58 protein-coding genes and 1 pseudogene (2 of these 59 only partly in view) are annotated in these 55,686 nt (G+C 65.6%); 38 read left to right on the plus strand and 21 right to left on the minus strand.

Features of this window, described 5'->3' with window-relative positions:
* The 7 genes from N825_RS08655 to N825_RS08685 all read left to right on the plus strand — a co-directional run.
* Positions 1–157, plus strand: the end of a protein-coding gene (locus N825_RS08655) for a four-carbon acid sugar kinase family protein (RefSeq protein ID WP_245613055.1). Its footprint begins 1,223 nt before the window's first position; the window shows 157 of its 1,380 coding nt (coding positions 1,224–1,380); its start codon lies beyond the left edge, outside the window; its stop codon occupies positions 155–157.
* Positions 158–182: 25 nt separating this feature from the next.
* Complete coding sequence (locus N825_RS08660; RefSeq protein ID WP_037449807.1) at positions 183–1,031, plus strand: phosphogluconate dehydrogenase C-terminal domain-containing protein; 849 nt, start codon at positions 183–185, stop codon at positions 1,029–1,031.
* Between the two features lie 38 nt (positions 1,032–1,069).
* Positions 1,070–2,038 carry a TRAP transporter substrate-binding protein gene (locus tag N825_RS08665; RefSeq protein WP_037449810.1) on the plus strand — a complete coding sequence of 323 codons (969 nt, stop codon included), beginning with the start codon at positions 1,070–1,072 and terminating at the stop codon, positions 2,036–2,038.
* A 27-nt stretch (positions 2,039–2,065) separates the two neighbouring features.
* Entirely contained in the window at positions 2,066–2,557 is a 492-nt protein-coding gene (locus tag N825_RS08670; RefSeq protein WP_198038236.1) for a TRAP transporter small permease, read from the plus strand.
* A 16-nt stretch (positions 2,558–2,573) separates the two neighbouring features.
* Positions 2,574–3,848, plus strand: a complete 1,275-nt coding sequence (locus N825_RS08675; RefSeq protein WP_037450234.1) for a TRAP transporter large permease — start codon at positions 2,574–2,576, stop codon at positions 3,846–3,848.
* A 20-nt stretch (positions 3,849–3,868) separates the two neighbouring features.
* Positions 3,869–4,111, plus strand: a complete 243-nt coding sequence (locus N825_RS08680; protein WP_037449813.1) for a type II toxin-antitoxin system Phd/YefM family antitoxin — start codon at positions 3,869–3,871, stop codon at positions 4,109–4,111.
* 336 nt (positions 4,112–4,447) lie between these two features.
* Complete coding sequence (locus tag N825_RS08685) at positions 4,448–5,155, plus strand: hypothetical protein (RefSeq protein WP_037449816.1); 708 nt, start codon at positions 4,448–4,450, stop codon at positions 5,153–5,155.
* A gap of 179 nt (positions 5,156–5,334) precedes the next feature.
* Here the strand turns inward: N825_RS08685 and N825_RS08690 are convergent, their stop codons facing one another.
* The 4 genes from N825_RS08690 to N825_RS08705 form a co-directional block, all read right to left on the minus strand.
* Positions 5,335–6,090 carry an endonuclease III domain-containing protein gene (locus N825_RS08690; protein WP_037449819.1) on the minus strand — a complete coding sequence of 252 codons (756 nt, stop codon included), beginning with the start codon at positions 6,088–6,090 and terminating at the stop codon, positions 5,335–5,337.
* 65 nt (positions 6,091–6,155) lie between these two features.
* Positions 6,156–6,632, minus strand: a complete 477-nt coding sequence (locus N825_RS08695; RefSeq protein WP_037449821.1) for a hypothetical protein — start codon at positions 6,630–6,632, stop codon at positions 6,156–6,158.
* A 116-nt stretch (positions 6,633–6,748) separates the two neighbouring features.
* Positions 6,749–7,078, minus strand: a complete 330-nt coding sequence (locus N825_RS36310) for a hypothetical protein (protein ID WP_063833714.1) — start codon at positions 7,076–7,078, stop codon at positions 6,749–6,751.
* Between the two features lie 123 nt (positions 7,079–7,201).
* Positions 7,202–7,396 carry a hypothetical protein gene (locus N825_RS08705; RefSeq protein ID WP_037449825.1) on the minus strand — a complete coding sequence of 65 codons (195 nt, stop codon included), beginning with the start codon at positions 7,394–7,396 and terminating at the stop codon, positions 7,202–7,204.
* 542 nt (positions 7,397–7,938) lie between these two features.
* Here N825_RS08705 and N825_RS08710 point away from each other — a divergent pair.
* From N825_RS08710 to N825_RS08725, 4 genes are all read left to right on the plus strand, one after another.
* Positions 7,939–9,765 carry a methanol/ethanol family PQQ-dependent dehydrogenase gene (locus N825_RS08710; RefSeq protein ID WP_037449828.1) on the plus strand — a complete coding sequence of 609 codons (1,827 nt, stop codon included), beginning with the start codon at positions 7,939–7,941 and terminating at the stop codon, positions 9,763–9,765.
* A 159-nt stretch (positions 9,766–9,924) separates the two neighbouring features.
* A complete protein-coding gene (locus N825_RS08715) occupies positions 9,925–10,371 on the plus strand; it encodes a c-type cytochrome (RefSeq protein WP_051511747.1) in 447 nt (148 codons plus the stop codon).
* A gap of 23 nt (positions 10,372–10,394) precedes the next feature.
* On the plus strand, positions 10,395–11,246 hold the full coding sequence (locus N825_RS08720) for a quinoprotein dehydrogenase-associated putative ABC transporter substrate-binding protein (protein WP_037449830.1): 852 nt from the start codon (positions 10,395–10,397) through the stop codon (positions 11,244–11,246).
* A gap of 83 nt (positions 11,247–11,329) precedes the next feature.
* Entirely contained in the window at positions 11,330–11,806 is a 477-nt protein-coding gene (locus N825_RS08725) for a rhodanese-like domain-containing protein (RefSeq protein WP_245613057.1), read from the plus strand.
* A gap of 7 nt (positions 11,807–11,813) precedes the next feature.
* Here the strand turns inward: N825_RS08725 and N825_RS08730 are convergent, their stop codons facing one another.
* Positions 11,814–12,455: a hypothetical protein gene (locus tag N825_RS08730; protein ID WP_037449834.1), complete on the minus strand. Its 642-nt coding sequence runs from the start codon at positions 12,453–12,455 to the stop codon at positions 11,814–11,816.
* Between the two features lie 71 nt (positions 12,456–12,526).
* On the opposite strand from N825_RS08730, the gene N825_RS08735 reads away from it, so the two are divergent.
* Positions 12,527–13,042: a DUF3280 domain-containing protein gene (locus N825_RS08735; protein WP_051511749.1), complete on the plus strand. Its 516-nt coding sequence runs from the start codon at positions 12,527–12,529 to the stop codon at positions 13,040–13,042.
* Between the two features lie 55 nt (positions 13,043–13,097).
* Here N825_RS08735 and N825_RS08740 read toward each other — a convergent pair whose 3' ends face one another.
* Positions 13,098–13,457 carry a hypothetical protein gene (locus N825_RS08740; protein WP_157619061.1) on the minus strand — a complete coding sequence of 120 codons (360 nt, stop codon included), beginning with the start codon at positions 13,455–13,457 and terminating at the stop codon, positions 13,098–13,100.
* 180 nt (positions 13,458–13,637) lie between these two features.
* Here N825_RS08740 and N825_RS08745 point away from each other — a divergent pair, with 180 nt between their 5' ends.
* Entirely contained in the window at positions 13,638–14,021 is a 384-nt protein-coding gene (locus N825_RS08745; RefSeq protein WP_245613058.1) for a hypothetical protein, read from the plus strand.
* A gap of 18 nt (positions 14,022–14,039) precedes the next feature.
* Here N825_RS08745 and N825_RS08750 read toward each other — a convergent pair whose 3' ends face one another.
* Complete coding sequence (locus N825_RS08750) at positions 14,040–14,903, minus strand: quinoprotein dehydrogenase-associated SoxYZ-like carrier (RefSeq protein WP_063833701.1); 864 nt, start codon at positions 14,901–14,903, stop codon at positions 14,040–14,042.
* A 43-nt stretch (positions 14,904–14,946) separates the two neighbouring features.
* Positions 14,947–15,867: a quinoprotein relay system zinc metallohydrolase 2 gene (locus N825_RS08755; RefSeq protein WP_037449839.1), complete on the minus strand. Its 921-nt coding sequence runs from the start codon at positions 15,865–15,867 to the stop codon at positions 14,947–14,949.
* Between the two features lie 120 nt (positions 15,868–15,987).
* On the opposite strand from N825_RS08755, the gene N825_RS08760 reads away from it, so the two are divergent.
* The gene (locus tag N825_RS08760) at positions 15,988–16,974 is read left to right on the plus strand and encodes a PQQ-dependent catabolism-associated beta-propeller protein (protein WP_037449841.1); all 987 of its coding nucleotides are present in this window, start codon (positions 15,988–15,990) and stop codon (positions 16,972–16,974) included.
* Positions 16,975–17,001: 27 nt separating this feature from the next.
* Here N825_RS08760 and N825_RS08765 read toward each other — a convergent pair whose 3' ends face one another.
* On the minus strand, positions 17,002–17,946 hold the full coding sequence (locus tag N825_RS08765) for a bifunctional riboflavin kinase/FAD synthetase (RefSeq protein WP_037449844.1): 945 nt from the start codon (positions 17,944–17,946) through the stop codon (positions 17,002–17,004).
* A gap of 129 nt (positions 17,947–18,075) precedes the next feature.
* Entirely contained in the window at positions 18,076–18,537 is a 462-nt protein-coding gene (locus tag N825_RS08770; protein ID WP_037449847.1) for a MaoC family dehydratase, read from the minus strand.
* A gap of 237 nt (positions 18,538–18,774) precedes the next feature.
* On the opposite strand from N825_RS08770, the gene N825_RS08775 reads away from it, so the two are divergent.
* Positions 18,775–19,578 carry an SDR family NAD(P)-dependent oxidoreductase gene (locus N825_RS08775; protein WP_051511751.1) on the plus strand — a complete coding sequence of 268 codons (804 nt, stop codon included), beginning with the start codon at positions 18,775–18,777 and terminating at the stop codon, positions 19,576–19,578.
* A gap of 43 nt (positions 19,579–19,621) precedes the next feature.
* Here N825_RS08775 and N825_RS08780 read toward each other — a convergent pair whose 3' ends face one another.
* The 4 genes from N825_RS08780 to N825_RS08795 all read right to left on the minus strand — a co-directional run bounded on the left by N825_RS08780 (position 19,622) and on the right by N825_RS08795 (position 23,422).
* Positions 19,622–20,239: a LysE family translocator gene (locus N825_RS08780; RefSeq protein ID WP_037449850.1), complete on the minus strand. Its 618-nt coding sequence runs from the start codon at positions 20,237–20,239 to the stop codon at positions 19,622–19,624.
* A gap of 112 nt (positions 20,240–20,351) precedes the next feature.
* Positions 20,352–21,167 (minus strand): SDR family NAD(P)-dependent oxidoreductase, encoded by an 816-nt coding sequence (locus N825_RS08785; protein WP_051511752.1) that lies wholly within the window; start codon positions 21,165–21,167, stop codon positions 20,352–20,354.
* A 134-nt stretch (positions 21,168–21,301) separates the two neighbouring features.
* Positions 21,302–22,669 carry a four-carbon acid sugar kinase family protein gene (locus tag N825_RS08790; protein ID WP_037449853.1) on the minus strand — a complete coding sequence of 456 codons (1,368 nt, stop codon included), beginning with the start codon at positions 22,667–22,669 and terminating at the stop codon, positions 21,302–21,304.
* Positions 22,670–22,672: 3 nt separating this feature from the next.
* Positions 22,673–23,422 (minus strand): FadR/GntR family transcriptional regulator, encoded by a 750-nt coding sequence (locus tag N825_RS08795; RefSeq protein ID WP_037450258.1) that lies wholly within the window; start codon positions 23,420–23,422, stop codon positions 22,673–22,675.
* 278 nt (positions 23,423–23,700) lie between these two features.
* On the opposite strand from N825_RS08795, the pseudogene N825_RS40285 reads away from it, so the two are divergent.
* The 5 genes and pseudogenes from N825_RS40285 (at position 23,701) to N825_RS08820 (ending at position 29,150) form a co-directional block, all read left to right on the plus strand.
* Positions 23,701–24,960, plus strand: a pseudogene (locus tag N825_RS40285) (ribulose-bisphosphate carboxylase large subunit family protein).
* A 57-nt stretch (positions 24,961–25,017) separates the two neighbouring features.
* Positions 25,018–26,016, plus strand: coding sequence for a TRAP transporter substrate-binding protein (locus N825_RS08805; RefSeq protein WP_051511756.1), 999 nt, complete (start codon positions 25,018–25,020; stop codon positions 26,014–26,016).
* A gap of 58 nt (positions 26,017–26,074) precedes the next feature.
* Positions 26,075–26,638, plus strand: coding sequence for a TRAP transporter small permease (locus N825_RS08810; RefSeq protein ID WP_051511758.1), 564 nt, complete (start codon positions 26,075–26,077; stop codon positions 26,636–26,638).
* Positions 26,638–27,918, plus strand: a complete 1,281-nt coding sequence (locus tag N825_RS08815; protein ID WP_037449856.1) for a TRAP transporter large permease — start codon at positions 26,638–26,640, stop codon at positions 27,916–27,918. Before N825_RS08810 ends, N825_RS08815 begins: the two co-directional genes overlap by 1 nt.
* 161 nt (positions 27,919–28,079) lie before the next feature.
* Positions 28,080–29,150, plus strand: a complete 1,071-nt coding sequence (locus N825_RS08820; protein ID WP_051511760.1) for an alpha/beta fold hydrolase — start codon at positions 28,080–28,082, stop codon at positions 29,148–29,150.
* Here N825_RS08820 and N825_RS08825 read toward each other — a convergent pair.
* Both N825_RS08825 and pyrC read right to left on the minus strand, forming a co-directional pair.
* Complete coding sequence (locus tag N825_RS08825) at positions 29,109–29,810, minus strand: orotate phosphoribosyltransferase (RefSeq protein WP_037449859.1); 702 nt, start codon at positions 29,808–29,810, stop codon at positions 29,109–29,111. The two genes, N825_RS08820 and N825_RS08825, sit on opposite strands and share 42 nt — an antisense overlap.
* 33 nt (positions 29,811–29,843) lie before the next feature.
* A complete protein-coding gene (gene pyrC / locus N825_RS08830; protein ID WP_037449862.1) occupies positions 29,844–30,899 on the minus strand; it encodes a dihydroorotase in 1,056 nt (351 codons plus the stop codon).
* A gap of 181 nt (positions 30,900–31,080) precedes the next feature.
* Here pyrC and hisS point away from each other — a divergent pair, with 181 nt between their 5' ends.
* On the plus strand, positions 31,081–32,430 hold the full coding sequence (gene hisS / locus N825_RS08835; RefSeq protein WP_037449865.1) for a histidine--tRNA ligase: 1,350 nt from the start codon (positions 31,081–31,083) through the stop codon (positions 32,428–32,430).
* A 114-nt stretch (positions 32,431–32,544) separates the two neighbouring features.
* Here the strand turns inward: hisS and N825_RS08840 are convergent, their stop codons facing one another.
* The 4 genes from N825_RS08840 to N825_RS08855 all read right to left on the minus strand — a co-directional run bounded on the left by N825_RS08840 (position 32,545) and on the right by N825_RS08855 (position 36,079).
* Positions 32,545–32,844, minus strand: a complete 300-nt coding sequence (locus N825_RS08840; RefSeq protein WP_198038238.1) for a DUF2384 domain-containing protein — start codon at positions 32,842–32,844, stop codon at positions 32,545–32,547.
* 342 nt (positions 32,845–33,186) lie between these two features.
* Positions 33,187–33,894, minus strand: a complete 708-nt coding sequence (locus N825_RS08845) for an ABC transporter ATP-binding protein (RefSeq protein WP_037449868.1) — start codon at positions 33,892–33,894, stop codon at positions 33,187–33,189.
* Positions 33,891–35,141 carry an ABC transporter permease gene (locus tag N825_RS08850; protein WP_037449870.1) on the minus strand — a complete coding sequence of 417 codons (1,251 nt, stop codon included), beginning with the start codon at positions 35,139–35,141 and terminating at the stop codon, positions 33,891–33,893. The genes N825_RS08845 and N825_RS08850 overlap by 4 nt, the downstream gene beginning before the upstream one ends.
* Positions 35,142–35,167: 26 nt before the next feature.
* On the minus strand, positions 35,168–36,079 hold the full coding sequence (locus N825_RS08855) for an efflux RND transporter periplasmic adaptor subunit (protein WP_198038239.1): 912 nt from the start codon (positions 36,077–36,079) through the stop codon (positions 35,168–35,170).
* A 221-nt stretch (positions 36,080–36,300) separates the two neighbouring features.
* Between N825_RS08855 and N825_RS38760 the strand changes: the two genes are divergently transcribed.
* From N825_RS38760 to thiE, 3 genes are all read left to right on the plus strand, one after another.
* A complete protein-coding gene (locus tag N825_RS38760; RefSeq protein ID WP_051511767.1) occupies positions 36,301–36,741 on the plus strand; it encodes a class II fructose-bisphosphate aldolase in 441 nt (146 codons plus the stop codon).
* Positions 36,742–36,843: 102 nt separating this feature from the next.
* Positions 36,844–37,773 carry a class I fructose-bisphosphate aldolase gene (locus N825_RS08865; RefSeq protein ID WP_037449871.1) on the plus strand — a complete coding sequence of 310 codons (930 nt, stop codon included), beginning with the start codon at positions 36,844–36,846 and terminating at the stop codon, positions 37,771–37,773.
* 104 nt (positions 37,774–37,877) lie between these two features.
* Entirely contained in the window at positions 37,878–38,510 is a 633-nt protein-coding gene (gene thiE / locus N825_RS08870) for a thiamine phosphate synthase (RefSeq protein ID WP_037449872.1), read from the plus strand.
* Positions 38,511–38,544: 34 nt separating this feature from the next.
* Here thiE and N825_RS08875 read toward each other — a convergent pair whose 3' ends face one another.
* Positions 38,545–39,747, minus strand: a complete 1,203-nt coding sequence (locus tag N825_RS08875; protein WP_037449873.1) for an aspartate transaminase — start codon at positions 39,745–39,747, stop codon at positions 38,545–38,547.
* Positions 39,748–39,974: 227 nt separating this feature from the next.
* Between N825_RS08875 and N825_RS08880 the strand changes: the two genes are divergently transcribed.
* The 14 genes from N825_RS08880 to N825_RS08945 form a co-directional block, all read left to right on the plus strand.
* Positions 39,975–40,715, plus strand: a complete 741-nt coding sequence (locus tag N825_RS08880) for a hypothetical protein (protein ID WP_037449875.1) — start codon at positions 39,975–39,977, stop codon at positions 40,713–40,715.
* Positions 40,716–40,835: 120 nt separating this feature from the next.
* Entirely contained in the window at positions 40,836–43,001 is a 2,166-nt protein-coding gene (uvrB, locus tag N825_RS08885; protein WP_425423722.1) for an excinuclease ABC subunit UvrB, read from the plus strand.
* Between the two features lie 202 nt (positions 43,002–43,203).
* Positions 43,204–46,065, plus strand: coding sequence for a xanthine dehydrogenase family protein molybdopterin-binding subunit (locus tag N825_RS08890; RefSeq protein WP_051511769.1), 2,862 nt, complete (start codon positions 43,204–43,206; stop codon positions 46,063–46,065).
* Positions 46,065–46,634, plus strand: coding sequence for a (2Fe-2S)-binding protein (locus N825_RS08895; RefSeq protein WP_051511771.1), 570 nt, complete (start codon positions 46,065–46,067; stop codon positions 46,632–46,634). Before N825_RS08890 ends, N825_RS08895 begins: the two co-directional genes overlap by 1 nt.
* A complete protein-coding gene (locus N825_RS08900; protein ID WP_051511774.1) occupies positions 46,631–47,647 on the plus strand; it encodes a hypothetical protein in 1,017 nt (338 codons plus the stop codon). Before N825_RS08895 ends, N825_RS08900 begins: the two co-directional genes overlap by 4 nt.
* Before the next feature lie 374 nt (positions 47,648–48,021).
* Complete coding sequence (locus tag N825_RS08905; protein WP_198038240.1) at positions 48,022–48,627, plus strand: ATP-dependent Clp protease proteolytic subunit; 606 nt, start codon at positions 48,022–48,024, stop codon at positions 48,625–48,627.
* A gap of 156 nt (positions 48,628–48,783) precedes the next feature.
* Positions 48,784–49,056: a hypothetical protein gene (locus N825_RS08910; protein ID WP_037449879.1), complete on the plus strand. Its 273-nt coding sequence runs from the start codon at positions 48,784–48,786 to the stop codon at positions 49,054–49,056.
* 336 nt (positions 49,057–49,392) lie between these two features.
* Complete coding sequence (locus tag N825_RS08915; RefSeq protein ID WP_037449881.1) at positions 49,393–51,003, plus strand: UbiD family decarboxylase; 1,611 nt, start codon at positions 49,393–49,395, stop codon at positions 51,001–51,003.
* Between the two features lie 122 nt (positions 51,004–51,125).
* Entirely contained in the window at positions 51,126–52,088 is a 963-nt protein-coding gene (locus N825_RS36315) for an ABC transporter substrate-binding protein (protein WP_084164563.1), read from the plus strand.
* Positions 52,089–52,098: 10 nt separating this feature from the next.
* Positions 52,099–52,926 carry an ABC transporter permease gene (locus tag N825_RS08925; protein ID WP_198038241.1) on the plus strand — a complete coding sequence of 276 codons (828 nt, stop codon included), beginning with the start codon at positions 52,099–52,101 and terminating at the stop codon, positions 52,924–52,926.
* Positions 52,917–53,750 (plus strand): ABC transporter ATP-binding protein, encoded by an 834-nt coding sequence (locus N825_RS08930; RefSeq protein WP_084164565.1) that lies wholly within the window; start codon positions 52,917–52,919, stop codon positions 53,748–53,750. Before N825_RS08925 ends, N825_RS08930 begins: the two co-directional genes overlap by 10 nt.
* 34 nt (positions 53,751–53,784) lie before the next feature.
* Positions 53,785–54,381 carry a UbiX family flavin prenyltransferase gene (locus tag N825_RS08935; protein ID WP_037450293.1) on the plus strand — a complete coding sequence of 199 codons (597 nt, stop codon included), beginning with the start codon at positions 53,785–53,787 and terminating at the stop codon, positions 54,379–54,381.
* 75 nt (positions 54,382–54,456) lie between these two features.
* Positions 54,457–55,197 carry a GntR family transcriptional regulator gene (locus N825_RS08940; protein ID WP_051511777.1) on the plus strand — a complete coding sequence of 247 codons (741 nt, stop codon included), beginning with the start codon at positions 54,457–54,459 and terminating at the stop codon, positions 55,195–55,197.
* Positions 55,198–55,471: 274 nt separating this feature from the next.
* Positions 55,472–55,686, plus strand: partial view of a zinc-binding dehydrogenase gene (locus N825_RS08945; RefSeq protein ID WP_037449883.1) — the beginning only. 802 nt of this gene lie beyond the right edge of the window; the window shows 215 of its 1,017 coding nt (coding positions 1–215); the start codon lies at positions 55,472–55,474; its stop codon lies beyond the right edge, outside the window.

Raw genomic sequence — 55,686 nt, forward strand, 5'->3', positions numbered from 1 at the left:
CGCGCTGACGGCGCTGGCCCCGATCGCGGCGGGAGCCCCGCTGTGCCGCGCCCATTCCGACGATCCGGCGCACGCAGATCTGGAGATCGCCCTGAAGGGCGGCCAGATGGGTGCGCCCGACTATTTCCGGGCCGCCAAGCGCGGCTCGGTCGATTGACGATAAACGGGAGGAAACCGGGAAAATGACGAAGATCGCGCTGCTTGGGGCCGGGGGCAAGATGGGTGTCCGGCTCGCCACCAACCTTCATACATCAGCTTCGAATGGGAAGTTCACCGTCCAGCACGTCGAGATCTCCGAGGAGGGCCGCAAGCGGCTGAGCGACGCGATCGGCGCCACCTGCGTCGATCAGGAGCAGGCCTTGGCCGAGGCCGACGTCGTGCTGATGGCCGTGCCCGACCGGCTGATCGGCAAGATCGCCCACACCTTCATCGACAAGATCAAGCCCGGCACGGCGATCATCATGCTGGACGCGGCGGCGCCCTATGCCGGCGAGCTGCCGAAGCGGGACGACATCACGTATTTCGTGACGCATCCGTGCCATCCGCCGATCTTCAACGACGAGATCGAGCCCGAGGCCAAGAACGACTTTTTCGGCGGCATCGCGGCCAAGCAGCACATCGTCTGCGCCCTGATGCAGGGACCGGAGGAGCACTATCCCCTGTGCGAGGAGATCGCCCGGACGATCTACAAGCCGGTCATGAACTCGCACCGGGTGACGGTCGAGCAGCTGGCGATCCTGGAGCCGGCCCTGTCCGAGACGGTCGGCGCCACCCTGTCGCTCGCCATGCGCGACGCGGTGGACGAGGCCGAGCGCCGGGGCGTGCCGCGCGCCGCCGCCGTGGACTTCATGCTGGGCCACCTGAACATCGAACTGGCGATCGCCTTCGGCATCTTCCCGCAGGGCCGCTTCTCCGACGGGGCGCTGCACGCGATCGAGCAGGCCAAGCCGGTGATCTTCAAGGAAGGCTGGCTGGAGAGCGTCTTCAATCGGGACAGCGTCCTGAAGTCCGTCAAGGACATCTGCAAGTAACACAAAACAATAAACATGCGATGGGGAGGAGACACATCATGAAGGGCGCGATTTCGTTGTTTTCGGGCTTGGCCCTGCTGGCGCTGGGCGCCCAGGCCGACGCCGCCGACTATGTCATCAAGGCGGGTCACGGCACCCAGACCACGCACCCGACCCATCTGGCGCTGGTCAAGTTCGCGGAACTGATGGACCAGAAGACCAACGGCGCGGTCAAGGTCGAGATCTATCCCGATCGCCAGCTTGGCGAGGAACGGGAAATGGTCGAGGGGCTCCAGTTGGGCTCGGTCGACATGGCGGTGGTCTCGACCGGGCCGCTGCTGGCCTTCGTGCCGCAGATCGGCGTGATCGACCTGCCCTTCGTCTTCAAGGACAGCGCCCACGCCTACAAGGTGCTGGACGGCGAGGTCGGGCAGTCGCTGCTCCAGAAGATGTCGGCCAAGGGTATCGTCGGCATGGCGTGGTGGGAGAACGGCTGGCGTCACCTGACGACCAAGAAGCCGATCCACGAACTGTCCGACATGAAGGGCATGAAGCTGCGAACCATGCAGAACCCGGTCCACATCGCGGCCTTCAAGGAGGTCGGCGCGTCGCCGATCCCGATGGCCTGGGGCGAGGTCTTCACCAGCCTGGGTCAGGGCGTGATCGACGCGCAGGAGAACCCGATCACGATCATCTATTCCAACTCGCTGTGGGAGGTCCAGAAATACGTGACCCTGACCGGCCACGTCTATGGACCGCACGCCGTGATGGTCAGCGAGACGGCCTGGAGCCGCCTGCCCGCCGACATCCAGGGCAAAATGCGGGAAGCGATGACCGAGTCCACCCGGTACCAGCGCGAGCAGTCGCAACGGCTGGAGGCGGAGCAGCTGGTCAAGCTCCAGGAGAAGGGCATGGTGATCGAGAAGGTCGACACCACGCCGTTCCGCACCGCGACGGCCCATATCGCCGAGACCTCGAAGAACATAGATCCCGCGATGCTGAAGGCGATCCGCGCGGCTGGTGAGTGACGGCGGGTAGCCACGCGGGGGAACTCCATGATCGTCATGAAGCTGTGGTACGCGGTTGAGCAGGTGGTCAAGGGTTTCCTGATCCTCCTGGTCACCGCGATGGTGTCGGCCACCCTGGCGCAGGTGTTCTGGCGCTACGTCTTCAACGACCCGCTGATCTGGTCGGAGGAGCTGGCGCGCTACCTGTTCGTCTGGATCGCGTATCTGTCGGCTTGGCTGACGTGGCGGCACCGGGCGCACATAGCGCTGGACGCGGTGACCTATCTGCGCTCGCCGGTGCTGGAGATGTGGTCGGCCAGGATCGTCGAGGTGCTGGTGCTGGGGTTCTGCGCCTGGACCTTCCACGCCAACTTCCGGCTGCTGGGGCTGACGGTCGACCAGCCGTCCGCCGTGCTGGAGCTGCCGATGGTCTACGTCTACGCCGCCTACAACGTCATGACCTTCATGATCTGCGGCGACATCCTGGTCAATTGGCTGATGGGCGCGCTGGCGTCGCGGTCGGTCCGCGTGCCGGCGTGAGGGGAATGGATTGACCATGGCGACCATATTGCTCATCAGCTTCTTCGCGCTGCTGCTGGTCAACGTACCGGTGTCGTTCAGCCTCGCCATCGCCTCGGCGGCGGCGATCCTGTTCGGCGGCATGCCGGCGGGCGTGATCGTGCAGAAGATGACGGCGGCGATCGACAGCTTCGTGCTGCTGGCGGTGCCGTTCTTCCTGCTGTCCGGCCATCTGATGGCCCGCAGCGGCATCGCCCGCGACATCATCGAGTTCGCGGATTCGGTGGTCGGCTGGCTGCGCGGCGGGCTGGCCCAGGCCAACATCGCGGCCGGCACGCTGATGGGCGGCATGACCGGCTCGGCGGTTGCGGAGGCGGCCTCGACCGGCGGCGCGCTGATCCCGCCGATGCTGGAACGGGGCTACGACCGGCCCTTCACGGCGGCGGTGACGGCCAGCGCCTCCACCCTGTCCGTCGTGATCCCGCCGTCGATCCCGATGATCATCTTCGGCGTGGTGACCGGCGTCTCGGTGTCGGACCTGTTCATCGGCGGCATCATTCCGGGCATCCTGATGGCCATCGCCTTGATGGTGACGTCGTGGGTGCTGGCGGTCCGGCGCGGTTATCAGAAGGGCCCGATGCCGACGCTGGGCAGCATCGCCAAGGCGACGCGGGCCAGCGTCTGGGGTTTGCTGATGCCGCTGGTGATCATCGGCAGCATCCGCTACGGCATAGCGACGCCGACCGAGGCGTCGGTGGTGGCGGTGGTCTACGGGCTGGCGGTCGGCATGCTGGTCTACCGAACCATCACGTGGCGCGACATGCCGGGCATCGTGCTGGAAGCCATGGTGACGACCGGCATGGTCATGCTGATGATCGCGACCGCCTCGCTCTATGGCCTGATCGTGACCCGCGAGCAGCTGCCGCAGGCGGCGGCGCAACTGATCCTGAACCTGACGACCGATCCGTACATGGTGCTGATCCTGTTCCTGGGCGTCTACCTGCTGGCCGGGATGCTGCTGGACCTGGGCGCCAACATCATCATCCTGGTCCCCGTGCTGTGGCCGGTGACCCAGAAGCTGGGCATCGACCCGGTGCAGTTCGGCATCGTCACCATCGTCGGGCTCGCCATCGGCCTGATCACCCCGCCGGTCGGCGCCAGCCTGTTCGTGACCTGCGGCATCGCCAAGGCCAACCTGATCGAGGGCAGCAGGGCGGCCGCCCCTTTCATCCTCGCGCTGATCGCCGTGGTGGTGCTGATCATCTTCGTGCCGGGAATCGCCACGTGGCTGCCGTATAGTGCCAAGGGGTGATGGGGAGTGGTGGTGGAGCGATGCGGGAAATTTCCTTGGAGGAAGCGCAGGCCACACTGTCGGCGATGATCGACGACGCCGTCCAGGGGCGGCCGTCGATCATCACGCGGCACGGCGAGCCCCAGGTGGTGGTCCTCGGTTTCACGGAGTGGGAACGCCTGTCGGGTGTTCCCTCCTTCGGTCGGCTGTTGCTGTCCGCTCCGCTCGAACCGGAGGATTTGCCGGAACGGAACCCGGGGGCGTTCCGCCCGATGGATGTCTAGGCCCCAGTCTTTTCGAGGGTCCGTTCGTCGATCTCAGCGTTCCCGGTCTGCTGGCGGGGCTGTTTGGAACCAAGGCTTTCATGCACCGCCAGCGCGCCGCCCGAGCGGTGCCGCGACCTCTCCCGCCAAGGCGGAGGCGGCACGCTCGAATGGCCGCAAGGGTGGGCGTCCGAGCAAGACAACCGCGCGGCAGGCCGTTGGGACTTGAACCTGATATGGGGAGACGGCTTTTTCCAAGGAAAAAGATCTCCCTGCGGCATCATAGTGTCGCGTCATCGGATCCTAAAAGCATGATAGTGTCGTTCCCAAGAACAAAGCACCTTGGGGAGTGATGGAATGACGGCACAGGCGGCACTGGACCAGGAAGCGGCTTTCGGGCTCCACGCGTGGCAGCGGGACTACGCGCTCAGGACGCTGGAAGTCTATGTGTCCGAGGTGGAGAACCGGGTCTTCACCGCGTTCGAGCAGGCGGGCGAGATTGGAAATCAGTTCGCGGAGGACGGCGAGTCGGTGCCGCCGGCGAGGCAAGCCGGCATCGATCAGTGGTACGAGGAGGACGAGCACAGGAAGGACTTGGCGTTCGCCAAGGACCGCATCATCGAGATGGCGGTGGCAGGCCTGTATCACCTGTGGGAACGGCGAGCCGTCCACATGCTCCGGCTGCATGAGCTGTCGCGGTCGAAATCCGACGATGGCAAGCGGAAGGCCGCGGAGTTGAGCCTGAACGACTTCGGGGAGATCAGGGCCCAGTTCGAAAGACTGGGATGGGACCTGGAGATCCAGCCCTTCTACAAGAAGCTGAACAAGCTTCGGCTGGTGACGAACGCCGTCAAGCATGGCCCCGGTCCCGCGATGACCAAGCTGTGGCGCAAGTGCCCGACCCTGTTCTGGCCCTATAATGAACCCGGCCACCCGATCCCCGCCGACCTTCCGGCCGAGCCCTCATCGGCCAACACGCTGGATCTCACCGCCGACCACTTCCGGGACTACGCCCGCGCGGTGGAAGCCTTCTGGAAGGCGGTGCCGATCATCGATCGGGAGTGAGGCGAGGCTACCGAACGCCGTTCCTCATCCGCTCCCGACCCGGGCGGCGTTCGGGAAACGTCCGAAACAGCCGCTGATCAGGCGACCGCATGACGGTGTCATCATCTCGTCGGTCATCGTGGCCACCTTGGGTCCAGGATAGTTGTGGTGACCAGCCCCGGGAAACACGCAAGCGGCGGTCAGATCACGTTCGCGCCGATGGAACTTGACCCCAACGCCTGTTCCACCGATGCCGATTCGGTCCGCCGCGCCTGACCCGTCGGGCACAGGTCGAGCAGGACGCAGCGGTGGCAGGCGGGGTTGCGGAAGAAGCAGCAGCGCTGGCCATGGAGCATCATGACCTCGTGGTTGTCGTAGATCCGCTGGGCGTCCCAATCCTCCGGCAATTGGGCCGACAGCACGGCATGGGAGGGGCCGACCGCCAAGTTCGCCGGGATCATGCCGGTGCGGACCGCGACCCGGTGATGGTGGCTGTCGACCGGCAGCGCCGGGCGGCGGAGCGTGCTGAAGCTGAGCACGGCGGCGCTGGTCTTGGGTCCGACTCCCGTCAAGCCTTCCAGCCAAGCGCGGGCTTCCGGGACCGGCAGATCGGCCAGGAAGTCCAGGGAAAGCTCGCCGCGCCGTTCCGTGACACCGCGCAGGATCGCCTGGATGCGGGGAGCCTTCTGTTCCGGCCATGTCACGCCGGCGATGGTGGCCTGAATATCGGCGGTCGGCGCGTCGCGCACGGCGGCCCAGTCGGGATAGGCCGCGCGCAACGCCTTGAAGGCCCGCCCCGAGTCGGCGTTGCGCGTCCTGTGGGATAGCAGGGACGACACCAGTTCGCTGAGCGGGTCCAGCGTGTGGAAATAGGCCACCGGACATTCATAGGCGACGCAGAGCCTTTGGTGGATCTCCAGCACCTTCTCAATCAACCCGTCCGTATTCTCGGACATCTCGGCAACCTCCTGTCGCGGACAAGGTCACTTAGTTCGAGGGATTGGCGGGAAAAGCCGGGTTGTTAGAAAAGGCCGTGGAGCAGCGTTCGGCGCGACCGGCGAACCGTCACCACCAAACCTGCGGCGCGGCGTTGGATGTCCTGGCAGCGGAAGGGTTCCGCCACCCTGTCAGGCTCGCCGAAGGCACCGCCGGTCACCGACTCGAAGAAGCCAATCAGGTCGGTATCGGCATCGAACCGGAACAGCCAGCTCTCGCGGTCCAACAGATCCAGCCAAAGCTCTATCCGCCGTTGCAGGCCCATGATTTCCGCCCGCAAGCGGACACCCTCCACACCCAGGTCAAAGGCCGGCGTCATCCAGAGGCCCACGCCAGCGACCGCCAATCGCTCGATATCCCGGCACAGGTCATCGGTGCGGGCCGACAGGTCGTGGCTCCGCAGGCCGACGCGGTTCAGCGCCGTGTTGGCCAGCGCCGTCAGCATCGCTCCCCCCAGCGCGCCGCCCAGCAGACTGCCAAGGAATGCCTTGTCCTCCCACATGGATCAGCCCCCGAGCCCAGTTTGCGAATGGAACGCCACGTTTAAATGTTCGTGGTTTGTTCACTATAACCGTGCAGGCGTCCAGAACCAAGAGTGGGTTGATGGCGAAAAGGATTTTATTCCGACTCAGGACTCACAGGCGACAGTCCGAGGATGTAACGCTCGATCGCCATCTTGGTGTGTCGATACCCCTCATCGGCTTCGATGATCAATCGATGTTCCAGATCAACCCTGGAAAATCCCAGGGTTGGGAGGGTGCCGAAGACCTCTTCGAGCCATGCCATGGAATAGGATGGACCGCCTATCCTGACCACCACGTGGCCGCCCCCGCGCAAGGCCGGCACCAGCAGGTCGTCGCGGAACGCCTCCGCGCTATGGGGTCCATCGGAACGGCAGCGGCCACCCGTGACCAGCGAGAAGTCTCGGCCGATGTCGATCACCGTCATCGCATCCTCCGGCATGGCGGAGTCCGGTCCGCCAGGGATCGGCCCGCGCCAGTGAGGTTAGCGAAAATCCCGCCGATCTTCGAGTACAGTTTATCGAGACGGTCCGCTAAGCGCCGTGGGCCGTCACGAAGTCGAAAGGCCGCAACTCCACTTGCGAACGCGATACTTGGGATGGGCGTCCGCCCATTGCACCGCCAAACGCTGACCTTCGAACATGCAGGAGTGCATGCTCATCTGGTTCGACGCGAAAGGCGGCCATTCCTTGTGGCATTGTGTCGGATCGGCGGCGAGGCAGACGAGCAAAACCAATTCGATCATTCGAACCCTCCGTCGGACCCACCGCCATCGACCGAGGCACCGATCCCATGCGCCAGAGCGCACGCGCCGATCCGGGGACAAGGGGTGAAGCCGTTGATGAACCCACCACAGGAAACTATGGGCGTTTCCGCGGTTTGACAGTGGGCAAACCGGCGGCGTTATCGTCGGCACCTGTATTGAACAATCCTGTCCAACCCAAAGTCGTCATGTTGCGGTGCAATAAAAGATTGTTGTGGACCAAAGCTCATAACGTGATAAATTTGCTAAAATTTAGTTGCGCGTGCGCTTTAGTGTAGAAGTCGGCACCGGCAAGCTATCAATAGATCATAAGCCCCATCACCTGTTACACGCTCCGACAACCCTTTAGAGTCAATTCACTAGATGCCTTCTAAAGTCTTATTGTCGGACCACGGAAGAGGCGTTAGGCTGGTCTTCTAAAAATTCGCCCTACTATCACGGAGGCGGAGAACGGTCGGTCGAGAAAAGCCGATCAACGACAAAAATGGTTGCGTCAAAGACAACGAACTCGGGAGGAGACGAATATGCGGCGGATGCAAATCCTGTTGACGACGGTTGCCCTATTCACGGCTGGAACCAGCCTTGGCGGCACCGCCTATGCCAACGAAGAAGTGATGAAGCTGCAGAAGGACCCCAACAACTGGGCCATGCAGCTTGGTGACTATTCCGGCAAGCGTTACAGCACGCTCGACCAGATCACCACCCAAAACGTCAAGAACCTGAAGGTGGATTGGAGCTTCTCCACCGGCGTCCTGCGCGGCCACGAAGGCGGCCCGCTGGTGATTGGCGACGTCATGTACGTCCACACGCCGTTCCCCAACATCGTCTACGCCCTGTCGATCAAGGACAAGGGCAAGATCCTCTGGAAGTACGAGCCGCGCCAGGACCCGAACGTCATTCCGGTCATGTGCTGCGACACGGTCAACCGCGGCGTGACCTATGCCGACGGCAAGATCTTCTTCGGACAGGCCGACAACACGGTGGTGGCTCTGGACGCCAAGACCGGCAAGGAAGTCTGGAAAGCCCAGAACGGCGACGCCAGCAAGGGCGAGACCCTTACCGCCAACCCGATCGTCGTCAAGGACAAGCTCCTGGTCGGCATCTCGGGCGGCGAGTTCGGCGTCCGCGGCCATCTGACCGCCTACAACATCAAGGACGGCAAGCAGGTCTGGCGCGCGTATTCGACCGGTCCCGACAAGGACGTCATGATCGATCCGCAGAAGACCACCATGCTCGGCAAGCCGATCGGCGACCGGGATCTGGGCGTGTCGACCTGGAACGGCGACGAATGGAAGATCGGTGGCGGCACCACCTGGGGCTGGTACACGTACGATCCCGAGCTGAACCTGGTATATTACGGCACCGGCAACCCCGGCACCTGGAACCCGGCCCAGCGCGCCAAGGATGGCAAGCGGGAAGGCAGCGACAACAAGTGGTCGATGTCGATCTTCGCCCGTGACGCCGACACCGGCGCCGTCAAATGGGTGTTCCAGAAGACCCCGTTCGACGAGTGGGACTATGATGGCGTCAACGAGAACATCCTCGCGGACATCACCGTCAAGGGCAAGCCGGTCAAGGCCTTGGTCAACTTCGACCGCAACGGCTTCGGGTACACGCTGGACCGCGTGACCGGCGAGTTGCTGGTCGCCGAGAAGTACGATCCCGCCGTCAATTGGGCGACGCATGTCGACATGAAGACCGGCCGTCCCGCCGTGGTCGACAAGTTCAGCACCTTCGCCAACGGCACCGACACCAATTCCGAAGGCATCTGCCCGGCGGCGTTGGGGTCGAAGGACCAGCAGCCGGCCTCGTTCTCGCCGGACACCGGCATGTTCTACGTGCCGACCAACCACATCTGCATGGACTACGAGCCGTTCGAGGTCTCGTACAGCGCCGGTCAGCCCTATGTCGGCGCCACGCTGTCGATGTATCCGGCCCCGAACTCGCATGGCGGCATGGGTAACTTCATCGCCTTCGACGCGACCACGGGCAAGATCGTCTGGTCCAAGCCGGAGCCGTTCGCGGTGTGGAGCGGCGCTTTGACCACCAAGGGTGGCGTCGGGTTCTACGGCACCCTGGAAGGCTTCCTGGTGGCGGTCGACCTGAAGGACGGCAAGGAGCTGTACCGCTTCAAGACGCCATCGGGCATCATCGGCAACATCAACACCTTCGTGGCCGATGGCAAGCAGCACATCGCCGTGCTGTCGGGCATCGGCGGCTGGGCCGGCATCGGTCTGGCGGCTGGTCTGAACGACCCGCAAGCCGGCTTGGGCGCCGTCGGCGCGCACGCCTCGCTCGGCCAGTACACCAACCTGGGTGGCGTGCTCACCGTCTTCACCCTGCCGGATTGATCCGACGGGGAAAGGTCCCGCCGGCGGCAAATCCGGCGGGACATCCCGAAGACCAGATGTGCCCGAAGACCAGAAGTAATCGACGATCCGATAAATACTCCCGGTGCCCCGCTCCGCGAGGGGCGGTGCGCCGGCTCGCCTCACTGGAAATCCAACGCCATGAATTTGTCTTTCCTGACGCGGGTCGCAGCCGCCGGCGCCGCTTTCTTCCTCCTCGCAGCCGGAACATCCCACGCCCAGGACGCCGAAGAGACGACGGACCCCTATGACAAGCCCTACATCGTCGAGGACGGCAAGGTCGATCAGGGGACCTACAACGGTTATCGGCGCTATCACTCCTCCTGCCACGTCTGCCACGGGCCGGACGGCTTGGGCGGTTCGTTCGCGCCGTCGCTGGTCGAGTCGCTGAAGTTCATCGACTACGACAAGTTCGCCGAGACGATCGCCAACGGCAAAGCCGAGAAGGGCTCCAGCGGGCAACGCGTCATGCCGTCCTTCGGCACCGACCAGAACGTGATGCTCTACATCAACGATATCTACGGCTACCTCAAGGCCCGGTCCGACGGAAAAATCGATCGCGGCCGTCCGGAACGCATCAAGAAGTGACGTCCGCGTCACGGAGATCCGACATGTCGTCACGAATCCCGTCCTCAAGAGTCCGCAAGACGATCGCGGCCGCCGTTTTGGCCGGAACCGCGTGCCTCGCCCTGGCGGGGACCGCCCAAGCGGCTGAATTCGCCAAACCCGACGCCTTGCGCGTCTGCGCCGACGCCAACCTGCTGCCCTTCTCCAACGACAAGCTGGAGGGGTTCGAGAACAAGATCGCCGCGATGATCGGGGAGGAACTGGGCGTTCCCGTGGTCTACACGTGGTGGCCGCAGACGATCGGCTTCGTCCGCAACACGCTGCGCGAACGAAAATGCGATCTGGTGATGGGTGCCGCGTCGGGCGAGGGCCTGATGCAGAACACCAATCCCTATTACCGCTCGGTCTATAGCCTGGTCTACCGGGAGAACTCCGGGGTCAAGGCGACCTCGGTCGCCGATCCGGCCCTGCACGACATGCGCTTCGGCATCGTCACCAAGACGCCGGGCGCGACACTGGCCGTCAAGAGCAGGCTCACCAACCTGGAGCCCTACGAGCTCGATGTGGACACCCGGCTGGACAATCCGGCCCGGCGGGCGATCGAGGACGTGTCCTCCGGCAAGATCGACGCCACCGTGATCTGGGGACCGATCGCCGGCTACTTCGCGAGCGTCCAGCCGACCAAGCTGACGGTCGTGCCGCTGGTCGACGAGCGGGGCACCCGCGTCGACTTCTCCATCACCATGGGTGTCCGCAACGACGAGCCGGACTGGAAACACTGGCTGAACGACTTCATCCAGCGTCGCCAAGGCGATATCAACACGGTGCTCGCCCAATACCATGTGCCGTTGCTGACCTCGAGCGGACAACTCCAATCGGCCAGCGCCGCCCAGTGACCCGGCCGACCATCGCCGCCGCGCTGGTCGCGGTGGCGATGGTCCTCTCGGCCGTTAACACAGCCGCGGCTGTGGATTACAGGATGTCCGACTATCGGGCGCCGACACCGGAGACGGTGCCCGGCGCCGTCACCGTGACCACCGCCCAGGTCGAGGCTATGGCTCGGTCAGGCGAGCCCATCCTGATCGACGTCTACCCCGCCCCGCCCCGTCCCGCCGCCATGCCGGCTGACTCGATCTGGCTGCCGAAGGCGCGCCGGACCCTGCGGGGAGCCGTCTGGCTGCCCAATGTGGGCTATGGCGCGCTGTCGGCGGACATGGAACGGTATTTCCTCGACAATCTGGAACGGTTGACCGGTGGCGATCGCGGCCGCGTGGTGGTGTTCTTCTGCGAACCCGAGTGTTGGATGTCGTGGAACGCGGCGCTCCGCGCGGTGGAGCATGGCTACACGGATGTTCGCTATTATCCCGAGGGCGCCGGTGGCTGGGCGGCGGCTGGCCATCCCTTGGAGGATGTCCAGCCTGAAGGGGACGCGGATGCCGCCACCGGCAAGCCCTGAGGTGCCCCTAATCCATCTCGTTGGCGATGGCCCGCGCCAGTTGACCGACCCGGCGCTCGACGATGACGGGCTGTTCGCACAGCGCGCCCTGGGAGCGGTGCCGTTCCTCGATGATCCTGCGCTGCCAGGCCAAACGGTCGGAGAGTTCGCGGACCTTGGCCTCGTCGCGGGGCGAGGCGGTGCGGGCTTGATCCAATTCGGTGACCGTCCTCGTCATGCTCGCGATCTGGGCCTTCTGCGCGCCGTCGAACTTGCGGATGGCGTCGATCGCCCGGCTCCGCGCCCGATTCGCCTCGTCGAAGATGCCGGCGAACAGGGCGGTCAGCGTCTCGTTCCGGTTGGCCTTGAGGGATTGGGCGAAGCTCTCGACCGCGGCCGTGGCGTCGTCGTCGGACGTCGACCTGGACAAGACCTTCGGGGCGAGCGAGGCGATGTCGCTGTTGTCGGCCCAGGTTTTCAGGTGGTCCTCGACTGGAGGTCCCGCCCAGATCGTCGCCGGGGAGAGGGTCGGCACGAAGACTTGGACGCAAGGCCAATCGGGAGGCGTGTCGACGCGCGTTTGCGCCACGGCCGGGATCGCTGGGGCCGCGAGGCACGCCGCCAGGGCGCAAAGCTTGAGGCCGCCCCTCATCGAAAACTCGAAACGCATGTCTCTCCCTCGAACCATTCTTGGTTTTCCGATCGCTCTCATCCGATCGCTGTCAAAGGAAGCATACACCGATGCCACGGCTGAATCCGCTGCTGATCGCCCTGATGACGGCCACAGGCCTCGTCACCAGCCCCGCGTTTGCCGCACCGGCCGGCAAGCCGCTGCCCGCCGCGGTGTTCGAGATCGAACTGGTCGATACCAGCGGCGAGGCCTCGTCCCAGGCGCAAAAGGAGCGCATCGAGGCCACCACCGCGGCGCTACGGGAGAAACTCACCGAAACGGGCTATTTCCAACCGGTCGATCTGGCGCCCGCCTCCGGCAAGATCGCGGGGCTGAAATCCTGCGAGCAATGCCTGCTCGGCGTGGCCAAGGACATGGGCGCGGAAGTCGCGGTGCTGGGCAAGGTCAACAAGATCAGCACGTTGATCCTGAGCATGGACATCACGGTCCGCGATGTCTCGGATGGCAAGGTGACGGCGCGTGGCACCGCCGACATCCGCGGCGATAACGACAGGTCATGGCTCCGCGGGATGGAATGGCTGGTCCAGCACCGCATCATTCCCCAGGAAAACCGCGCGCCTCGGTGAGTTCGAGGCGCGCGGGGATCTTGGGGCGCGCGGATCTTGTACCGCGAAGACCGGGTTACTGCTTGGCGCCGCCTTGGGTGGTCGGCTCCGGCGGGCGTTCCTGCGTTCCGATGGTGCCTTGGCGCTGGACCGGCAAGGAATTGGCGGCATCACCCTTGGGGCCGAACTGCATGCCGCCCTCGGTGCCGCCGCCGGTGGCGGCCTTGGCCTCGTCCTCGGCGTTCTTGTTGGCTCCCGACAGCTTGCCGCTCTGCTCCGCCGGCTTGGGCGCCTGCTGATCGGTACCCACGGTGCCCTGCCGCTCCTGCATCAGGCTCGGCTGCTGGGAGTTGGTCTGCTGGGCCGCGGCGATCGAAGCGCCACCCAAAGTCAACGCCAAGCCCAGGGCGATACCGGAAATCCTTGTCGCACGCATGAACGTCCTCCAGATCCATTGTTGGTATCCGACGGTCCACGCCCCCCGGGGGGTCGCGCCATCGTCACGCATCCTCAACACGGCAAGCGCTGTTTCATCACGAACGGACGACTGCGGTGGCTCGTTGGATGCTGCTATAACGGCTGAAATCGAAGACCGATAAGAAAGGGAGAAATCGCCATGAGACTGGCAACCATCGCTCTGGCGACCGCGCTGGCCTTGACCGCCTTGGGAGGGATCAACGGGGTGGCCCGCGCGCAGGACGCGCCCTCGACCACCGATCCGCACGACTATCCAACGCCGACACGCGTCGACTACGTGATCGGCTGCATGGCGTCCAACGGGCAGACGCACGAGGCCATGGAACGATGCTCGTGCAGCATCGACCACATCGCCAAAGAAATACCCTACACCAGCTTCGTCCAGTTGGAGACCATCCGCAGGATGCAGGACCAGCCAGGCGAGCGTGCCATGCTGTTCCGAGGCGTCGGCTGGATCAAGGACCTCCAGGACCGCTTCCGGCTGGCGCAGGTGGAGGCGGACCTGGAATGCTTTCCCCAATAGGGGCCCGGTTGGAGCGCCTCAGCTGGCGGGCTGGGGCGTCACCGGCCACTCGCCGGTATAGACGTCGTCCTTGCTGTCCAGAACCTGGACATCCAGCTCCCCCGCGGCCTTCGGCACGAAGGTGAAGTGCAGGCTGGGATCCTCGCTGAGGGAGATGTCGGTTTCGACATCCATCACCGGCTGGCCGGCGTAGCTGACCTTGATCGACTTGACGAAATAGGGCGGCACGTAGGTGCGCGAGATCTGGTCGAACTGCATGCCGCTGTGGTTGGGATGGCTGACCAGCAGTTGCGCGGTCACCGGGGTGCCGACCGGCAGGGACTGGGGCAGGTTCATCCTCATCTTGCCCAGCCGGGCCATCGCCTGCTCGGGGTTCTTCATGGCTGGGGCGGAACAGCCTCCCGCCGCCTTGACATAGCGTTCGGCGCTGAACAGCCTGCCGTCGCTGGTCTCGGCGACGGCGTGGATCAGGGTGTATTCGTTGACCCGGACGCGGGTGCTGATCTCCACGCCTCCCCCGCCCGCCTCGTCGAACAGGTGGAACTTGCCGGCGAGCGGCACCGGGTTGCCGTCGATCAGCAGCGTCACGGTCTTGATCGACCAGCCGGCGTCCCGTGGGACGGTGGCCTTGACCGAAACCGGCACCAGCGCCGCGTCCTGCGCCCGATAGGGCGCCTCCAGCGTGATGAAGGCTGCGCCGTCCTCGATCTTCCGGTCCGGGAAGTAGATCTCGCGCACGTTTTCCCAGCGCTCGTAATCGTCGGGCTTGGCGTCGCCGGAGCGCGACGTCGCGGTCTGGGCCACAGCCACGCCCGTTGTCATCGCCAGTGCGACGACGGCCGCCGTCAGTCGCACGTGGGGGCGCTTCACTCTCAGGGACATGGCGTCATCCTCCAGGTTTCCCGTTCTACTTCAATTTCCACTTCTATTCCCATTCCAGTTCGGCGAAGACGGTCACCGCGTTGCGCGGGTTGTCCTCGTCGAACAGGTTCCAGTGTTGGCGTTCCGACGCCGCCGCCTCCACCGAGGCGCGCTCTATCGTGCCGCCCTCCTTTTGGAGAGCGCGGATGTCACCGACAAGGGTGTTCAGGTAGCGAAGCGTGTCCGCCGCTCCGTCCGGCCAGGGCGCCGACGCCGGACCATGGCCGGGAACCACGCGGGCGGCGGGCATCGCGGTCAACTTGTCCAGGTCGCGCAGCCAGCCGAGCGCGCTGCCGTCGACCGTCGGCAGCCGGCGCTGGAACACCAGGTCGCCGGCGAACAGCGTGCCGGTCGTCCGGTCCATCACGGTCAGGTCGTTGTTGGTGTGCCCGGCCGGCCATGCCACCAGTTCGATCGGGCGCCCGCCCAGATCCAGCTCGCGCTTGTCCCCGACCGTCAGGGTAGGCGGGACCATGACGGCCTTGTCGGCTTCCTCCGCCCCCAGATCCTCCTCCAGTCGCCGCTGATAGGCGTCGGCGCGGCCCATCAAGGCGGACTGGTAATTGGCGTGCGCGACGAAATCGGGACGATCATCGAGGAAGGCGCCGTTGCCGAACACATGGTCGGGGTGCATGTGGGTGTTGATCACGTAGCGGATCGGCAGTGAGGTGCGTTGGCGGATCGCGTCGCGGAGGTCCCGGGCCAGGGCGGGCGAGTTGCCGGTGTCGATCACCGCGACCGCGTCGGCGCCGATGATGAAACCCATGTTGGCGACATCGCCCTTGTTGGACCGATCGGCGTATGCCGCGACACCGACATGGACGAACACGCCAGCGGCGACCTCCTCCACCGGCAAGGGAGCGGCGGCCGCCGGAAGCGACCCGGCTATGCGGAAGAGGATGATGGCTCCGATCAATGCCTTCATGTTAGGTAACATAGTGGATGACGAGCTCGGGACAAAGCATCTCGATCTGTAAAAAGGGCAACCAATAGCCCTGAATATTGCAGTTGCGAAGAAAACGAACGCAGTGGAGGAAGATAGAGGATGTTCCCAGATAAGAGTTCGATCGCCGCGGCGGTGCTGCTGACGGCCATCGCCCTGCCGGCCATGTCCCATCCGGCGGGAGCCGAGACGATCTATGTCTCCAACGAGAAGGATAACACGGTCTCGGTGATCGACGGCGAGACCCTGAAGGTGACCGCCACGATCAAGACCGGCCGCCGGCCGCGCGGCATCGTGCTCAGCACCGACATGACCAAGCTCTATGTCTGCGTCGGCGACGACGACCGGGTCGACGTGGTCGACCTCAACACGCGCAAGGTGATTGGCCGCCTGCCCTCCGGCCCCGATCCGGAGCTGCTGGCCTTGCACCCCGACGGCCATCACCTTTACGTCGCCAACGAGGACGACAACATGGTGACGGTGGTGGACGTCGACACCAAGAAGATGCTCAACGAGATCCAGGTCGGCGTCGAGCCGGAGGGCATGGGCATCAGCCCGGACGGCACCCTGCTGGTGAACACGTCCGAAACCACCAACATGGCCCACTTCATCGACACCAAGAGCCGGGAGATCGTCGCCAACGTGCTGGTCGACAGCAGGCCGCGGGTCGCGGAATTCACCCCCGACAGCAAGCAGGTCTGGGTATCGGCGGAGATCGGCGGGACGGTCAGCGTGATCGAGTCCGGCGGGAAGAAGGTGATCCACAAGATCCGCTTCGAGATCCCCGGCGTGTCGAACGAGTCGATCCAGCCAGTCGGCATGAAGTTCACCAAGGACGGCAAGCGGGCCTTCGTGGCGCTGGGGCCGGCCAACCGGGTGGCGGAGATCGACCCGGCGACCTTCGAGGTCAAGAAGTACTATCTGGTCGGCCAGCGCGTCTGGAACTTGGCGCTCGGCCAGAACGAGACCCGTCTCTACACCACCAACGGCGTCAGCAGCGACGTCTCGGTGATCGACCTGGAGCGCGAGAAGGTGATCAAGTCGTTGACGGTCGGCCGCGCGCCCTGGGGTGTCGCCGTCAAGCCCTGACGTTTGCCGAGCCGCTTGCCGTCCGCCTCAGGATCCGGCGGACAGCAGGCGGCGCGCTTCCTCCGCGTCCATCAGGATTTGCTGTTTCAAAGCGTCGAAACTCTCGAATTTCCGCTCCGGCCGGATGAAGTCGATCATCTGGACCCGCAGGTGCTTGCCGTAGAGGTCGTCCGCGAAGTCGAACAGGTGGACCTCCAGCAACTCCTTCAAACCACCGACGGTCGGGCGGCGGCCCAGATTGGCGACACCGTCGGTCCAGACCGTCTGGGCGCCCAGGTCGACGCCGGCGCGCACGGCGTAGACCCCATAGCGCGGGCGCAGGTACTCGCCCAGTTCCAAGTTGGCGGTCGGGAAGCCGATGGTGCGGCCTCGCTGGTCGCCATGCTCGACGCGGCCCTCCAGTTCCCAGGAGCGGCCGAGCACGGCGGCGGCCGCGCGCGGATCGCCGGAGGTCAGCAGGTCGCGGACGCGGGTCGAGGAGAAGACGCCGCCACTGGCGTCGGCGGCTGGCTTGACCTCGGTCACGCCGAAGCCGGCGCCGCGCGCGCTCTGGTACAGCATGCCGACATCGCCGCCGCGCTTGTGGCCGAACACGAAGTCGTAGCCGGCGACCACGTGGCTGGCGGCCAACCCCTTGACCAGCACCTCGTCGATGAACCGCTCGGCGGTCCATTGTGAGAACGCCTTGTCGAAGTGGATGACGAACAGCAGATCGACGCCGACATTCTCGATGTGGCGCGCCTTGATGCGGAACGGGGTCAGGCGGAAGGGCGCGTCACCCGGTCGGAACAGGCTGCGGGGATGGGGTTCGAAGGTGAGCACGGCGAGCGGCTTGCCGGTGGCCTGGGCGATGTCGGCGGCCGTGCCGATCACGATGCGGTGACCGCGATGCAGACCGTCGAAATTCCCCAGCGCCACCACGGCGCCGCGCGCGTCTTCCGGCAAATCGGTGAAATGTCTGAAGAGTCTCATACCGGGCACCCCCTTGCCGCCCGGACCTCGATTAGCTCAAAAAATCAGGGATGTATATAGGGTGCTGGCGCCGCCGCGGGAAGCGCGCCGGCGGGAACGATGGCCGGAGGCCCGATCCCCGGAGGGGGATCAGCCGCGCGTCGGGACCATCAGCAGCGCGTCGCCATCGATCACCACTGTGCCGGCCACGGTGCAGACGGTCTTGACCGCCACCCGGCGCTTTTCCGCGATGATCTCGGTCACCGTCACGCGCGCCTGGACCGTGTCGCCGATCCGGACCGGCGCCTTGAACTTCAGGTTCTGGCTGAGATAGATGCAGCCCGGCCCCGGCAGCTTTGTGCCGAGCACGGTGGAGATCAGGCTGGCGGTCAGCATGCCGTGGGCGATGCGGCCCTTGAACATGGTCGTGCTGGCGAATTCCTGGTTGAGATGGACCGGGTTGGTGTCGCCGGACACGCCGGCATAAAGCACGATGTCGGCCTCGGTCACCGTCCGCGCGTACACGGCGGTCTGGCCGACGAAGATGTCCTCCAGGAAGAAACCGGTCAGACCATCGTTGGAGCTGCCGTTCAAGCTGCGCACGTCATCCATAATCCGACCCTTTGATGTTCAATTGCCCACGTATTGTGCATCCGCGAAGGCTTATATTGCAATGCGGCATAAGCGCCCGAGAGCCGGATGGCATTGGACTTTCGACCAAGGTGCCGTCCGGAAACCTCCATCGAACCACTCGCGGCCATTTGACTTTCGGCTCCAGCGGGCAACCGTCTATCGGATCACGCCGGGTTTTCCGGCGATCTTCAGGAACGGGCAACGGGAATGACACGGATGAGTTACGGCTTCGCGCTGATCACGGGCGGCACCACCGGGATCGGCGCCGCCTTCGCCAAGCTTCTGCCGGATAGCACCAACCTGCTGCTGGTGGCGCGCAACGAAGAGAAGCTGGCGGAACGGCGCGCCGAACTGGAGCGGCCCGGCCGCACCGTCGAGACGGTCGCCGCCGACCTATCCACCACCGAAGGACGCGACACGCTGCTGGCCAAGGCTGGCGGGCTCGATATCGACCTGCTGATCAACAACGCCGGCGCCGGCCGCTTCTCCAGCGTGCTCGACAACGACCCGGATGACGAACTGGCGACGGTCGAGTTGAACGTGGTGGCTCCGACGGTGCTGACCCGCGCGCTGCTGCCCGGCATGATCGAGCGCGCCCGGCGCGACAATCGGCGCTGCGGCTTGATCCTGGTGTCGAGCACGACCGCGTTCCAGCCGATCCCGCTGCTGACGACGTATTCCGCCACCAAGTCCTTCGTGCTGGCCTATGGCGAGGGACTGCGGGAGGAGACCCGGCACGATCCGCTGGACCTGCTGGTGCTCTGCCCCAACGCCACGAAGACGGATTTCAGCGAGCGCTCCGGCCTGGACCTGGGCAGCCTGCCCGGCGCCGACGATCCCATGAAGGTCGCGGCCGAGGGCTTGGATCAGCTGGGCAAGCGGACGGTCCACGTGGTGGGTTTGGGCACCAGGATGGCGCTGACGCCGTTCCTGATCCCCCGCCGGATCGCGACCAGCGGAGCGGGCGCGGTCATGTCGCTGCTCAGCAAGGTCAACCGCCTGAAGCCGCGCCAGATGTGATCAGCCGTATGAGTTGATGGTCAACCCTGGTTGCCGGTCAATCTTACCCAAGCGCGTGCCAGAGCGTGCTGACGGCGAAGCCGATGAACATCACGCCGGTGGCGCGGATGATCCAGATCTCGCCCGAGCGGTAGATCCGGCGCAGCAACGGGGTTCCGACCAGCCAGATCAGGATCAGGTCGGCCAGCAGGAATCCCAGGAACACGGCGGCCAGCAGCAACGGCGCGTTGGCGGCGGTGAGCGCGCCGAGATCCTGCGCCAGCAAAGCCGTGAAGACGGATAGCGTGACTGGGTAACTCTTGGGATTGGTGACACCGAACACGAGGCCGAGCCGCAGGTGCCGCCTGACCCCGCCCGATGCTTGGCCCGTCGCGTCGCGTCTGACCAGAACCGCGCGCGTCCCCAGCCACAGCAGGTAACCGCCGCAAACCACCGCCAGCACCTGGAACACCACGGGAGCGATCACCTTGGCCCCGATCATCGCGGTCAGCGCCAGCGCCGCCCATAGGGTATCGCCGACCAGATGTCCGAACAGGAACCCCGCCCCGGCTCGCCGCCCCTGCGCGGCGCCGATGCCGAGCAGCGCCAGCACGGCTGGACCGGGTGTCAGGACGACGATGGCGCCGGCCATGGCCGCTGCCAACAGGATCGACGCTTCCATGATGCTCCGTGTTTCGGTTGGGGAGTTTCACGTGCCAACCGGCCGCATACTGGAGCGGCGCTCGTCCGATGGCAAGGCGGGCGTCGGCGGTTCGACGCCCCGCCGCTGACGGTTACCCGGCGGTCGACGCCGGATCCGGGCTGTCGTCCATGGTCTTCGGCTTCAGCTCATAGATCAGCCCCGCCGCGCCAAATCCGCCATCCACGTTCAGCGTGTGCCCCTGCACGTATTGGCTCTCATCCGACGCCAGGAAAACCATGGCGTCCGCGATCTCCTCGGGCGTCCCGTAGCGGCGCATGGGCGTGAGATTGTAGTAGGACTGGCGCGTGGCCTCGTCGTGGACGATCTTGGTCATGGGGGTATCGATGGGGCCCGGCGCCACGGCGTTGACGTTGATGCCGTAGTGGGACAGTTCCACGGCCATGATCTTGGTCAGGATTTCCAGCCCGGCCTTGGACGAGCCATAGGCGGAGCGGCCAAACCCGCCCCGCTGGCCCGACAGCGAGACGATGTTGATGATGCGACCGGAGCGCCGCTTGATCATCTTCCGCGCCGCCGCCTGACCACACAGGAAGGCGCCCGTCAGATTGACCCGCTGGACACGTTCCCAATCCTCGATCGAGGTGTCGATGAACAGCTCGTTGACGCTGATGCCGGCACCGTTGACCAGGATATCGACGCTCCCGAATTCCTGGACGCAGGTATCGATCAATCCGTAGGCGCTGTCCTTGTCGCCGACATCGACCCGGCAGGCCATGGCGCGGCCACCCTGTTCCCTGATCCTGTTGGCCACGGCCTCCGCCAGGCCGAGATCGAAGTCGGCGACCACAACGCTGGCCCCCTCCCGGGCGAAGGTCTCGCAGATGGCTGAGCAGATGCCACCGCCGCCGCCGGTCACGATGGCGGCCTTGTCCTGAAGTCTTTTCATTCTTTCCTCCCTATGTCGAATCTGCTTTCACCGTACCGACAACCGCGTCGGTCGCGGTCTTGGAACCGCCAAACACCGTCATGATTTCCGAGGTTTGGTCTTCCGGCCGGGCCGCGTTTCCGTCCAGGCGTTTGTCACGCGCCGAATTTCGCACGCGTGAACAGGTCGGGACCTCCCATCTGTCCACCCTTGAGCAGGACCTGAAGTCCGTCCACCGCCGGGTCATCCGCGTGGAGGCGGCAGACGTGGCCGTTGGTGAGGGTGTCGACCCGGTCGATCGTGAGGGCGAAGGCGCCAATGGCGCGCATCGCGTAGCTCGACGTGTCGCCACCCGAAAAGATGATTCTCCGCAATCCGAACTCCCCGGCCAGCGTCCGCGCCAGGGAGGCGAACGCGGACCCGATCCCGCGCGCGGAACGGTCGGGAGACAATCCCAGGCGCCGCATCGCCGCTCCGACATCCGCGAGCGCCGGGTCGTCCGGCCCCCGGGCCGTCAGGATGATGACGTCGCGCCCTTGGTTGAAATGGCCGCGCGCCGTTTCGCGAACCCGATCCAGGGCATCCAGGCGGCTTTCGGGATCGAGCAGCCGCGCGACGTCGAGGCGGACCACCGCCCATCCCGCGGCTTCGGCATGCTCGATCTGCAAGTTGGTCTGGACCGCGCAGCTGCCGGACACCACGAGCATCCTCTCCGCGGCGTCCAGGGTGGCAGCCGGGTCCGGAATCCTGCCCAATTCGCGGGCGAGATGCCGTCCCAGCCCATGCGCCAGCCCCTGGGCGCCGAGGGCGAAGACCATACCGGACCGTGTTTCCTCCCAGAGGCACTTGGCGGCCCGGTCGAGATGTTCGGAGGTCATGCCATCGAAGATCGCGATCGAACCGCTGGTCCGGGCCCCGGCCAGCACGTCACCGATGTCACCGACGGACCCGTCCAGCATCGGAGCCGTCACGTGGACCATCGGGTCCGGCGTCTGCCGCGCCAGATGAACGCCCAGATCGGCCTCGTCCATGGGGGTGGACGGGTGGCGCGCCATGGAGGGATGGCGGTCGAGCCTGAATATCCGGTCGCCGAACCGCGCGAAATGCTGACCGAAGGCGGTGAAGCGCCCCTGCTCCGGCATGGCGGCATGGACCGGGATCAGGCATCCCGGCCAGATCGCCCTGGCCTCGGCGATCGGGACGCCGAAGCTGCCGACGGTGGGCGAGCTGTCGAAGGTCGAACAGATCTTGTACTGGACGAACCGGCCGCCGATGGCGCGGAACAAGTCCAGCGAGGGCCTGATCTCCTCCGCCATCCTGTCCGGGCCCAGCGAGCGCGAGACGCCCGCGATCCCGATCACATCGTACTCGCCGGCCATCCGCCGGATCTCCGCCGCGCGCCCGGCATCGAGGAACAGGATCGCGCGCAGGCCGTGGCGATGATATTGGGCGAGGTTCTCGGAGGATCCCGTGAAATCGTCGCCGTAGAAGGCCACCAATGGGCCGGATGACGCACCCGTCATCTCCTACTCCGTGATCGTGTCGCGGAAATGCAGCATGTTGGCGTCGACCGGATTGGTATGGCCGAAACCCTTGCTCGCGGTGAATTCGCGCGCGGCGTTGGCGTTGCCACTCTCGAGCATGATGAGCATGATCTCGTGAAGCTTGATGGCGTTCTGCGGTCCCATGTGCCGCAACGATTTGCCGATCCAGGGCGCCACCATGGTCAGGACGAAATTGGCTATGGACTCGATCAGCTCATTTCCCGAACTGCGGTAGACCAGTCGGTGGAATGCGAGATCGGCCTGCAGGATCTGCTCATGCGTGGCGTTCGGATCGGCGGCCAGGCTTCTCAGATGCTCGATCGCGTTCCGCATGTCCGCCAAGTCCGCGTCGGTCCGGCGCTCGGCGGCCAGTTCGGCGCAGTTCTTCTCGAAGATGCCCCGCACCTCCATCAGCTTTTGCGGCGTCGTGTCGCTCAGGTAGGTCTGGAACAGGAGAAGCTGCGACAGCGCCGCCTGCACGCCAGGGCGCACGAAAGTCCCGGACCCGTGGCGCACCTCGATCACGCCCACCACGTCGAGGACCTTGATCGCCTCGCGGACGGGCGTGCGGCTGACGCCCAAGGTCTCCGCGATCTCCAGTTCGCTGGGCAGACGGTCGCCCCCCTTCAAGGCGCCGCTCATCACGGCGTTCTTGATGTGCTCCATGACGAGATTGACCCTGCTCTGAGCCTTCTTCGGCGCGCCGACGGACGCCGTCACTCCATCGATCATGTCACCGTCCCCAAAAGCCCCACGCAGCAACATCATACATCATATGTCTCGCGGGATAAGATCCGATCGCCGCAACGAGCCCCGATCAAGCCGGAATCTAGACATTCACGATGCGTCGCGTAAAGCAAAAATATGGGATTGACGCTTCCTAGGCATCTAGACATCATACCTCTCGGGTATTCGGTCGTGAACCAGCTCGAAGCCGCCATGAAACAGAGGGTGCCGCCAAAGCAACCCTTGGACAAGAAAATCGGGAGGGAGGCGTGACGGACCATCGCGTGTTCGCCAGGTACACCATAGAGACCCCGCTGACGCTCGAAGCCGCGGCGGCCGCCATGGCCGGGGAGCAGTCGAGCGGAACGTTCATGAAAATACCGGGCGAGACGCCCGAGATCGTCGAGCGCCATGGCGCGCGGGTCGAGAGCGTTCGGGACCTGGGAAGCGCCGACCGGCCATCCCTTCCGGGAGCGCTGACCGCCACCGAGGTGAGCGGAGGCTATCGCCGGGGCGATGTCCTGCTGTCCTGGCCGCTCCACAACATCGGCGCCTCCCTTCCCAACCTGATGGCGACCGTCTGCGGCAACCTGACCGAACTTCGGCAACTGTCCGGCATACGCCTGACCGACATCCAGGTTCCCGAGCCGTTCCTGGACGCCTACCCCGGACCGAGGCATGGGGTCGCCGGCACGCGGTCGTCCACCGGCGTTTGGGACCGTCCCCTGATCGGGACCATCATCAAGCCGAGCGTGGGCCTGTCGCCGGAACAGACGGCGGGGATGGTGGATCAGCTGATCCAGGGCGGCATCGACTTCATCAAGGACGACGAGCTGATCGCCAACCCTCCGTATTCGACCATCGAGGCGCGGGTCCGGGCGATCATGCCGGTGATCGAGCGCCACGCGGACCGGACCGGACGCAAGGTGATGTACGCCTTCAACATCACCGGCGACCTGGACGAGATGCGGCGCGATCACGATCTGGTCCTCAAGGCGGGCGGCACGTGCGTGATGCTGAGCTTGAACTGGTGCGGCCCGCCGGCCGTGGGCGCGATGCGGCGGCACAGCCCACTGGTGCTGCACGGGCACCGCAATGGCTGGGGCATGCTGAGCCGCGATCCCATGCTGGGTATGGATTTCAAGGCCTACCAGTAGATCTGGCGGCTGCTCGGCGTCGACCACATCCACGTCAACGGTATCCGCAACAAGTTTTCGGAGCCGGACGAATCGGTCATCCGCTCGGCCCTGGCCTGCCGGGAACCCCTGCTTCCAGGGGATGGCCGGGACTATCGCATCATGCCGGTCTTCTCGTCGGCCCAGTCCGCCGACCAAGCGGCGGAGACCTATCGGGCGGTCGGCACGACCGATCTGATCTATGCCTGCGGAGGCGGCATCATGGGCCACCCGGACGGCATAGGGGGCGGCGTCGCCAGCATCCGCCAAGCCTGGGAAGCGGCGACCGCCGGCATTCCGGTCGAGGACTACGCGCGCGACCATCCGAAGTTGCGAGGCGCGCTGCGTCAGTTCCGCGCCGGCAAATGAACCGGCACGCGGGCCTTCGAATCCCTTCAAGAAAAAAACGACAGGAGGAAGCTCACGATGGGGACTTTCACGAAATCCATGACGAAATCGCTGGTGGCCGGAGCCGTGCTCGCGGGGGTCCTGGGCTTGGGTTCGGTGCCAGCCGGCGCCGCGACCTTCAAGCTCGCGACCGGGACGCCGCTGCACAACCCCGAGACCCAAGCCGCCGTCAAGTTCGCCGAGTTGGTCACCGAACGCAGCAACGGCGACATCAAGATCGACGTCCTGTCCGGCGGGCAGGCCGGTGGCGAACGCGAGATCGCGGAAAGCCTGCAGCTGGGCACCATGCACTTCGCGGTGCTGGGCGGGATCGTCCAGAACTTCGATCCGGCCCTGATGATCGTCGAGTGGGATTTCCTGTTCAAGGACGACGAGCACGTCAAGCGCGTCCTCTACGGACCGGTCGGCGAGAAGATCAACGAGCGCCTCGTCGACAAGATGGGCGTCAGGAATCTCGCCCCGCTGATGCGCACGCCCCGCCTACTCACCACGAACAAGCCGGTCGAGAAACTCGACGATGTCAAGGGCATGAAGATCCGGGTTCCGGAGATGCCCGGCCGCTTGGCGCTGTGGGAGGCGCTGGGCAGCAAGCCGACCCCCATGGCATTCCCGGAAGTGGTTCCGGCGCTTCAGCTTGGCACCATCGACGGACAGGAGAACCCGATCGGCCTGATCGCGTCGGCCAAGATGCAGGAAGCCGTCGGCAACCTCGCCATGACCAACCACCTGCCCGGCTTCATGATGGTGCTGGTGGCGGAGGATGTCTGGCAGGACCTGTCCAAGGAACAGCAGGCGCTGGTCGGTCAGGCCGCCAAGGATGCCTCCGCCTTCAATGACGAATTGGTCAAGGAGCAGGAGAAGACCCAGCTGGCGGAAGTGACCGCCAAGATGAAAGTCACGGAGCCCGACATGGGGCCCTGGCGCGCCGCCACGGCCGATGTCTACAAGAAGTTCGAGAACGTCGAGGGGTTCGTCGATCTCTACGAGAGCATCCGCGAGGTCGGCGCCAGCCAGTAACGGGCCCGCCGCCGGACCGGGTCGCCCCGGTCCGGCCCTTCACCGCCGAGGTCTCTCCATGCTACCGTTCCTGAAATCCTGCGACACTTGGTTCCACCGGTGTCTCGCCGGGCTCTGCGCGCTCCTGGTGGCGGTCATGCTGGTCACGGTCGGGGCGCAGATCGTGATGCGCTACGCCTTGAACGCTCCGCTGGTCTGGTCCGAGGAGCTTGCCCGGTTCACGATGGTCTGGCTGGCGCTTCTCGCATCGGCCCTCGCGATGCGGCGGGCACAGCACATCGCCATGACCGGCCTGTATACCCTTCCCCCGTCCGTCGAACCGATCCTGAAGGCCCTGACCGCCCTGGCCACCATCCTGATCCTGGGCGTGCTGACCTACCACGGCTGGGAGCTGGCCGAGCGGACCATGCGCCAGCGGTCGCCAGCGCTGGGGCTGCCCATGGGCTACATGTACGCCGCCATCCCCATCGCGACTTTCCTGATGATGATCGGCCATGCGCTGGCCCTGATCACCCGGACCGAGCCGCCCTTGGTGGAACCATCCCCCGACATCGCCGGCGACCAGCCCGGCACCCTGTCCAGCGCCTACCCCAGCGCCCATTACAACAAGGAGCCGATCTGATGCCGCTCGCGCTCGCCCTCGCATCCGGCGTCGCGCTCCTGATCCTGAGCGCGCCGATCGCCATCGCCTTGATGGCCACGACCATCGTCTTCCTGCTGCTCGACCCCCAGGTGCCCATGACCGTGGTCGGTCAGAAGATCTTCGCCGCCATGGATTCGTTTCCCCTGATGGCGGTGCCGTTCTTCATCCTGGTCGGCCAAGTGATGAACAGCGGCGGCATCACGGACCGGATCTTCGTGTTCGCGAGCAACCTTGTCGGGCATGTCAGGGGCGGGCTCGGGCATGTCAACATATTGTCGAGCGTGCTCATGTCCGGCATGTCGGGCTCGGCGGTGGCCGATGCCGCCGGCCTCGGGCAGGTCGAGATCAAGGCGATGGTCAAGCAGGGCTATGACCGGGAGTTCTCGGCGGCCGTGACGGCCGCCTCCGCCACTATCGGGCCGATCATCCCGCCGAGCATTCCGCTGGTGATCTACGGTTCCATCGCCGGCGTCTCGGTATCCCAGCTGCTCCTGGCCGGGTTGATCCCGGGGCTTCTGGTGGCGGTGGGACTCATCGTCGTGACCTACATCCTCTCCAAGCGACGCAACTATCCGGTCTCGCGCCGCGCCTCCCTGGCCGAGATCCGGACGAGCTTCGTCACGGCTTTCCCGGCCCTGATGACGCCGGTCGTGCTGGTCGCCGGAATCCTGTCCGGCATCTTCACGCCGACCGAGGCCTCGGCGGTCGCCGCCCTCTACAGCATCGCCATCGCCATGCTGGTCTATCGCGAGGTCGGCGTCGCGGAACTGGGCCGCATCCTGGTCGAGACCGCGCAGATCACGGGAACCATCTTCTTCATCATCGGCGCCGCCGCCGTCCTCTCCTGGATCTTCACCTGGCTGAACATTCCCCAGCAACTGGCCGGCTTCATCTCGGGCTCGATCGAACAGCAATGGATCCTGCTGATCCTCATCAACCTGTTCCTGCTGCTCCTGGGATGCATCCTGGAGGTCAACGCGGCATTGATCCTCGCGACGCCACTGCTCATGCCGATGATCCAGACCGCCGGCATACACCCCGTGCATTTCGGCATCATCCTGGTCGTCAACCTGATGATCGGCCTCATCACGCCGCCCGTCGGGCTGAACATGTACATCGTGTCGGCGATCGCGCGGATCTCCATCCCGCAGTTCCTGCGCGGCATCGCCCCCTTCGCCGCCGTTCTCCTCGTGGTCCTGGCCTTGCTGACCTTCTGGCCCGCCCTGTCGCTCTGGCTCCCGCAGCTGGTGTTCGAGTGAGATCCGCCGCCCGGTCAGCGTGTCGCGGGGGACGGTGAAGACGGGGATGGTACCAGCGTCGGCGGCTTGATCAGGCGTCGCCGACGGCGTCCCGCGAAACCTGTTGCCCAACCGCCGTAACGGTGGCATTCGAAAGGCCGTAGCGTTACCGGAGAGCTCCCGTGCCTGACAAGTCGCTCCCGCCCGGCGGTCCCTCGTCCGATTGGGCGTCCGATCGGGCGCCCGATCCGGCCGAATTGGCGGCGGCGCCTCCCATGCTGGGCACGCCGGGGCCGGCGGTCGGATGGCTGACGATGCCGGATGGCGCCGTGATCCGGCACGCATGCTGGGAGCCCGCGGGAGCGTCGCCCAGCGCCACCCTGCTGATGTTGAACGGGCGGTCGGAGTTCATCGAGAAATACGATGAACTGGCGCGAAGCTGGACCGAGCGAGGGTTTCGGGTGGTCAGCTTCGATTGGCGGGGACAGGGGCTGTCGACCCGCTCGCTGCCGCCGCCGCGTCAACAGCGCCATTTCCTGACCGATTTCGCGGTGCTGGAGGAGGACTTGGAGTTCTTCCTGGAGAGGATCGTGATGCCGCTCCAGGTGGGGCCGCTGGTGCTGTACGCGCATTCCATGGGCGGCCACGTCGCGGCGCGCTACCTGACGTCGGGGTGGCATCACTTCGCCGCCGCCGTGCTGTCGGCCCCGATGGTGGACATCGCCACGCGGGGCTTTCCGCGGCCGCTGGTCCGGGGTTTGGCGGCGGTGATGTCGTCGCTCGGGTTCGGCGGCGCCTACGCGCCGGGGCAAGGCGATTACGACGCCACGCGGCACGGTTTCGCCGGCAATCCGGTCTCCCATGATCCCAGACGCTGGGCGGTGCATCACCAGTGGTTCCGCACATATCCGGAACTGCGGGTCGGCGGCGTCACCTGGGCGTGGCTGCGCGCGACCTTCCGCTCGATCGACCTGCTCAACCGCCCGGAGACCAGCGCCGCCGTCGAACTGCCCATGCTGTTGCTGAGTCCGTCGCTCGACCCGCTGGTTCCACCGGAGGCGCTGCGCGCCATGAGCCTCCGCTACCGCAATTGCCGGTTAGTCCGCTATCCCGACGCGCTGCACGAGATCCTGATGGAGGCGGAAGACATCCGGTCCCGCGCTTGGACCGATATCGACCGCTTCCTGGCGGAGACGCTGCCCGCCGAAGCGTCAGGCGGAGGGGTACTCGGCGATGCCGCCGTGGGCACCTGACCAGTCGACCGGGTTGTTCAGGAACTTCTCGACTTGGTCGATCGTGCGCGTGTCGAAGTAGTTGTTCTCCTTCGCGACGCGCAGCACGTCCCACCAGGTCGCCAGCGCGTGTAGGCGCACGCCGATATTGGCCATGTTGGTGTGGCTCTGTGGGAAGATGCCGTAGTGGAAGACCACGAAGGTGTCGGACACGCGGGCCCCGGCGTCGCGCAGCGCCTGGACGAAGTTGATCTTGCTCTTGCCGTCGGTGGTCAGGTCCTCGACCAGCAGGGTGCGGGCGCCCTCGACCACGTCGCCCTCGATCTGCGCGTTGCGGCCGAAACCCTTGGGCTTCTTGCGGATGTACTGCATCGGCAGCGACAGCCGGTCGGCGATCCAGGCGGCGAAGGGGATGCCCGCCGTCTCGCCGCCCGCGACGATGTCGATCGACTCGAACCCGATCTCCCGCGCCAGCGTCGCCGTCGCGAAATCGACCACGGCGCTCCGGGCGCGCGGGTACGAGATGATCTTGCGGCAATCGATGTAGACCGGGCTGGCCCAGCCGGAGGTGAAGATGAACGGCTTGTCGCCGTTGAAGTGAACCGCCTTGATCTCGATCAGCATCTTGGCGGTGAGCGTCGCGATGAGGTCCGGATCGTGGGTTGTGCCGAGCGTGGTCATGGGCGGGGTATCCAGGAGTTCGAGGGTCGGGGGTCAGGAGGTTTTCAGGCGCCAGTTCAGGGTCTCGCCGCTCTGGAACGGCAGGACGGCCTCGCCGTCCTCCGCCAGGACGATCTCCGGGACCGTGACGGGCGCGCGTTCCAGGGTGATGGTGCCCTCGTTGGGTGCGAGGCCGTAGAAGCGCGGGCCGTTGAGGCTGGCGAAGGCCTCGAATTGGTCGAGCGCGCCGTCCTCTGCGAAGACCTGGGCGTAAACCTCCATCGCGGTCGGCGCCGTGAAGACACCGGCGCAGCCGCAGGCGCTCTCCTTGGCGGTAACCGCGTGCGGCGCGCTGTCGGTGCCGAGGAAGAAGGGGCCGGTGCCGGAGATGGCGGCGCGGCGAAGCGCCAGCCGGTGGCGCTCGCGCTTGGCGATCGGCAGGCAATACAGGTGCGGCCGGATGCCGCCGGCGAAGATGTGGCTCCGGTTGATCACCAAGTGATGGGCGGTGATCGTGGCTCCCAGACGGCCACTGGTGTCAGCCGCCACGAAGTCGGCGGCCTCCTCGGTCGTGATGTGCTCGAACACGACCTTCAGACCGGGGTGGCGGGCCAGCAGCGGCGACAGCACGCGCTCGATGAAGACGGCCTCGCGGTCGAAGATGTCGACCTCGGGATCGGTCACCTCGCCATGGATCAGCAGCGGCATGCCGATCCGCTCCATCCGCTCCAGCACGCCTGCGACGTTACCCAGGTCGGTGACGCCATGGGCCGAGTTGGTCGTGGCGTGCGCCGGGTAGAGCTTGACGGCGGTGAAGACGCCTTCCTCGTGGCCGCGCGCGATCTCGTCGGCGTCGGCGCCATCGGTCAGGTAGCACGTCATCAGCGGCTGGAAGGTCGAGCCTTCCGGCAAGGCGTCGCGGATCGCGGCGGCGTAGCGCTTGGCCTGCTCCACCGTGGTGACCGGCGGCTTGAGGTTCGGCATGATGATGGCGCGACCGAACTGCGCCGCGGTGTAGGGCAGCACCGCCTTCAGCATCGCGCCCTCGCGCAGGTGCAGGTGCCAGTCGTCGGGACGGCGGATCGTCAGGCTGTTCGGCGTGTCGTGCATCGCGTGCGGTCCGCTGGATGTGTGGTGATGTCGGCCTTGGGGCGTTTTAGAGGCTTTGCGCTCCCGGCTCAACCGGTATGGGCGGCGGGTCAGGTTTGCGCGCGCGCCGCGAAGCCGCTAGATTGGCGGCCCTCGTTGGAAAACCCGCCACAATTTACGCCCAGCCGCGAAGAAAACCGACATGAGCCTGATCCAAGCCAAGACACCGCCGGGCGTGATGGAACTGCTGCCCAAGGACCAGATCGCGTTCCAGCGCTTCCTGGACACCATCCGGCGCGGGTACGAGCGCTTCGGCTTCCTGCCGGTCGAGACTCCGGTGTTCGAGACCGTCGACGTGCTGCTGACCAAAACCGGCGGCGAGACCGAGAAGCAGGTCTATTTCGTCCAGTCCACCGGCGCGCTCCAGCAGGCCAAGGCTCCGGAACTGGCGCTGCGCTTCGACCTGACGGTGCCGCTGGCCCGCTATGTCGCCGAGCACGAGCACGATCTGGCCTTCCCGTTCCGGCGCTATCAGATGCAGCGGGTCTATCGCGGCGAGCGGGCCCAGAAGGGTCGGTTCCGCGAGTTCTACCAGTGCGATATCGACGTGATCGGCAAGGACAGTCTGCCGGTCGCCTATGACGCCGAGATGCCGGCGGTGATCTACCACGTCTTCCGCGAGCTGAACGTCGGCGGTTTCACCATCAACTTCAACAATCGCAAGATGCTGGCGGGATTGTTCGAGACCTTCTCGATCGACGACGGCGAGCGGCGGAAGCTGGCGCTGCGCGAGATCGACAAGCTGGACAAGATCGGTCCGGAGAAGGTGATCGAGAACCTGTGCGGCGGCGGGATCGCGCTGGACCGAGACTTGGCGACGCGCCTGCTCGCCGCCATCGGCCTGACCGGCACCAACGCCGAGATCATGGCGGCGCTCCACGCCATGGCCGGCAAGAGCGATCTGTTCGCCCAAGGCTTGGCGGAGCTGGAGGCGGTGCTGGCGGGCTTGGCGGCCCTGAAGGTCCCGGAGGAATTCTACAAGATCAACCCCGCCATCGCGCGCGGCTTGGATTACTACACCGGCACGGTCTACGAGACGTTCCTGAACGACTTCCCCGGCATCGGCAGCGTCTGCTCGGGCGGCCGCTATGACAATCTGGCGAGCCACTACACCAAGTCGAAGCTGCCAGGCGTCGGCATCTCGATCGGCGCCACCCGGCTGTTCTACCAGTTGAGGGAAGCCGGCATCGTCAAGGGCGACAGCAGCACCAGCGCCGTGCTGGTGACCCAGCTGGACCCGGCACTGTCCGCCGACTATCTCGCCATCGCCGCCGAGTTGCGCGACGCCGGCATCAACACGGAAGTGCAGTTCGAGACCTCCAAGATCGCCAAGCAGCTGAAATACGCCGACCGCGCCGGCATCCGCTTCGCCGTGCTGATGGGCACCGACGAACAGGCGCGCGACACGGTGACGCTGAAAGACCTGGGCCGGAACGAACAGCACGACATTCCCCGGGGTGAACTGGCGGAGCGGGTGCGCGGCTTGATGTGAGCATCCGCGATATTGGCGCAACCTTAGCACAACCTTAGGTCGGCTAAAGCGAAGTGGCAGCCGACAAACAGGCGCCTCGGAAGTGGTGTCGGCAACAGCGAAGCGGTAGCCGACCTACAACTTAAGCGCGTCGACGTGGCGGCGGACCTCCAGCATGTGCGGGATGCCGCCTTCGATCATCGCCTCGACCGGGGACAGATTGTCGAACAACGGACCCGCGTTGCGGAGTTGGGGCCAGCGGTCCGCCATCGCTTGATCGAACAGCAGGTTGGGCCCCTTGAAGACGCCGATCAGCGCGAATGCCCTGGTCATTTGATCCTTGCTCAGCGTCTGGTTCCACTCGCCGCCCCGGATGAGATCCCAGGTGCTCGCCGACACCCCGAGCAGGGCGGCGGCCTCATACGCGGAAAGCATCCATACCTTGGCCAAGTTCACCATGGCCTCCAGAGCCGCGGGCGTGAGGCGCTCGCGATCCGCCTGCGATGAGGTATCAAGCACCATCATTCGATACCGGTGGTCACCAGCCCATAAGCGCTAAGTAAAGTGTACCGTACACGCTTGGCGGGTTTCATCCGCTCCCGTTTTCGTCATGACCGGACTTGATCCGGTCATCTCCGGGCTTCGGATGAGGTGGTGAATTCAATCTAGAGTTTATATTCTACCATCCGATTTCCCGAAAACAGATACCCTGATCAAGTCCGGGTATGACGATGTGGGAGACTTGACACCCTGATCCACACCCCGACCCATCTAAATTTAGCTCTTATGGGTCACCAGCCGTCCATCCACCAACTGGACGCGGCGGTTGGTTTGGGCGGCCAGGCCCTCGTCGTGGGTCACGGTGATCACCGTGGTGCCGGTCTCGCGCGCGAGGCGGGCGAAGATGTCGAAGACGGTCTGGGCGCTCTTGGTGTCCAGGTTGCCGGTCGGCTCGTCGGCCAGGATCACGCGGGGGCGGTTGGCCAGGGCGCGGGCGATGGCGACGCGCTGGCGCTGGCCGCCGGAAAGCTGTGTGGGCAGCTTGGTCATCTGGTCGCCAAGGCCGAGATCCTCCAGCAGGCCCTCCGCCCGGCGGCGCAATTCGGCGTCCGACCCGCCACCGAGCTTCCGCATCGGGATCATCACGTTGCCCAGCACCGTGAACTCGGGCAGCAGGAAGTGGAACTGGAACACGAAGCCCAGCTTCACCAGCCGCAACCCTGCCAGTTCCGCGGCGTCCGCCCGCGCCGTGTCGCGGCCATCCAGCAGGATCGAGCCGGAGGTCGGACGGTCGAGCAAGCCCAGCAGGTAGAGCAGCGACGATTTGCCCGACCCCGATGGGCCGGTGATCGCGACGAACTCGCCCTCCCCGATGCTGAGGTCGATGCCGTCCAGCAGCGTCACCGGGACTGGGCCGGGCAACACGCGTCCGACCCCACGCGCCTTGATGACGGGTGCCTTGGTGACGGGAGGAGCCGCGGTCACGCGGCGCCCCGGATGATGTCGACCGGGTTGGCGCCCGCCGCGCGGCGCGCCGGTATCCAGGCAGCCACCACCGAGGCCGAGAGCGAGAACAACGCGCCGATCCAGTAGTGGGTCAGCGACCACGCCAGGAAGAAGCGGTCGTTGCGGACCGCGTTGCCGACATCGAATCGGATGGTCGAGAGCAAGGCCGTCAGGCCGAGGCCGATCATCCAGCCCAGCACGGCGCCGATCATCCCGATCATCAGCCCCTGCATCAGGAAGGTGCGGCGGATGTCGCGCTCGGTCAGGCCGATGCTCTTGAGGATCGCGATGTCGCGCGACTTCTCGTACACCACCGTCGAGATGATGTTGTAGATGCCAAAGGCCGCCACCACCATGATGGCGCCGACGGTCGAATACATGATCGAGTTCTGGATCTTGAAGACGCCAAAGACGCCCTCGTTGGCCTCCTGCCAGCTTTCGGAGCGGTAGCCGTACAGGGCCTCGATCCGGGCGGCGACCTCGCGTGCCGCGTCGACCTCGGTCAGACGGATGCGAAGCTGGTTGATCACGTTGGCGCGGGATTGCAGGATCTGCGCCTTCTTCAGCAGGATATAGGCCTGACCCTCGTCCAGGCTGGAGACTCCGGTGCGGAACAGGCCAACGATCTTGACCCGCAGGATGACCCCGGCGGGCGAGATCGCGTTGAGGCTGTCCCCCAGCTTGGCGCCCAGCTTGTTGGCTAGGCCCAGGCCCATGACGATGCCGGTCGCGGTGCTGGACAGATCGGTCAGGCTGCCTTGGATCATGTCATCCTCCAACTGGGTGACATGGACCTCGCGCTCCGGGTCGATGCCGATCGCGACGACGCTCCGGTCGGTGCTGCCATAGCGGAGGATCACCGGACCGTCGAGCGACGGCGCCACCGAGAGCCCCGGCCAATCCGAGAGGTCTGACACCATGGTTCCGGCCTTGCGGATGCCCCGGACCTCCTCGCGCGGCTTCAATCCATGCAGCAGCACGGCACCGCCCTCGAACGCCATCGCCACCGGCTGGACCGCCGGCTCGCGGAACTGGTCGCGGACGGTGATGTGGGGCGAGGCGTTGATCACCGTCTCGATGAAGTAGCCCTGGAAGCCCTGCATCAGCGCCGCCATGGCGATGAAGAACCCGACGCCCAGCGCCACGCCGAGGACCGAGACGATGGTCTGCCGCTTGCGGCCCAGGATATGGGTCAGCGCCAGATCGAGCAGGAGGGGACGGGCCATGATGGCGCCTCACTCGCGACGGGGGTTCAGCGTTTCAGCCGGATGGCGGAACCGTCGGCCAGGGTGGGTGGCGGGTCCAGCACGACCGTCTCGCCGTCGGACAGGCCCTCCTTGATCTCCACCACGCCCTGCCCGACCACGCCGACGACCACGGGGCGCCGTTCCACGGACCCGTCCTTGACGACGAAGACATGCCCCGCCGTCAAGGCGGCCTGCGGCACCAGCAGCGCGCTTGGCTCCCGGCGCACCACGATGTTGGATTCGACGGTCATGCCGATCATCAGAGGCGTGTCGGGCGGCAGGCCGATCCGCACGCGATAGCTCTTGTTGACCGGGTCGCCCTTGGGCGTGATGTCGGCCACGGCGCCCTCCAGGACACGGCCGGCGAAGGCGTCGGCCTTGATCAGGGCGGTCTGGCCGGGGGCGACCAGGGGGATGTCCTCCTCGTCGACCTCGGCCTCGATCCGCAGGGGGGATTGGCGGCCGATCCAGAACAGGATGTCGTCCGGCCGGGCGATCTCGCCCAACTCGCCGTCCCGGCGCAACACCGTGCCATCCATCGGGGCTCTCAGAACGTGGTCCTCCACCCTTTGGCGCGCGGCGTTGATGCTGGCGAGCGCCTGATCCAACTGGCTGCGGGCGCGCTCTTCGACCTGGGATGTGGTGACGCCACGCCGCGCCAGTTCCGACACGCGGTCGAGTTCCGACTTCAGGAACCGCGATTCCGCCTCCAGCTGCGCCACGGCGGCGCGGAGTTCCCGGTCGTCCAGCCGCATCAGGACTTGGCCGGCCTTGACCTCGTCGCCCTCGAAGGCGTCGAGGGAGGCGATTCGGCCGGTCGTCAACGGCTGGACCTTGGCCCACGACACCGGTTCCACCGTGCCGCTGGCATAGACGGCTTCGACCGCCGGTCCGCGCGTGACAGTTCCGACAGCCACCGCGGGGGTCCCGTAGAAGCGTTGGAAAAGGCCGAAGGCGAGGATCGCGCAGACCAGGAGGATGGTTGATATGATAAATCCGCGCCTGATCCTGTGCATCACTCCGCCAGTGTGGTCCTTGCCGTCCGCATCATCCCATATATGGGGCAAAGCCGCGTGGACCATGCAATGATCGATGTCAATCCATCAAGCTTGGCAAATCAGTGCTTCCGAGACCAAACGTGCCGACCGATATTCCCGCCCCGCCTTCCGTCCTTCCACCCGCCATCGTCATCCACGGAGTCGACCAACTGCGTGCGGCTTTGACGGCCGCGGCCGACCTCCACCGCCCGCTGACCGTCGTGAGCTTTCCCGGCGCCGCCGGATCGGCCGGGGCGTCCTGGTTCCGGGCGATGGCCGCGATCGCCGCGGCGGAGTTTCCCCAGGTGCCGGTGACGATGGTGCTGGACTGCGGCGACCGGCCCGGCCACGCGCTGGCCGCCATACGGGCAGGCGTCCGCCACATCCTGCTAGCCGGAAACGTGCCCGCTTGGCCGCGCGTCCAGGCCATCGCGGAGGCGTCGGGCGTGACGCTACGGGGTTCCCTCGGTCCCGTGTTCGAGCCGCGGTTCTTCCGTGACCCCATCCGGGCCTGCCGCGATTGGCTGACGGCAACCCCATAGGAACAGGCCCCATGGTAATCGGCGGCGCGGCGTTGCAATCCTGGGTTCGAGCGGTTATGGAAATCGTAACTTCCGACATAAAAACCAATCGGGACCTGAACCATGAAGATCACGCGCCGCGTCAAAGAGATCCTCGCCAACTACGAGAGCGACAATCCGGGGACCAAGGGCAATCTGGCCCGCATCCTGATGGAGGGCCGGCTCGGCGGTACTGGCAAGATGATCATCCTGCCGGTCGATCAGGGGTTCGAGCACGGCCCGGCGCGCAGTTTCGCGCCCAATCCCGCCGGCTATGATCCGCACTACCACTACCAGATGGCGATCGACGCCGGCTTGAACGCCTACGCGGCGCCGCTGGGCCCGCTGGAGGCCGGAGCCGACACCTTCGCCGGCGCCATCCCGACCATCCTCAAGATGAACAGCGCCAACAGCCTGTCGCGTCAGAAGGAAGGCGCCGACCAAGCCGTGACGGCCAGCGTCAAGGACGCGCTGCGGCTGGGCTGCGCCGCCATCGGGTTCACCATATATCCCGGCTCGGACGCCATGTACGACCAGTACGAGGAGATCCGGGACCTCAGCGCAGAGGCCAAGAGCCATGGCATCCCAACCGTCCTGTGGTCCTATCCGCGCGGCGGCGCCGTCACCAAGGAAGGCGAGCTGGCGGTCGACATCATCGCCTACGCCGCCCACATGGCGGCGCTGCTCGGCGCCCATGTCATCAAGGTCAAGCTGCCGAACGACTACCTGGAGAACGCCGAGGCCAAGAAGGTCTACGAGCAGCGCCAGATCCCGACCAGCACCCTGCCCGAGCGGGTCCGCCACGTCATGCAGTCCTGCTTCAACGGCCGCCGCATCGTCGTCTTCTCCGGCGGCGCCCACAAGGGCGAGGACGCCATCTTCGACGACGCCCGCGCGATCCGCGACGGTGGCGGCAACGGGTCGATCATCGGCCGCAACAGTTTCCAGCGGTCGCGCGAGGACGCTTTGGTCCTGCTCGATCGTCTGGTAAAGATCTACCTCGGGAAGGAATAACCCTCGGGGTTTTTCCCGCTCCCCTGGCCGCCGCCTCCCCAGGCTGGCGGCCAGGGGAGCGTTTTCATTTTCAGCAACGCTTATTCGCTCCGGGGATTTCCGTCATGGCGGACTGCCGCCTTTATCTTTGCACGCCGCAAGCGCTCGATCCGGCCGCTTTCGCCACCACCCTCGCCGAGGCGCTGGACGCGGGCGACGTCGCCTGCGTCCAGCTTCGCCTGAAGGATGTCGACGACGACACGGTCCGCCGCGCCATCGACGCGCTGCGGCCGGTGGCCCAGTCGCGCGAGGTCGCCTTCATCCTCAACGACCGGCCGGATCTGGCGGCGGAAACCGGCTGCGACGGGGTCCATGTCGGCCAGTCCGACTGGCCCTACGCCAAGGCGCGGAAGGCCGTGGGGGATAAGGCGATCGTCGGCGTGACCTGCCATGACAGCCGCCATCTGGCGATGGAGGCGGCGGAGGCCGGGGCGGATTACGTGGCGTTCGGCGCGTTCTACCAAACCACGACCAAGCCGTCGATCTATCGACCGGAGCCGGACCTGCTGGAGTGGTGGTCGGAGATGATGGAGGTGCCGTGCGTCGCGATCGGCGGCATCACCGCCGACAACTGCGCCCCGCTGGTGCGGGTCGGCGCCGACTTCATCTGCGTCGTCACGGCGGTCTGGAACCACCCCGACGGCCCGGGCGCCGGGGTCAAGGCGCTGAACGCGGCGATCGAGGCCGCGGGGGAATAACGGGCGGCGGTTTGGAACCGCCGCCCCATTCGTTTCAGCGCAGCGCCGCGCAGGCGCGCTGGATGCGCTGGCAGGCCTCCTCCAGCTCGGTGGTCGAGGTCGCGTAGGAGATGCGGAAGAACGGGGCCAGGCCGAAGGCCGAGCCCTGGACCACCGCGACACCTTCCGACTCCAGCAGGTAGGTGACGAAGTCCTCGTCGGTCGCGAGCACCTTGCCGTCCGGCGTCGTCTTGCCGAGGGTGCCGGCGCAGGACGGATAGACGTAGAACGCGCCTTCCGGCTTGTGGCACTTGATGCCGGTCGCTTGGTTGAGCATCGAGACCACCAGGTCGCGGCGCTCCTTGAAGGCCAGCGCCCGCTCCTTGATGAAGTCCTGCGGACCATTCAGCGCCTCGACGGCGGCCGCCTGGCTGACCGACGACGGGTTGCTGGTGCTTTGGCTCTGGATCACGCCCATCGCCTTGATCAGCTCCTTCGGGCCCGCCGCGTAGCCAATGCGCCAGCCGGTCATGGCATAGGCCTTGGACACGCCGTTGACGGTCAGGGTGCGGTCGTACAGCGCCGGCTCGACCTGGGCCGGGGTGGTGAACTCGAAGTCGTCGTAGTTGAGGTGCTCGTACATGTCGTCCGTCATCACCCAGACATGGGGATGGCGGACCAGCACGTCGGTCAGCGCCTTCAGCTCCGACCGGGTATAGGCGGCGCCGGTCGGGTTGTTCGGGCTGTTGAGGATCAGCCACTTGGTCTTCGGCGTGATCGCCTTCTCGAGGTCGGCGGGCTGGAGCTTGAAGCCGGTCTCGGGCGGGCATTCGACCGGGACGGGCACGCCGTCGGCCAGCAGCACCATGTCGGGATAGCTGACCCAATAGGGCGCCGGGATGATGACCTCGTCACCGGGGTTCAGCGTCGCCATCAGGGCGTTGTACAGCACCTGCTTGCCGCCCGTGCCGACCGTGATCTGCTCCGGTGCGTAATCCAGGCCGTTCTCGCGCTTGAACTTGGCGCAGATCGCCTTTTTCAGGGCCGGGGTGCCGTCCACGGCCGTGTACTTCGTGTCGCCCGACTGGATCGCCTTGATGGCGGCCTGCTTGATGGTGTCGGGGGTGTCGAAGTCGGGCTCGCCGGCGCCGAGGCCGATGATGTCGCGGCCGGCGGCCTTCAGCTCGCGGGCCTTCTGGGTGACGGCGATGGTCGGCGAGGGCTTGATGTTGCTCAAGCGGGTGGCGATGAACGGCATGGCATGGGGTCCGGTGCGGATGTCGACGGGTCAGGGCATGCGACGGGACTTGTCGCGGCGGAGACCCTACGCCCGCCATCCCATCGGCGCAAGCGGCGAGGCCGGTGGTCACCACGCGACCCCACACCCGCATGACGCGTGAACGGAGATTTCGATATCGACCCCCGCGTGCCTACTATGCTAAAGTGTATACCCTCTTCCACTTGGCATACAGGGGTGATACGGCGTTGCACGCGACGGGCCTCTCCCAGCTCCTGGTCTACGGCGCGTTCATCGTGATGGGCGTGGCGATCCTATACGCTTTCCGGGCACCACCGCCGCCCAAGATCAAGGGCGAGCGGATCACGTTGCGCTCGACGCTGGACAACTGCAACCATCCCTGCCTGCACGATGTCCGCATCGTCGACAAGCAGGGCCGCATCGTGTGCATCGAGCACATCATGCGCCTGCCGGCCAGCGTCGTCCTGATCGGCACCGTCGCGGCCTCCGCCGTCGGGGAGGTAACCGGGATGGAGTCGATCCCGAAATGGAAGATCACCCGGCGCGGATCGTCGACCACCTTCGTCAATCCCCTGCTGGAACTCCAGCCGCTCAACCTCGCCTTCAAGCGGCGCTTCCCCTTGCTGCGGGTCCGGGGCCTGATCGTGTTTCCGGACACCATCACGTTTCCCGAGGGCACGCCCAAGGGCGCCGTCCGCGCCTGCGACTTCGAACGTTGGCTGGACGATGTCATGAGGATGGATGGGACGGTCAGTTCCGCGACCGAGCAGGCCTGGCCGGCCATCACCGCGATGGTGGCTTCCGCCCACGCCCGCTTGGAGCAGGCCCGCGCCCGGGGGCTGCTGGGTGGAGCCTCCGCTGGCGATGGGTCTTCCGCCAAGGGCGGAGCGAAGAACAAGCACGGCAAGGCGCACGCCGCGGCGGCACCCCGCCCCTCCCCGAGGATCGCCGCCGCGCGCGGCCGGTGATCCGGCGCTTCCGGTTTCGGTCGTCTCCGGTTGGGCTGGATCATTTCGTGAACGGATTCGCCATGGGGGGACTGGCGACGGGCGCCAACGTTGAATATCTTACCTGCCATGACCATGCCCATGCTGATACCGAAAGCCGCCGACCTGCCGAAGCTGGAAGGGGGCAAGCGGCTCGAGATCGTGTCCGATTACATTCCCGCCGGCGACCAGCCGCGCGCGATCGAGGAGCTGGTCGGCGCCATCCGGCAGGGTGAGCGCGAGCAGGTGCTGCTGGGCGTCACCGGATCGGGCAAGACCTTCACCATGGCGCACGTGATCCAGGAGATCCAGCGCCCGGCCCTGGTGCTGGCGCCGAACAAGACCCTGGCCGCCCAGCTCTATGGCGAGATGAAGAGCTTCTTCCCGAACAACGCGGTGGAGTATTTCGTCTCGTACTACGACTACTACACGCCGGAAGCCTACGTCCCGCGCACCGACACCTATATCGAGAAGGAAAGCTCGATCAACGAGCAGATCGAGCGGATGCGGCACTCGGCCACCCGCGCGCTGCTGGAGCGCGACGACGTGATCATCGTGGCGTCGGTGTCGTGCATCTATGGTATCGGCTCGGTCGAGACCTATTCCGAGATGACGCTGGGGCTCCAGACCGGCCAGATGGTCAACCGGACCGAGCTGCTGTCGCGGCTGATCGACCTGCAATACAAGCGCAACGACGTTGGTTTCGGACGTGGAACGTTCCGGGTGCGGGGTGATACCGTCGAGCTGTTCCCCGCCCACATGGAGGACCGCGCGTGGCGGTTCTCGCTGTTCGGCGACGAGCTGGAGGGGATCTTCGAGATCGATCCCCTGACCGGCGAGAAGCTGATGGCGTTGCAGGCGGTCAAGATCTATCCCAACAGCCACTATGTGACGCCCAAGCCGACGCTGCATCAGGCGGTCAAGGAGATCCAGCGGGACCTCAAGATCCGGCTGGCCGAGTTCGAGGCCGAGGGCAAGCTGCTGGAGGCCCAGCGGCTGGAGCAGCGGACCCAGTTCGATATCGAGATGATGCTGGCGACCGGCAGCTGCGCCGGCATCGAGAACTATTCCCGCTATCTGTCCGGCCGGCAGCCGGGCGAGCCGCCGCCGACCCTGTTCGAGTACCTGCCCGACAACTCGATCCTGATCGTGGACGAGAGCCACGTCATGGTCCCTCAGGTCGGCGGCATGTACCGAGGCGACTTCATGCGGAAGTCGACGCTGTCCGACTTCGGCTTCCGCCTGCCGTCGTGCAAGGACAACCGGCCGCTGAAGTTCGAGGAATGGGACGCGATGCGGCCGCAGAGCGTCTTCGTCTCGGCGACGCCCGGCCCCTGGGAGATGGAGCGCACGGGAGGCGTCTTCGTCGAGCAGGTCGTCCGCCCGACCGGCCTGACCGACCCGCCGGTGATCATCCGCCCGGTGGAGACCCAGGTCGACGATCTGATCGCCGAGTGCAAGGACTGCGCGGCCAAGGGCCAGCGCGTGCTGGTGACGACCCTGACCAAGAAGATGGCCGAGGCGCTGACCGAGTACATGCACGAGGCCGGCATCAAGGTCCGATATATCCATTCCGATGTCGAAACGCTGGAGCGGATCGAGATCATCCGCGATCTGCGGCTGGGCGCCTATGACGTGCTGATCGGCATCAACCTGCTGCGCGAGGGTCTGGACATCCCGGAATGCGGACTGGTCGCGATCCTGGACGCCGACAAGGAGGGCTATCTGCGCTCCCGCACCTCGCTGATCCAGACGATCGGCCGGGCGGCGCGCAACGTCGACGGCCGGGCAATCCTCTACGCCGACAAGATGACCAACAGCATCAACGCGGCGATCGACGAGACCAACCGCCGCCGCGAGAAGCAGAAGATCTACAACGAGGCCAACGGCATCACGCCGGAGACGGTCCGCAAGCAGATCTCCGACATCATGGAGAGCGTCTACGAGCGCGGCGACCGCGTCACGGTCAAGACCGGTGACGGCGACATGAACAACATGATCGGCCACAACCTCAAATCCTACATGGCCGATATCGAGCGCCGCATGAAGACCGCCGCCGCCGACCTGGAGTTCGAGGAGGCCGCTAGGCTGCGCGACGAACTGCGTCGGCTGGAGGCGATGGACCTGGGCCTGGAAGGCGCAGACGCGCCGGCGATCGGCCTGGGCACCAACCGCGCCGTGCCGGATGGCCGCGGTCGGACCGCACCCGCGCGCGGCGCCGCCGACGGACGCGGCAAACCAAGGCCGCGCCGACGCAAGGGACTGTGATCGATCCACCGGCGGTCGAAACTTCCTTGACTGACGTATCTCACCCCGGTTGTGTTTCGATTTCGAAATAGCTGCTGGGCGCCAATCCGTTTGACACGGCGTTTGTGTTTCTCTACCTCTTAGGGAGTACCCAACCTGGTTAATGCTGTCCGCTGCGGTTTCCGACGGCGGACGCTGACCTTCCGGATCACGGGATGGCGCCTTGAGCATTCGCTTCACACCGACACGCCGGGATTTCATTCGCACGGTCGGCGCCGCTGGCGTCACCCTGATCGTCAATCGGATCGGCCCGGCGGCCTCGACCGAAGCCGCGTCGACGGCGCCCTCGATCCCCAAGGCGGAGCCTTCGGTCCCACCGGAATGGGCGGCCGGCGACGGCAAGGCGCGCTATCGGATCGACGGTATCCCCAAGGTTCGCGGCGACAAGATCTACGCCCGCGACTTCCGCGCCCGCGACATGGAGGGTTGGCCCGCCACCGAGCGCATGGCGCTGGTCCTGCGGACCACGCGGGTCGATCGGCGGTTCAAGGGAATCGACCTGTCGATCCTGCCGGTCGAGCTGATGCCCCAGAAGATCGTGACATCGGATGATCTCGCCAGTGACGCGATCACCCTGCCAAGCTCCACGACCGCGCCGGACGGCACCAAGGTCCTGCTGGCGGACCCCGGGCAGCCTCCGGTCTATTACGGACAGCCGGCGGCGATCCTGATCTTCAAGGACTTCGAGACATGGCGGCAGGCCAGCCGCATCCTCCAGTTCCGCGAGGATGACGTCATCCTCTACTACCCCGGTGCCCCTCACGCCGGTGCCGCGCCGCCCCAGGACGGTGGGCGGACGCCCGTGTCGAGGCCGGACCCCATCCTCCACCAGCCGGCTCCCTATCAGCCGGCGACGTACCTGACCCGCTACGCCGACAAGGGCGTCGAGCGGTTCTCCCAGGTCAAGGACGGCTATAGCAATCCCTACCAGTTCACGACGGAATCGGCGAACTCCGACACCGAAAAGGTAAACCGGGAGGCGCGCCATTGGCGCCGCCGGATCTCGGCGGAGTTCGAGAAGCCTGGCGTCAAGGTCTTCGAGGGCACCTTCCACACCCAGGTGATCGATCCGATGTTCCTGGAGCCGGAAGCCGGGCTGGCGTGGTTCGACCGCTCCGCTCCAGAGGGTGGGACGGCGGGAGGCACGATGAACCTCGTGCTCGGCACCCAGTCGACCAACGGTGATTTTTCGACGACGCTGGCGTTGTTCGCAGCCGAGGGGTGCCCCTTCAAGGTCGCCACCGTCGTGCTCAACTCCTGCTATCCAGGCGGCGGCTTTGGCGGCCGCGACGTGTCGATCATGCCGCTGCTGCTGTCGATCGCGGCGGCCTATAGCGATGGGCCGGTCAGGATCGCGCAGGACCGCTACCAGCAGTTCCAGTCCGGCCTGAAGCAGCTGGGCGCCCGGCTGCACCCAAGGCTCGCGGTCGACCCCGAGGGACGCTTCACCGCGCTGGAATACCGGCTCGACCTGCTGGCCGGCGGCAACAACAACTACAGCCAGTGGGTGGCACAGCTCGCCGCCTATTGCGCGGCTGGCGGCTACGACATCACCAAGGTCTGGGTCGATGGCTTGGCGGTGCCGACCACGGGCGTAGTGGCCGGATCGATGCGCGGTTTCGGCGGCCCCCAGGCGTTCTTCGCGATCGAGTGCCTGATCGACGAGGCGGCGGCCGCCCTCAAGATCGATCCGATCAAGCTGCGCCGGATCAACGCGCTGGCCAAGGGCGACCACACCGTCACCGGAGCGCCGCTGAACCAGAAGATGCCGCTGGCGGAGATCTGCGACATCGCGGCCAAGCAGGCGCTGTGGCGCGACCGCGACGCCGTCCGCAAGGAGAAGGCCAAGCACAAGCACGGGCCGCTATACGGCGTCGGTTTCGCGCTGGCCAACCAAGCCTATGGAACGGGCGGCGACGGCGTCATGGCCGAGGTCTTCATCGACGCCACCGGCATGATCGGCGTCCGCACCAACTGCGTCGACATGGGTAACGGCTCGGCCACGTCGCTGGCGATCTCGACCGCGAAGAGCCTGGGCGCCAACGCCCGCGAGGTGATCACCGGCGATGTCGTCAGCTTCGACGCGCTCGACATGAACAGCGCCAGCGGCGGTTCGTGGAGCGATCCGCGCTGGACCTCCAGCATGTCGATGTCGTCCAGCGCCTGCCTGACCGCCTTTCATCAGGTCCACGCCTGCGAACAGGCGGCCGCCGCCCTGTTCGACACCGGGCTGTACCCGGCGGCGTGCCGGATCTGGACGGCTGGCGGCGGCAAGGCGCCCGAGAAGAAGGCGACGGTCTGGAAGGACGGCGCGCTGCGGGCGCCCGGATCGCCTCCCCTGCCCCTGGCGCAAATCGCCGCCGAGATCTTCGCCAACGGTCTGGTTTCCGGCGCGATGGTCCACGCCTTCTACCAGGGTCAATGGGTCGCCGCCAAATACACGGTCGACGGCGTCACGGCGGAACGGCCGATCGACGGCTTCTCCACCCGGCTGGCCGCCGCCACGGCTTGGCGGGTTCATGACCGGCGGGAGGTGAAGGCGCCACCCGCCTCGAACGCGCTGTGGGGCCGCAGCCTCTACGCCCCGTCGGGAGCCCTGGCGGCGGTCGAGATCGACCGCGCGACCGGCGCCGTCCAGGTGGTCGAGATCCACACCATCCTGGACGCCGGCCGGGTGATCCAGCCCGACCTTCTGGCCGGCCAATCCCAGGGGGGCGTGGCCATGGGCATCGGCTATGCCCTGCTGGAGAAGCTGCCGCTGACGGAGGGCGGCGCCGGGTCCGGCCGCTGGAACCTGGACCGCTACCGCGTCGCCAGGGCCGGTGACGTGCCGATGGGCCGGCTCAAGCTGACCCTGTTGCCGCCCGAGGGCGACACGGCCAAGGGCATCGCAGAGGCGGTGCTGTGCCCCATCGCGCCCGCGATCGTCAACGCCATCAGCCACGCCACTGGCAGCCACGCCACCGGCAAGAGGTTCGACAGCCTGCCGGTTCTGGCGGAGGATATTCGGAAGGTTCTCGCGTGATGACCACTGATCTGTCCGAGAAGATCGACACCGCCCCTTCGGGCCCCGCCGCTTCGGCGAAACGGGTCAGAGTCACCATCAACGGCGCGGTCCACGAGCGCGTGGTGCCCGCCGACTTGTCGCTGCTCGACTTCCTCCAGGAAGACCTGAACCTGACGGGCACCAAGCTCGGCTGCGGCATCGGCGTCTGCAAAGGCTGCACCGTCGCTGTCCGCAGGGTGCCGTCCGCGCAGCTCGTCCCGATGCTGGCCTGCTCAACCCCGGCGGTGAACCTCGATGGGCAGTCGATCACGACGGTGGAGGGACTGGCCGGGGGCGGCGCGCTGACACCGCTCCAGACCACCTTCCTGGAGAAGTTCGCGTTCCAGTGCGGCTACTGCGCGCCCGGCTTCCTGATGGCGGCGCATATCCTGCTCGACCAGTTGCGCGCGGCGCCGGTGTCCCGCGACAAGCTGGACGCCACGATCGCCGAAGCCTGTGGCGAGCACATCTGCCGCTGCACCGGCTACGTCCGCTACTACGAGGCGATCCGTCAGGTGGCGCTCGCCGAGCCGGGATTGGTGCGATGACGACGGCGGGGGAAAGGCTGATCATGGGAACCACGACGGCGGTTCGAAGCATCCTGTCCGCGCTGGCTCCGCTGGCGATGCTCATCGCCGTCGCGTCGGCGGGTTTTGGCGGAACGGGCGCCGCGGTCGCCAGTGACGTCAGCCACGCCATCGGGGATTACGCGCGCGAATGCGCCCAGAGGATAGCGCCGCTGCCGGCGTTCGACTGCCTGAAGGGCGAGCGCATCCCGATCACGGTCGATGGCGTCGAGCCCGAGACCTATGTGCCGGACATGCCTTGCGACAGGCCGTCGCTGCTGACCGCTCCCGCCGGAGGCGACGGCTATTGCGTGCCCAATTCACGGGCGCTGGTGCTGCGCGACGATGACAAGGCGCAGATCAGCGCCTATTGCCGGCAAACCACGATCCGCCCGGACGACACCGACATCTTCGACGAGGTCAACGTGATCGTCCATGGCCTCGATACCGGCAGCACCTGCTGGTTCCAGAGCAAGGACGTCCAGGGCGGCTTCAACGCGCGGAACGTCCCGGCGCCGGAGGATCCGGTGGCGGGGGCCGCCTTCTGGAAGACGCCGGAGCAGACCGCGGCGGGCAACTGCGTGTCGTGCCACGACAGCGATCCTTTCATGTACAGCCCGTACTACGCACAGACCCACGCGCTGCCCTCCAACCCCTTGGGCAAATACGCCAACGACATCGGCAAGCCGTTCCAGGAGTGGGAGAAACCCAAGAGCGTCTCCACGCCCGGCAACACCTGCACGACCTGCCACCGCATCGGCAACATGCAGTCTTGCAATCTGTCCATGTACCAGAGCTTCGATCCGACCCTGGTCAAGCAGATCGACGACTGGGGCAAGCAGTTTCCGCAATCTCATTGGATGCCACCCGGCGACCTGCATTCCCAAGCCCAGTGGAACGTGATCTACGCCGACAGCATCGCCAAGCTGGGACGCTGCTGCCAGCATCCCGAAGCGCCGGAATGCGTCGTGGAACCGATCCCAGGCGGTGGCTGAGCCGTACGCGCGACGCGGTCGGACGAACTCCGGCCGCATTGCGCGGACACTTCGGCGTCCATATATGTATCGAAGGCCGCATGGCCAGCTTCCAGCAAGGCGTGTCCTGGTGTCCGCGTTGATCCTCGACAAGGATGGCGATTGTTCTGGCGCGGCGTCTTTTGGTCATCACAGTCCGCCAGCTTTTTCATCCGCCCATGAGATCATCGCGACGCCATCGCACTGAACCGCACGGTGTCCGTCAAAGCCCCAGCTTCCATGTCAACGGGCATGTCGGCGGGCAGTTGAACCCACTGGCGAATCCAGCTATGCAGGTTCATGCGAACGAAATTCGCCGTGCGCCTTTGCGCGGTGTGAGGTCCGAGGAGAATTTGATGTTTTGGGTCATGGACGAAGAGCCGAAGGAAGAGACGCCCAAGCCGACCCCGGCACCGTTCAGCACGGTTCTTCAAAACCTGTTCAAGTCGCGCACGGTCATGATCTTTGGCGAGATCAACCAGAAGGTCGCCGAAAGCACCTGCGCCCAGCTTCTGGCCTTGGCGGTCGAGAATGACGATCCGATCCGGATCATCATCAACTCGCCCGGCGGTCACGTCGAGTCGGGCGACAGCATCCACGACATGATCCGGTTCATCAAGCCGACGGTCAAGATGATCGGCACGGGCTGGGTCGCCAGCGCCGGCGCACATATCTACCTCGCCGCCAAGAAAGAGGATCGGCTCTGCCTGCCGAACACCCGCTTCCTGATCCACCAGCCGCTTGGCGGCGCCGGTGGCCGGGCGACGGATATCGCGATCGAGGCGAAGGAGATCATCAAGATGCGCCGCCGTATCAACGAGATCATCGCGCGCGAGACCGGCCAGTCGATCGAGCGGGTCGAGAAGGACACCGACCGGAACTACTGGATGTCCGCCGAGGAGGCAAAGGAATACGGCCTCGTCAGCCGCATCATCGAGGAATACGCCCAGATCGAAGGCTGATCGCCAGCTCTTCCTGGAAATGAGAAACGCGGGCTTCGGCCCGCGTTTTTTTATGCCCGCCCCGCTCTCAGGCCCTGCCGCCCTTACGCCCTGATATCGACGAGGGAGCCACGGCCCTGGCTTCGCGCCGGACCACTGGCCGACGAGCGGGAGGAAATGGCCTGCGCCCTGGTATCCACGGATTGGCCGGTCTCGGTCGAACTGGCGGAGCGCCGGGGGCTTTCCGCCCGGCCGACCGGAGTGGCCGCCTGCGCCGTCTGGGTCAGCGTGACGGCCGCCGTCTGCATGGCGGCGGCCATGACCGTATTCGCCGTGTCGCTGGCCGGAGCCGAAGGATACGGCTTGGCGGCGATCGGCGGCGTAGGCGGTATGTTGATGTTCATGACCCGCACCTCGATGCTGGTTACTGGTGCCGAACGGTCGAATTAGCCGATTGTGCCACAACTTTCCGCCGATGTCATCAGAACGCGGTGGCGCCTCGGCACAAAACTCGGGCGTTAACCCTCCATCCCGCGCGCATTTGCACAAGCATTGACCACCCGCCCGGTCTGCATATTTTCTTCTCAGAACCGGCTTGATCATTCCAGATTTTGTTTGTAGGCTGCTTACAAGACATCGCAGGCGCGTTTTGCCCGCCCACGGAGCGCTCCTCCAGTGAACCAAAGATCCCAAAATAATCCATAAGTGCGTCCAATGGATACCCCAAATGATATGGAGTATCGAACGGTCGGATTTACTGGGCCATAGGAAGGAAGATCTAGCGTGATGCCGGATAACGAGTCATTTCGTCAGTTCCTCAAGCGTCTGCGAGATGAAGGAGAGCTCATCGACTTCGAGCAGCCGATAGACATACGTCACATCGCGACGCTGGTGGACCAGTCCGACAAAGCCCTTATGTTCCACAACGTGATCGGCTACGACGTGCCGGTCGTCTCCGGAATCATCCGATCGCAGAAGCGCGCGATCATGTCCATGGGATGCGAGAACTACCCGGAGATCGAGGCGAAGCTGAAGCGCGCGATCGACAATCCGATAGCACCCAGGATGGTCGAGACCTCGCCGAACCAGGAGATCGTCATCGAGGGCGACGATGTCGACCTGTACAAGCTGCCGATCCCGATGAGCTCGATCTATGACGGAGGCCCGATGATCACCGCGGGCGTGGTGCTGGCCCGCGATCCGGAATTCGGGCTGAACTCCGGCATCTACCGCTTCATCGTCAAGGAAAAGAACCTCACCGGCATCGATATCGTCACGCCCAACAACATGCGGCTTTTCGCCAGGCGCGCGTTCGAGGCCGGCAAGCCCTGCCCGATCTCCATCTCGATCGGCACGCACCCCTTCGAGATCATGGGATCGGGGTTCCGGGCGCCGCTCGGCGTCGACGAGATGGCGATCTCCGGTGGGATGAGGGGAGCGCCGGTCGAGTTGGCCCAGTGCGGCACCATCGACGTCCCCTACATCGCCGATGCCGAGATCGTCATCGAGGCGGAGATCCTGCCGACGGGGTGGGTCTACCCGGAGGGACGCTTCGGCGAGTTCACGCGGCTGATGGGCGGCCTGCATTGGAATCCGATCGTCCGCGTCAAGGCCGTCCGCATGCGGAAGGACGCCATCTACTACGCGCTGCACATGCCGTGGGAGAACACTTGGCTGGCGGCGCCGACGCGCTACACGCAGATCCGTCAGGCTCTGAAGACGGCGGGCGTGGCCGTCAAGGACATCAACGTGACCCTTGGCGGCTGCGCCTTCTGGCACGCGGTCATCTCGATCAAGAAGCAGGCCGGCGAGGGCAAGAACGCGATCCTGGCGGCGCTGTCCGTGCTGGACCTGAAGCATGTGGTGGTGGTCGACGACGATATCGACGTGTTCAACCCGACGGATGTCGAGTGGGCCATCGCGACGCGCGTCCAGGCCGACAAGGACGTCGTCATCATCAGCGGCGCGCGCGGCAAGCCGCTCGATCCCAGCCTGCCCGTGACGCCGCCCGGCGTGGTCCCGACCACCGCGAAGATGGGCATCGACGCCACCATCTCCGAAGGCATCCCGAAGGAGCGTTTCGAGCGCATCGCCTACGCCTACGCCGACACCGCGATCCTCAAGGACTATGTCGAGGGGAAACGGGACACGGTGGGATCGACGGCGAACGGCGGCGAGGTGGCCGAGGTCGCGGAAGCGATCCTCGCCATGGTCCGCGAGGAGCCACGCTACTACACGGCCATCGCCGACGCGTTCGCCCACTACAACTTCGAGACCGTGGCCCGCGCGCTGGGCGAACTGCACACCAAGGGTCTGCTTTGGCAGGATGCCCGCGGCCGCATGTGCGAGCGGGGCTCCAAGCACGCGGTCCAGCACCCGAGCGCCGCCAAAGCCTGACCGTCTTCGGATTATCCAAGCCGATTGTCCAAGATCGCGCGCCGCACCGAAGCCATCGGGCGGTGAACGGGGGATCGTGCGCGGTCAACCCCAGGCCTTCCAATCCTTGAAAGGGAAACGTGATGCCGATTTTGAAACGTTCAGTCATCGCTGGGGCGTTGATCGCGCTGGGTGGCCTGGTTGGCACGGCCTCGGCCGAGGTGACCACCCTCAAGATCGGAGCCGCCCAGACCTCCGCGGGATCGCTGCCGGTGATCGTGGCCGAACAGGAAAACCTGCTCAAGACCGAAGGGCTCGCCTATGAGCGCTTCGACTTCAAGGGTGGCGGACCCGCCGTCCAGGCCTTGGCGTCCGGCAGCGTCGACATGTGCATCTGCGCGGTCGAGCACGCGGTTCGGCTGCAGGAGAAGGGCCTTGGCGGCAAGGTGCTGGTCTCGCTCGCCGACCGTCACAGCTACGCGATGCTGACCAAGGCGGACTCGCCGGCCAAGAGCCTCGCGGACCTGAAGGGCCAGAAGATCGGCATCACGTCGGCCGGCAGCCTGACCGACACGACCGTCCGTTACGCCATCCGCAAGCTCGGCATGGATCCCGACCGGGATTTCGAATTGATCTCGGTCGGCCGCGCCGGCGCGCAGCAGGCGGCGATCCAGGCGGGCGTGATCTCGGCGGGCATGTTCACGACCCCCGACATCCAGATCACGCTTGGCGAAAGCGATCAGTTCCGGATCCTCGAGGATTTCCGCACCCTGGCCTATCCATCCCATGGCTTGGTCGTGACGGACGCGTGGCTGGAGAAGAACCCGGAGACGGCGGCCAAGGTGTCGCGCGCGATCAAGGCGGCGCTCCGCAGGATCGACCAGGATCACGCGGTCCTGACCAGCGCGATCAAGGAGATGTTCCCGGAGGTCAAGAAGGACGAAATCATCCAGAAGATCGTGGCCGACGCCACCTCCGGCTACATCTCGGTCGATGGCGTCGTGGCGCCCCAAAGCTACGAGGTCCTGGGCGAGATGATGAGGACCGTCGATCCGGACGTCGAACTCGCCTCCTACGACGAAGTCACCGTCAAGAACCTTCCCTGACGAGGCGACGATGGCATTCACCAAGACCACCTCCGGCGCCACGCCCAGTTCCACCCCAGGCGATCAGCCGGCGATCAGGCGGCGCCGATCCCAGTGGCGATCGTCGCCGGTCCTCGGGCAGATCGCCGTCATCCTGGCCCTGCTGCTGCTGTGGGAACTGGCGTCCCACCACCTGTACAATCCGTTTTGGGGCAGCCGTCCCAGCATGATCGCGGAACGGCTCTGGGAGCTGGCGCTGAGCGGCCATCTCTGGATGCACACCTCGACGACCTTGCAGGAGGCTGGCGCCGGCCTGCTGCTCGCGGCTGCCGTCGGCGTCCCGGTGGGGATCGGCCTCGCCCGGGCACCCCGCCTGGCCCGCCTGCTCGATCCGATCATCATGGGTCTCTACGGGTTGCCGCGCGTCGCCTTGGCTCCGCTTTTCATCCTGTGGTTCGGCATCGGCCTGATTTCCAAGATCATGATGTCGTTCACGATGGTCCTGTTCATCTTCATCCTCAACGTGATGGAGGGGATCCGGACGATCGACCAGGACCAGCTCGACCTGATGAAGTCGATGCGCGCCGGCAAGATGTATGTCGCGTGGACCGTGCTTCTGCCGGCGGTCGTGCCGTGGATCATGGCGTCCTTCCGGATCGGCGTCGGCCTCGCGCTGATCGGGGCCGTGGTTGGCGAGCTGATCGGCTCCAACCGCGGGTTGGGCTGGTATGTCGAAAGCTCCGGCGGCCAGCTCGACACCACCGGCGTGTTCAGCGGCCTGATCGTCCTGATGATCCTGGCCATGCTCGCCAACTACCTGATCGGCTTCATCGAGAAGAGGATGATCAAATGGCGCTGATGGCCAACGTGAACCGAGCCGACAGGATGCCGATGAGCCCGACGCCACAACCCGCGCAGTCCCCCCGGGCGGAACTTAGGGATTTGCGGATCTCGTTCCCGCTGCCCGACATGTCCACGCTGGAGGTGATCTCGGGTATCTCGATGACCGTCGCGGAGGGGGAATTCGTCGCGGTGGTCGGCCCGAGCGGGTCGGGCAAGTCGACCATCCTCCGCGCCCTGTGCGGTCTGCTGGAACCGTCGGGCGGCAGCGTCCTGGTCGATGGCAAGCCGGTTTCCGGACCACCGCCGGGCGTCGGCTTCATGTTCCAGAAGGACGCGCTTTTGCCCTGGCGGACCGTGGCGGGAAACATCCGGATCGGCGCGGAACTGGGCGGCGTGCCCGGCGACCGCCGCGAGGAACGCGTCGCCTCGCTGATCAAGCTGCTGCGCCTGGACGGTTTCGAGAACGCCTGGCCGCGCCAGCTTTCCGGCGGCATGCGCCAGCGCGTCTCGCTGGGCCGCCTGCTGGCCTACCAGCCCTCGCTGATGCTGATGGACGAGCCGTTCGGCGCCCTCGACTACCAGACGAAGATCGCCATGGGCAAGGAACTGTTGAGCGTCTGGGAGGCGGAGCGTCGGGCGATCATCTTCGTCACCCATGACATCGAGGAGGCCGTCGCCCTGGCCGACCGAGTACTGGTCTTCAGCGCGCGTCCGGCCCGGATCATCGCGGACTACAAGGTGATGCTGCCCCGACCCCGCCACATGCGTTCGATGCGCGGCGATCCCGCCTTCACCCGCTTGACCGAGGCGATCTGGTCCGATCTGGCCCTGCCGGAATGACAAGAAGGGAGAGGGGATGGAAGACGGAATGGACATGAAGAGACTGATCGTCGCCATCACCGGGGCGTCCGGAGCGATCTTCGGCATCCGCGCCCTGGAACTGCTGAGGAAGCGGGACGACATCGAAACGCATCTGGTCATCTCGCCGTCCGGTCTGCGGACGATCGTCAGCGAGACGGACCATGGCATCGACCAAGTCCGCGCCCTGGCCCACCGGGTTTACAATCCCAAGGATATCGGCGCCTCGATCTCATCCGGGTCGTTCGTGACCGCCGGCATGCTGATCGCTCCCTGTTCGATCAAGACGCTCAGCGGCATCGCGAATTCCTACGACGAGGGGCTGGTGGTCAGGGCGGCGGATGTCTGCCTCAAAGAGCGCCGGCGGCTGGTGCTGATGCTGCGCGAGACGCCGCTGCACGGCGGTCATATCGAGCTGATGGCGCGCGCGAACGCCGCTGGCGCGATCATCATGCCGCCGGTTCCAGCCTTCTATCACCGACCGGCGAGCCTGATGGACATCGTCGATCAGAGCGTCGGGCGGGCGCTCGACCTGTTCGGCATTCCCCTGCCCGAGACGAAGCGTTGGCACGGCGAGACGAAGGCGCCCGAAATAGGCAAAAGCTTCAGCTGAAGGCACAATATACTTGAACGTCCCATGAGGATTTCGTAGGATGCTCACGAACAAGGGATCACTCCGGGGACTGTCATGACGAAAGACCAAGAAACCAACATCGCGGTCATGGACGGTACGAAAAAGGCCGATCGAGCCTATGAGGTCCTGAGAAAGGAGATCATCTCCTGCCGCATGATGCCGGGATCGCTGCTGAGCGAACCGGAAGTCATGCACCGTTTTGAAATCGCCAAGGCGAGCTGCCGCGTGGCCTTGCAGCGGCTGATCCACGATGGCCTCGTCACCTCGATTCCCCGGCAGGGCTACAGGATCGCCCCGATCACCCTGCGGGATGTCGACGAGGTGTTCTCGCTCCGCCTCCTGCTGGAGCCCTACGCGGCGCGGAGCGCCACCGGCAAGGTCAACAAGGCGCGGCTGGAAAGGCTGGAGGCGGCCTGCCGCGTTCGCGGATCGGCCGACATCGGCAACCAGATCGACTTCTTCCTGGAGGCCAACCGCAGCTTCCACATGGCCATCGTGCAGGCGGCGGGCAACGAGCGCCTTTACCGGCAGCTCGGCAATCTGCACGACGAGATGGCCCGGCTGGTCGCCCTCGGCTTCGGTGTCCAGGGCGAGCGCCCCAACATCGAGCGGGACCACGTCCAGATCATCGAGGCGCTGGTCACCGGCGACGCCGACACGGCGGAGCGGATTTCCCGCTCCCATATCGAGGTTTTCCGCGACATGACCGTCAACAAGGTCATCAGCACCCTGCGGGACGCACCCAACTTCGCCTTGCAGAACCTGGCGCCCTTCATCTCCGAGGAGCGTTCCTGACCTCTCGCTGAGGTCTTCCATCCACCACCGGATCGGCCGCCAGGCCAGTCTAAACCCGGCCTAGCCACCCCGCGCCCAGACCCGGCGCGGGAGCGCCCGAACCTCGCCGTCTTCCCGGATGCGCCCCGTCCAGCGGGCCATCCCCTCGACACATGATCCGAAATCGCGCCGTCGCGGCCTCCACGCCGCGTCAAGGCGGAGCCTTGGCCTCGAACCAAGCGCCGCCCCAGGCAACCGATCAATCACCGACCGACACTCCCAGGAGGGAACGACCATGACCAAGACCATGAAAGCCCTGGTTCTCAACGAACATGGCGGTATCGACAACCTGAGGGTCGTCGACGACAAGCCAATCCCGACCGCCGGAGCTGGACATGTCGTCATCCGCGTCCGCGCCTCGTCGTTCAACTATCACGATGTCTTCACGGTGCAGGGCATGCCGGGCATCAAGGTGCCGCTGCCCGTCGTCATCGGGCTGGACATGGCGGG

Origin of the sequence: Skermanella stibiiresistens SB22 (genome assembly GCF_000576635.1) — a bacterium.
GTDB lineage: Bacteria > Pseudomonadota > Alphaproteobacteria > Azospirillales > Azospirillaceae > Skermanella > Skermanella stibiiresistens.

What these genes read in the sequence shown, in the direction of transcription:
- N825_RS08660 (WP_037449807.1), top strand. Translation starts at nt 183, where the DNA reads ATGACGAAGATCGCGCTGCTTGGGGCCGGGGGCAAGATGGGTGTCCGG.
- N825_RS08665 (WP_037449810.1), top strand. Translation starts at nt 1,070, where the DNA reads ATGAAGGGCGCGATTTCGTTGTTTTCGGGCTTGGCCCTGCTGGCGCTG.
- N825_RS08670 (WP_198038236.1), top strand. Translation starts at nt 2,066, where the DNA reads ATGATCGTCATGAAGCTGTGGTACGCGGTTGAGCAGGTGGTCAAGGGT.
- N825_RS08675 (WP_037450234.1), top strand. Translation starts at nt 2,574, where the DNA reads ATGGCGACCATATTGCTCATCAGCTTCTTCGCGCTGCTGCTGGTCAAC.
- N825_RS08680 (WP_037449813.1), top strand. Translation starts at nt 3,869, where the DNA reads ATGCGGGAAATTTCCTTGGAGGAAGCGCAGGCCACACTGTCGGCGATG.
- N825_RS08685 (WP_037449816.1), top strand. Translation starts at nt 4,448, where the DNA reads ATGACGGCACAGGCGGCACTGGACCAGGAAGCGGCTTTCGGGCTCCAC.
- N825_RS08690 (WP_037449819.1), bottom strand. Translation starts at nt 6,090, where the DNA reads ATGTCCGAGAATACGGACGGGTTGATTGAGAAGGTGCTGGAGATCCAC.
- N825_RS08695 (WP_037449821.1), bottom strand. Translation starts at nt 6,632, where the DNA reads ATGTGGGAGGACAAGGCATTCCTTGGCAGTCTGCTGGGCGGCGCGCTG.
- N825_RS36310 (WP_063833714.1), bottom strand. Translation starts at nt 7,078, where the DNA reads ATGACGGTGATCGACATCGGCCGAGACTTCTCGCTGGTCACGGGTGGC.
- N825_RS08705 (WP_037449825.1), bottom strand. Translation starts at nt 7,396, where the DNA reads ATGATCGAATTGGTTTTGCTCGTCTGCCTCGCCGCCGATCCGACACAA.
- N825_RS08710 (WP_037449828.1), top strand. Translation starts at nt 7,939, where the DNA reads ATGCGGCGGATGCAAATCCTGTTGACGACGGTTGCCCTATTCACGGCT.
- N825_RS08715 (WP_051511747.1), top strand. Translation starts at nt 9,925, where the DNA reads ATGAATTTGTCTTTCCTGACGCGGGTCGCAGCCGCCGGCGCCGCTTTC.
- N825_RS08720 (WP_037449830.1), top strand. Translation starts at nt 10,395, where the DNA reads ATGTCGTCACGAATCCCGTCCTCAAGAGTCCGCAAGACGATCGCGGCC.
- N825_RS08725 (WP_245613057.1), top strand. Translation starts at nt 11,330, where the DNA reads ATGTCCGACTATCGGGCGCCGACACCGGAGACGGTGCCCGGCGCCGTC.
- N825_RS08730 (WP_037449834.1), bottom strand. Translation starts at nt 12,455, where the DNA reads ATGCGTTTCGAGTTTTCGATGAGGGGCGGCCTCAAGCTTTGCGCCCTG.
- N825_RS08735 (WP_051511749.1), top strand. Translation starts at nt 12,527, where the DNA reads ATGCCACGGCTGAATCCGCTGCTGATCGCCCTGATGACGGCCACAGGC.
- N825_RS08740 (WP_157619061.1), bottom strand. Translation starts at nt 13,457, where the DNA reads ATGCGTGCGACAAGGATTTCCGGTATCGCCCTGGGCTTGGCGTTGACT.
- N825_RS08745 (WP_245613058.1), top strand. Translation starts at nt 13,638, where the DNA reads ATGAGACTGGCAACCATCGCTCTGGCGACCGCGCTGGCCTTGACCGCC.
- N825_RS08750 (WP_063833701.1), bottom strand. Translation starts at nt 14,903, where the DNA reads ATGTCCCTGAGAGTGAAGCGCCCCCACGTGCGACTGACGGCGGCCGTC.
- N825_RS08755 (WP_037449839.1), bottom strand. Translation starts at nt 15,867, where the DNA reads ATGAAGGCATTGATCGGAGCCATCATCCTCTTCCGCATAGCCGGGTCG.
- N825_RS08760 (WP_037449841.1), top strand. Translation starts at nt 15,988, where the DNA reads ATGTTCCCAGATAAGAGTTCGATCGCCGCGGCGGTGCTGCTGACGGCC.
- N825_RS08765 (WP_037449844.1), bottom strand. Translation starts at nt 17,946, where the DNA reads ATGAGACTCTTCAGACATTTCACCGATTTGCCGGAAGACGCGCGCGGC.
- N825_RS08770 (WP_037449847.1), bottom strand. Translation starts at nt 18,537, where the DNA reads ATGGATGACGTGCGCAGCTTGAACGGCAGCTCCAACGATGGTCTGACC.
- N825_RS08775 (WP_051511751.1), top strand. Translation starts at nt 18,775, where the DNA reads ATGAGTTACGGCTTCGCGCTGATCACGGGCGGCACCACCGGGATCGGC.
- N825_RS08780 (WP_037449850.1), bottom strand. Translation starts at nt 20,239, where the DNA reads ATGGAAGCGTCGATCCTGTTGGCAGCGGCCATGGCCGGCGCCATCGTC.
- N825_RS08785 (WP_051511752.1), bottom strand. Translation starts at nt 21,167, where the DNA reads ATGAAAAGACTTCAGGACAAGGCCGCCATCGTGACCGGCGGCGGCGGT.
- N825_RS08790 (WP_037449853.1), bottom strand. Translation starts at nt 22,669, where the DNA reads ATGACGGGTGCGTCATCCGGCCCATTGGTGGCCTTCTACGGCGACGAT.
- N825_RS08795 (WP_037450258.1), bottom strand. Translation starts at nt 23,422, where the DNA reads ATGATCGATGGAGTGACGGCGTCCGTCGGCGCGCCGAAGAAGGCTCAG.
- N825_RS08805 (WP_051511756.1), top strand. Translation starts at nt 25,018, where the DNA reads ATGGGGACTTTCACGAAATCCATGACGAAATCGCTGGTGGCCGGAGCC.
- N825_RS08810 (WP_051511758.1), top strand. Translation starts at nt 26,075, where the DNA reads ATGCTACCGTTCCTGAAATCCTGCGACACTTGGTTCCACCGGTGTCTC.
- N825_RS08815 (WP_037449856.1), top strand. Translation starts at nt 26,638, where the DNA reads ATGCCGCTCGCGCTCGCCCTCGCATCCGGCGTCGCGCTCCTGATCCTG.
- N825_RS08825 (WP_037449859.1), bottom strand. Translation starts at nt 29,810, where the DNA reads ATGACCACGCTCGGCACAACCCACGATCCGGACCTCATCGCGACGCTC.
- pyrC (WP_037449862.1), bottom strand. Translation starts at nt 30,899, where the DNA reads ATGCACGACACGCCGAACAGCCTGACGATCCGCCGTCCCGACGACTGG.
- hisS (WP_037449865.1), top strand. Translation starts at nt 31,081, where the DNA reads ATGAGCCTGATCCAAGCCAAGACACCGCCGGGCGTGATGGAACTGCTG.
- N825_RS08840 (WP_198038238.1), bottom strand. Translation starts at nt 32,844, where the DNA reads ATGCTTTCCGCGTATGAGGCCGCCGCCCTGCTCGGGGTGTCGGCGAGC.
- N825_RS08850 (WP_037449870.1), bottom strand. Translation starts at nt 35,141, where the DNA reads ATGGCCCGTCCCCTCCTGCTCGATCTGGCGCTGACCCATATCCTGGGC.
- N825_RS08865 (WP_037449871.1), top strand. Translation starts at nt 36,844, where the DNA reads ATGAAGATCACGCGCCGCGTCAAAGAGATCCTCGCCAACTACGAGAGC.
- thiE (WP_037449872.1), top strand. Translation starts at nt 37,878, where the DNA reads ATGGCGGACTGCCGCCTTTATCTTTGCACGCCGCAAGCGCTCGATCCG.
- N825_RS08875 (WP_037449873.1), bottom strand. Translation starts at nt 39,747, where the DNA reads ATGCCGTTCATCGCCACCCGCTTGAGCAACATCAAGCCCTCGCCGACC.
- uvrB (WP_425423722.1), top strand. Translation starts at nt 40,836, where the DNA reads ATGCTGATACCGAAAGCCGCCGACCTGCCGAAGCTGGAAGGGGGCAAG.
- N825_RS08895 (WP_051511771.1), top strand. Translation starts at nt 46,065, where the DNA reads ATGACCACTGATCTGTCCGAGAAGATCGACACCGCCCCTTCGGGCCCC.
- N825_RS08900 (WP_051511774.1), top strand. Translation starts at nt 46,631, where the DNA reads ATGACGACGGCGGGGGAAAGGCTGATCATGGGAACCACGACGGCGGTT.
- N825_RS08905 (WP_198038240.1), top strand. Translation starts at nt 48,022, where the DNA reads ATGTTTTGGGTCATGGACGAAGAGCCGAAGGAAGAGACGCCCAAGCCG.
- N825_RS08910 (WP_037449879.1), top strand. Translation starts at nt 48,784, where the DNA reads ATGGCCTGCGCCCTGGTATCCACGGATTGGCCGGTCTCGGTCGAACTG.
- N825_RS08915 (WP_037449881.1), top strand. Translation starts at nt 49,393, where the DNA reads ATGCCGGATAACGAGTCATTTCGTCAGTTCCTCAAGCGTCTGCGAGAT.
- N825_RS36315 (WP_084164563.1), top strand. Translation starts at nt 51,126, where the DNA reads ATGCCGATTTTGAAACGTTCAGTCATCGCTGGGGCGTTGATCGCGCTG.
- N825_RS08925 (WP_198038241.1), top strand. Translation starts at nt 52,099, where the DNA reads ATGGCATTCACCAAGACCACCTCCGGCGCCACGCCCAGTTCCACCCCA.
- N825_RS08930 (WP_084164565.1), top strand. Translation starts at nt 52,917, where the DNA reads ATGGCGCTGATGGCCAACGTGAACCGAGCCGACAGGATGCCGATGAGC.
- N825_RS08935 (WP_037450293.1), top strand. Translation starts at nt 53,785, where the DNA reads ATGAAGAGACTGATCGTCGCCATCACCGGGGCGTCCGGAGCGATCTTC.
- N825_RS08940 (WP_051511777.1), top strand. Translation starts at nt 54,457, where the DNA reads ATGACGAAAGACCAAGAAACCAACATCGCGGTCATGGACGGTACGAAA.